The sequence below is a fragment of the Microcoleus sp. S13_C5 genome, assembly GCF_036700845.1.
GTDB lineage: Bacteria > Cyanobacteriota > Cyanobacteriia > Cyanobacteriales > Microcoleaceae > Microcoleus.
The window spans coordinates 1-50,377 of sequence record NZ_JAUBPR010000040.1 but is presented as its reverse complement, the minus strand read 5'-3'; the positions used below and the strand labels follow the sequence as shown (position 1 = coordinate 50,377).

Here is a 50,377-nt window from a genome sequence, read left to right as displayed (position 1 = left end):
ACTGAATCTGTCTTGAGTACTCGTTCTGGTCGGATTCCTCCTTCTCTTGTGCCACGCTAACCCCGTGAACTTCTACCAATCTTCCTTTGTCCCGCGCCTCGAAACATCCGCTTGCAGTCCCTAAAAATATTTCGATAATTGTTCCTATTTATAACCTAGTTCCTTCCTTCCCCTGCCCCTATGAAAAAACAGTTAAAATTTAACTTCCTGACGATCGTACTTATTGTAAGCTTAGCAATAATCGGTATCGGATGCGATCGCCTTTTCAAAAAAACCTTTCAACTTCCCGCCTCAGCCAAACAAGAACCCTGGCCAATCCAAACAGGCCTCCGAGCAGCCATCGTCCGCGACAACATACCAACAGTCAACCGCGTAGTTTTAGTACCCGACGAAGCCACATTCTTAGCAGCAATCCAAAAATGGAATCTCAAAGGAAACTGGCCTATTCTCATCGAAGACAAAAAATATGCGCCCATGTTTTTGCAGCGCTTTAAACCCGAAGAAATAGTGCGTTTGCCAAGCATCAAACAGCAACTGCCAAAAAATCAAAAACTCCAGCAATTAATGCTCAACAGCGCAGCAGCAGCCTGGAATGCCACCGATACTCCAACCTTAAAAGCAAAATGGACGCAACTCGGCTGGGAACCCCCAGGAGTAGTAATCACATCAGAAAATGACCCCGCACGCTCAGCAGCAGTTGCCTTAGCAGCCGCTCACGGCCAACCTTTAGTATTTCTAGAAGGCAACTTCGGGAAACCCAACGATACCCTCAATAACACAGAGTGGAAAAATCTGCAACTAGCAGCTACAAAAGCTGTCGAATCAACCGGATTTTTTTATTCTCAACTCGCAGACCCGATCGACACAATAACCATTGTACGCCAACTAGCAGTCAAATATCAATCTCCTGAAAAACCAGACGAACAACTAGCCGTTACCGACGGTTTGGGACGGCACCCCAACGGCGAACGCTGGGCGGTGGTCGGCTGGGTTTACGGTTCCGAGGTACGATCGATCTATCAAGCCATGTGTGCCATATTTCTAGGCAGCCAAACAGCCATGCTTTATGACAGTTACCCCAAGGAAGGAAATTGGGGAAAATATGAAATGGAGGAAGCAGCTAGCGGACTAAAAACCATAGGTTTAAATGTCGAATTAGTGCAGCGACCAGAATCTAGTCTGGAAAAGTGGCGGAGTTTAGCCTCAAAGCCGTGGACATTTGACTTAATATTAATCAATTCCAAAGGCTATGCAAAATCATTCCAAGTGGGCAACGGCGACGCTTCAGTTGAAGACATACCAAAACTCCAATTTCCCGCAGCAATCCACATGATCCACAGTTGGTCAGCAGCAGCCCCCGATGACAAAAATACCGTTGCCGGAAGGTGGCTAGAAAATGGTGCTTACGCATATATTGGCAGCGTCAACGAACCTTTTTTATCTGCATTTATTCCACCTAAATTAATGGTCGATCGCATGAAGCGAGGATCACCCTTTTTAATGGCAGCACGCCAGCTAGAATCCCCTCCCTGGAAAGTCACCACCATCGGCGATCCGCTAATGTCGATCGCCAAACCCCGACCAAGAATTCCGCCCACTCAACAACCAATGTGATATTATGCGCGTGCGAGGGATTTGAGATTTGAGATTTGTGGTTTGAGATTTGTGGTTTTAAGGTAAAATCTCAAATCGCCAATTCTTTAATTTGAAAGTTGTTTTGCACTGAGTTATATGATATGACCCGTTCATTGGTGCGATCGCCCTAACCGCCAACACTGTAAATATAGTTAATTAGCATTATCGCGAGAGTGTATCTAAGTTTGACTGTAACTGAGCATACAATTAGCTCAAATCTGCTGACTCTCAAAATCGGTCATTCCACGCCAGCCGCCAGCCCAAAAAAATTACCCTAAAATACGCCTTAATTAAGTTGTCAATTCCCGTAAAATCACTCAAAATGAAAATAAGAAATAAATTGTAATATTTATATAACTTCTCACCGAAGAATTAACCGCTAAATGAGAGCCATCCCTCCTGTGGATCTGCCGCCACCCGGCCCAACCGCAGCAACTCCCCAAGCCTCCCGACTAAGCCCGCTATTCAACCGCCTGCACCCCAGCCCAGAAACCCTCCTGCTCATCCTCTCCCTAGTCATCGGGGGAGTTACGGGTGCAGGCGTCGTCACCTTTCACTACCTCATCCACTTCATCCACAGCCTGATGCTGGAAGACTTCATGGGGGCGATCGCCTCGAAAGGCTCTTGGACGCTAGCCTGCATTCCCACCCTCGGCGGAGTCATCATCGGGCTGATGCGGTGGCGGTTTCGGGATTTTGGCCCGAATATGTCTTCCTTAATTGCAGCCACCCGCGGCCTACAAGAACTCTCCCCCCTCAAACCCATCACCAAAATGGTGGCAGCCTCAGTTTCCCTCGGCACCGGCGCCTCTCTGGGCCCGGAAGCCCCCAGCGTCGAAATCGGCGCTAATTTTGGAATGCTGCTGGCTCAAGTCTTGCAGCTTTCCCCAGAACGGCAGCGCTTGCTCCTCGGCGCCGGAGCAGCAGCAGGTTTATCTGCCGGATTTAACTCTCCCATCGCCGGAGTCTTCTTTGCTTTAGAAGTCGTGCTCGGCAGCACCTTCGCCACTTCGTCAGTCAGCGTTGTCTTGCTCTCCGCCGTAGTTTCGGCGCTGATCGCTCAAATCTGCTTGGGAGCTCAGCCGGCCTTTGCTTTGCCAGTCTACGATGTCCGCAGCCCCCTAGAACTGCCTCTGTACATGGGATTGGGGCTTTTAGCGAGCGGAGTATCCCTAGCCTACACAGAAGCAATTCAATTGGCCGATCGCTGTTTTCAAGGAAAAGTCCGGGGATTTGCTTGGCTCGGACAAATGCCCCGGCCGCTTCACCCGATCATCGGCGGGGCCGGAGTCGGCTTAGTCGCCCTGCAATTTCCTCAAATTTTGGGTGTCGGCTACGAAACAGTCCAAGCAATGCTCCAAGATGTTAAATTTTCCTTGCCTTTGCTGTTGCTGCTGCTGTTTGTAAAACTGGCGATGACAGCAATCAGCCTCGGCAGCGGTTTAGTGGGCGGCATCTTCGCTCCGGCGATGTTTTTGGGAGCTTCCCTGGGTTCGGCTTACGGCCTGTTTTTGGAAATGCTGCCGGCAATGAGCGATCGAGTCGCCGGCCCTCCCGCCTACGCAATGGTAGGAATGGCCGCCGTCCTCGCCGGCAGCGCCAGAGCACCGCTGACAGCCATCCTGTTGATGTTTGAATTAACCCGCGATTATCGGATAGTCTTGCCTTTGATGGCAGCAGTCGGATTGAGCGTTTGGCTGGTGGAGTGGGTAAACCGCCGATCAACAGCCCACAGCCTCAACCTTCAGCAAATGGGCGTAGACGTGGCTCTCAATACACCGATCAAAGCCAGAGAGCAGTTACAAGATTGGGAAGACGCTCTGGGCGATCGCATCGTCACAGAGTTGATTTCTTGCCAACTTCCGATCGACGGCGAACACAGGGACGATGAGCCTGTGCTGGCGATCGCCAATGCACATTTGCCGGAAAATGTCAAACCATTGCCTGAAACAAAATCAGCCGTTTGACTGATCTCAAATCCCGTTGTTTCGCCACCAAACCGATAACCTTAAAGCTAAATCTGACAACTATGATATTTATCAACCCTAAAACCGATTATGCCTTCAAAAAAATCTTCGGTTCCTCAGAAAGCAAAGAGATTCTAATTAGCTTTCTCAACGCCTTGATTTATGAAGGCAATCCCACAATTCAAGACTTAGAAATCATCAACCCGAATCTACCGCCCAAACTAGAAGGCTTAAAAGATAGTTATCTGGATGTGAAAGCCAAACTCAGCGATGGCACTTTAGTAATTATTGAAATGCAAGTGCTCAACGTCCAGTCTTTTGGGAAACGAGTTTTGTACAATGCAGCAAAGACTTACGCTTTTCAATTGGAAGCAGCACAAGGATATCGATTGCTGAAGCCAGTAATTGCTCTGACAATTACTGATTTTGAAATGTTTCCTAACAGCTCAGAATTTATTTCCCGATTTGTGTTCAAAGAAGTCAATAAAAACTTTACGTATCCCGAAAACGATCTGGATTTAGTGTTTGTAGAGTTGCCAAAGTTTACCAAAGGACAGGAGGAACTTGAAACTTTAGCAGACAAATGGATTTATTTTATGAAAAATGCCCGAAGTCTGACATCGGTTCCAGAAATAATGGATAGAATACCAGAAATCCATGAAGCTTTTAATATTGCGAATCAAGCCAGTTTGAGCAGAGAGGAAGTGGAAGATTTGGACAGAAGAGAACAGTTTATTTATGACCAACAGGGAGCAATTATTAAGGCTGTTCAGGACGGCATAGAACAAGGTATAGAACAAGGTATAGAACAAGGACGAGAAGAAGGAATGCGAGAAAAGGCGCTCGCGATCGCTCGACAATTACTCTCACAGCTAGATAATGCCATGATCGCGCAAGTTACGGGGCTTAGCGTTGAGGATGTGCAGAATTTGCGCTCGACCAATTCATAGTTTAAAGTGGGCGATCGTACCTTGAGCCGATCGCCCACCCTCAACCCCTCGACATCGCAGACAGTGGCGCTACCCTCAAATCTGCTCTAAAATAATCAAAAATTATAAACAACAAGCCCAGAGGCGCTGAGGTGACTCCTAACGAGGGAACGGCAAACAGCAAAAGTCAGAAAATACCCGGCAAAACCCCCTTGGGTTCTAGTTACTACGGCTTGTTAGGGCTGCATCCTTCAGCCTCAGCGATCGAAATTCGGCGATCCTACCGGGAACTGAGCAAACTCTACCATCCCGATACCACCGAGCTGCCGCCCGCAGTCGCCACCGCCAAATTTCAGCAGCTCAACAACGCCTACGCCACCCTCAGCAACCCAGAACGTCGCCTTGCCTACGACCTCAAAATAGGCTATTCTCGCCTGAACGTGATTGGGCCGCCCCCAGGGTTCGATACTCCGGTTTCGGGATCGGGCAAAAAAACTTACAACTCCGCTTACCTAGATCCCACCGATCGACCTCTTTCCCCCGGAGAAATGTTCGCTCTGTTTATCATGGGAGCTAGCTTAATCGGATGTTTGGTACTGGCGATCGCGATCGGCTTAATTCGCGGCAATTAAAGCGTCAAATCCCCAATTCCCAATCGCAAGTCTAAAATCCCCAATCCGAAATCCCCAATCTAAAATCTAAAATCTAAAATCTAAAATCGCATGACTCTTCCTTCCGCTGACACTCCTTTGTACAACCATCCACTCCCGGAAATCGAGCAGTGGCTAAAAAGCCGCGGCTGCCAGCAAGATCGGCGAGAACTCCACTGCTGGCAGATCGAGCAACCTACCTGGAAAGCAGAACTCTCTCTCGATATCGACCAACTCACCATCCGTTACATCGATGCTGGAGCCGACGGCCAAGACATTCAGCGAGCCTTCAAATACTCCCTCTCACGTCAGGACATTGAAGCGGCCGTTTTCTCCGGCCCCTAATTTGATTTTAGATTTTAGATTTTAAATTTGTCCTCCAATCTAAAATCTAAAATCGTTATGTTGAACAGGAGATGAGTGAAATTGGTATTAGATTTTAGATGGGGAATCCAGGTAAGAAGCATCAAGCGTGCAAGCATTTACATGGGAGTGCGATCGTCCCGCTCACTGTATGGTGCTGTGCGGGACGATCGCAGGTCGTAAAAACGTTTTTTACTTTCATGCAGATCTCCCTCAGAATCCACACCTACTTGGAAACTAAAAAATCCACCAAAAAATCTAAAATCTCAAATCCAAAATCGTTAGACTTTGCCAAATCGGCGGTTGCGTTGCTGATAAGTAGACAAAGCGCGGTGAAACTCCGATCGATCAAAATCCGGCCACAGCGTCTCAGTAATGTAAATTTCCGAATAAGCCATTTGCCATAGTAGAAAATTGCTCAACCGCATTTCCCCGCTCGTCCGGATCAGCAAATCCGGGTCACAAACATCAGCAGTATACAAATAGCGTTTAAATAAAACCTCATCAATCTCCTCCGGCTGCAACTTGCCCTCTTTCACCTGAGTGGCGATCGCCCGACAAGCTTGTACAATCTCCTGACGCCCCCCGTAATTCGTCGCCACCGTAAACAAAATCCCCTGATTGTGCTGAGTGGCCGTCACAGAACGCTCGATTTCCGCCTGCAAAGACTTCGGCAAAGCCTGCAAATTCCCCATAAATTGAATTTGCACGTCCTCGTCCACCATCTCCCGCAATTCTTGCCGCAGCTTACCCTCAAACAAACTCATTAAAAAATCCACCTCTCCGGCCGGCCGCCCCCAATTCTCCGTCGAAAAAGCATAGGCCGTTAAAGCTGGAATCCCCCAATCTTTGCAGCAGCGCAGCAGTTCCTTCAGAGTGCTAGCTCCTCGGCGGTGCCCCGCAATCCGCGGCAACCCCTTCTTCTTAGCCCAGCGCCCGTTCCCGTCCATAATCACTGCTATGTGCTTAGGCAGTAGTTCCTGTTGCAGATCCTCCGGCAACTTTTCCAAGCAAATTCCTTGACTCATGGTTTCTCCCGATTACCCGACTAACGGCGCAGTATCCGTTTTAATAGCGTCACTCCCTTCAATCCTATCTGGCGTCCGAGATTGCCGATCGGAATTGGAGCCACAACTCTTTCTCCCTCGGACGGGAACAGCTTTGCTTCCAGCAATTCCTTAAGTTTGTTGCTAGTCAAAGGTCGATTTAAAAGTCCCATCTGGGCTAAAGAAATAGAACCCGTTTCCTCGGACACCACCACGCACACGCAAGCTTGCACCCGTTCTGTAATCCCCATCGCCGCCCGGTGGCGGGTTCCCAACTGCCGCGACGCAGTGCGATCGGACAAAGGCAAAATTACCCCCGCCGACACGATCCGCGAACCTCGAATCAAAACAGCTCCGTCATGCAGCAAAGTTTGCGGCTGAAAGATTGTCTGCAACAATTCTTTAGAAACTTCAGCATTTAGCTTTAGTCCCGGCACCGAAAAATCCCGATCGTCGATCGGAGAATCTGTTTCTATAATGAGTAAAGCGCCCGTGCGGTTTTGCGAAAGTTCTTTTACGGCGTCCACAATTTCATCTATTACGCTGTCCGGTTCGGGAGTTGGTCGGCGATCACGTCCAAACAATTGCCGAAATTCCCCCCGACCCAATTGTTCCAGAAATCGGCGAAACTCCGACTGCAATATTACCGCCATTGCCACAGCCGAACCAGTCACCAAGCTGTTGAGGGCAACGTGCAACAGCCTCAATCCAGCCCAGTTGCTCACTGCCGCCGCCAGCATCAAAATGATAAATCCCCGTACCATCCACAGCGTTCGGCGCTCGCCAACAATGACGAGCACCAAATACGCGAGGGCAAAAACCAGTCCAATATCGATCCCTTGAATCAATAAGGACTGAACCAGGGCCAAGTCAAAGCCAGATTGTTGATTGTTCATGGTTCATCGAACGCTACCGCCTGTGAACCGCGAACCGTGATGCACTCGAACCCATGAACCATGAACAGTTGTTATAAGGAATATGCTGAAAATCCCCGTGTTTTTAGACCGGGAAGTGTCAATCCAATCGTGTGACTGAACAAGGCAAAAGTTAAAAGTGAAAAGGCAATCATCACTAAGTAAACATGGATTGTCTTTCTTTTAACTTTTAACTTTTAACTTCTAAGTTTTTACTTTGGAGATCCGAGTCGTTCAGGAAGGCGGTCAAGCCTCAGCAAATCCTGGTAAGTTTCCCGCTGTATAATCGTGTTAACTTCCCCATTTCTCACTAAAACCGCTGCCGGTCGGGGTACTCGGTTGTAGTTAGAAGCCATGCTGTAATTGTATGCCCCTGTGGCCGTAACCGCGAGGACATCTCCGGTCTGACACTCGGGCAATTTGGCATCTTTAATCAGAACATCGCCTGACTCGCAGTGTTTCCCAGCAATTGTCACTGTTTCCGTTAAGGCAGCAGACATTTTACCGGCTGCGAGGACTCGATAAACTGATTGATAGGTAATAGGACGCGGATTGTCGGACATCCCTCCATCCACAGCTAGATACGTCCGCATTTCCGGAATGACTTTTTGAGAGCCAACGGTATAAGCAGTGACGCAGGCTGTACCGACGAGCGATCGACCCGGTTCGCAAAGCAATTTTGGTAATGGCAATTGCTGCCGCTCGCAAGCTGCTACCACTGCGGAGCAAATTGTACGAGCCCAATCTTCAATGCTGGGAGGATCGTCCGCTTCAGTATAGCGAATGCCCAACCCCCCGCCAATATTAATTTCTGTCGCTGGCAAACCATAACTAAGTGCTTTTGTCAAGGCCTCAACTATGACATCGGCTAAATCGTCATGGGGTTGCAGTTCAAAAATCTGAGAGCCGATGTGAGCGTGCACTCCCACGCAAAATAACGACGGGTGTTGGCTGATGAAAGTAAATACTCGATCGAGTGAGTTGGGATCAAAGCCAAATTTACTGTCGATTTGACCCGTCTGAATGTACTCGTGGGTGTGACACTCAATTCCCGGAGTAAACCGCACCATAACTCGTGTCGGCCCACCTGTAAGGCTGCTGACACCCAATTCTCCCAACTCTGCTAGAGTCTCTAAATCCCGCCAATTGTCGGCTACGGTAATGCAGCCGTTTTCGACAGCTAGCTGCAGTTCCTCGCGGGACTTGTTGTTACCGTGGAAGTAGATTGTGTCGGGGCCCACGCCGGCTTGCAGTGCAGTGTAGATTTCTCCGGCGGATACGACATCTATGCCTAAACCTTCCGAAGCTGCGATCGCGCAAACTGCCAAACAACTCCAAGCTTTAGAAGCATAGAGCACTTGAGATTCGCCCGGATAGTAACGCTTAAAAGCATCCCGGTACTGGGTGCAAGCCGCCCGCAGCGTTTCTTCGTCTAAAATATACAACGGCGAGCCAAATTGCTCCACCAAAGCTGTCACCTCGCAGCCTCCGATTTCCAACCGATCGCTGCTGTTAACACTGGCTGTCAGCGGTAACAGTTCTTGATTGGGCGATCGAGTTTGCAGGGTTGGCTTCGACTCAGACAGATACTTAAGTCCCGATTCGACCCCGAAAGATTGAGTTGATACCATCGCGCAATAACTATCCTAGGTTATTAGTCAGCAGTCATTAATCAGCAGTCAGCAGTCGGCAGTCATTAATCAGCAGTCATTGGTCGTTGGCAGTAGACTAATGTCTGGAGACTTGTGAGTCATGACTCAAAACTAGCAACAAACAGCTAATCGCTACTGTGTTTTCCAGTGTACAATTTACAGCCGTGCGTTTTCTACAAATTAAACATCTCGTCGCAGAAGACCTCAACAGTGCAGTCGAACTCGATCGGATCTGTTTTGGCGGACTTTGGACTTTAGAAGGCTATGGGCGCGAGTTAGGCAGTCCTAACAGCGATTTACTGGGTTTGTGGGCCTCGGAAACCGAGGACTGTGAATCAGCTCAAAACCTGGCGGGCACGGGGGCACCGCCCCTACAGATTCCCCCAACCCTGATCGGCTTGGGCTGCCTGTGGGCAATTTTAGAAGAAGCTCACATTACAATTCTGGCAATTCATCCTCGCTTTCAAGGTCAGGGTTTAGGACAAGCTCTGCTTTTGGATTTACTAGACAAGGCTCACTATAGACAATTAGAACGGGCAACTTTAGAAGTGCGGGAATCTAATTTAGCCGCAGTGTCTCTTTACCACAAATTTGGTTTTAAAGAGGCAGGACGGCGGAAACGGTATTACGAAGACACCGGAGAAGATGCTCTGGTAATGTGGCGCAGCGGCATAGAGAAACCAGACTTTCAGCAATATTTGGCGGTTGAAAAAGTGCAAATTTGCGATCGGCTGCATCAGAAAAACTGGCATTTGGCGATCGATACTTTTGAGTTTTGAGTTGTAGGGACGAGAAAGCGATACACTGATATGCTGTGTTAATCGGTGCTATATTGTTCAAATGTTTCTGAAGGGGATAGTAAACCCGGAATTGGGATTACTTCTGTTTGATTACTACCAAAGTAATGTCATCAAATACTTTTTGTTTCCCGATGTATCGTCGCAGGTCGTCAACTACAGCTTGATTGATTTCGGCTGCTGAGTGTTCCCTATTAAGAGCAATAACTTCAATTAATCTCTCGATACCGTATTGCGCCTTCTCCATATTAAAAGCTTCAGTAATTCCATCTGTGTAGAGTACGACAACATCCCTGGAATTTAACTGTATTTCAGTAGAAGCAATGAAATCGGCAATATCGGCTTCCAAGGCGATCGGAAAGCCTAAATCCATAGTATCAATTCGCTCTACTTCGCCGCTGCAACGCACCAGAATCATCTCTTCGTGCTGTCCGCTCAGACGCAGGGTATTGTCTTGATATTCCAGCAAACAAAGGCTCATGTTTTTACCAGAATTCATGCGCTCTACGTTGTCAAAAAGCGTTTGGTTCACTGTCTGCAATAATTTAACTTGATCGGTTTCGCGGTGCGCCAACAAAGTGCGAATTGCTGTTTGCACCATAATCATTAAAACGCCACTTTCTAAACCGTGTCCAGTTACATCACCAATGCCAATGGTGACTTTGCCATCCTGTTGCAACACGTCGTAGTAGTCACCGCCAACTTCATCAGCCGGTTCCATAAATCCAGCAATTTCTAATCCTTCAACTGCCTCTAATTCTGACTGGTTGGGTAAAATCATCTGTTGCAGTTGCTTGGTGACATCCAACTCAGCACCCATCCTAATATTTTCAGCTTTAAGTTTTTGATTGAGATCGATAATTTCTGCATTAGCTTGAGCCAGTTGGACGGTACGTTCTTTTACTTTATCTTCTAAGGTACGATAAAGTAGGGCATTTTCAATAGAAACAGCGGATTGAGAAGATAGAACTTTAGCGATTTCTAAACGGTTTTGCGTAAAGGCTCCTGAAACGAGATTATTTTCTAAGTATAACAGGCCAATCAGTTTACCCTGGTTGACGATCGCAGCACATAAGATAGACTTTGGTTGGTACTTGACGATGTAAGGATCGGTAATAAATCTCCCTTCGTTACTGGCATCATTTAAAACAATATTTTCCTGGGTTCTGGCAACATAATTGACCAAACTTAGGGGCAAATTATCGCTGCTTTCTACTGGCAAAGATTGCAAGACTTCTACTCGCTTATCAAGCTCTACTTTAGCTTCAATCTTTAATTTATTGGTGTTTGATAGCATCAGGAATCCTTTTTGTGCGCCAGCATTGGCGAGGGCTAGTTCCATCAATTTTTCCAACAATTTTTCCAAAATTATTTCGCTGGAAATTGCCTGGGCAGCTTTCAATACTGTGTCTAAATCTAGTAGTTGTATGGTTCTGATACTCGATGAGGTGGCTGTTGTCTGAATACTGATATTTTCGTTCCCACTTCGAGTAAATAATTGAGGATATCTGGATTCCAAATCTGTTACTTTTGCTTGAGCCCCCCAGCAAATATAGCCGTAGTGAGCATCATTCAGGTAGGTGCGAGCTACTTTTTCTCGTCCCATCCCCAAATAAAATTCTGCTGCTAATTCGTTGGCGATCGCTTCATTATTAATGTATCCTGATTCTCTGGCAGATTGAATCGCGCGATCGTAATACTCCATCGCTTTGAGCGGTTCCCCCAAGACTCGCGCTTTTTCGGCTTCTACTAATTCGTATTTATGACGATAATTCGCTGGAGCATGGAATGCCCATTTCTCCATTTTTTGCTGATTTTCTATGACGATATCGATCGTTTCTGCTTGCTCAGACGTTTCCAAATCCGGATATCGAGCTAACAATGCCAGAGAATAGTAAAAATTGCGATCGCTGTAGATCATTGTAGTCACGACGGGTTCTGCATATTGGGTTGCTAAGGCAGCATTGTCTACAGAACGGACGAAATCTTTAAATAAATAATAAAGCATCGCTTTGCCAAAATAGAAGGAAAACAGCGATTGAATATTATTAAGTTCTAGCAATCTCGGGAGCAGTTTTTCTTCATCAAAGCTACTGCCTGTCAACTGACATGGCTCTGAAGAATCTCCGCTTAAATTTAAGGCAATCTGTTTCCAGATGCGGACATAATAGAGAGGAAACTCTTGTTCAAGCCTAACAATTAATTCAATATATTGACGTTGCTTTTCTATTACATATTCCAGTTTTTTTCCACTTAAAAACAAATGTAAACAACTATACATTGTTGCATAACAAGTATAGTCTAAATCTCCTGTTTCTAGTCCGCTTTGAATGGCTTGTTGTGTCAGATCGAAAGTTTCTCGAATCGGTAGATTCCAAGGCAGAATACAAGTGCTAAATAGATGGTAAACTTTACATTTAAATTCTTGAGCATCAAATTTATCCAACAAACTCATTGCCAGTTTACCAAATTCATATCCAGCCTTTATGTCTCCCATTGCTCCAGACAGAATCAGGCCATAAAGACCATAGGGATAAATTGCCAAGGCAGAATTCCCATACTCCCTAGAAATTGCCATCATAGTCGTGATAATTGGCAGGACTAGGGAAGGTTCGGCAATAAAAGCTGGTGAGATGATGGTATTTAACAGCCGCATTGCCTCGATTTTATAGGGATCGGTCATCTGTGGCAGGTGTTTCAAAGTCTCGATCGAGACTTGTTGCGGTATTTGTTGCTCTACAGAGATTCCTAACCTTGCCAAACCTTGAATCCCAGTTTCTAATGCCAATTTCATTTCGTTTTTAGACAGATACAACTTAATTTTTAAGTCGTACAGCCGGGTTGCTTCTAAAACCGTTTTTACTTGTTGTAGCGCTGTCTGGGCAAGCATTGCAGACCGCTCGAAATTGGCATTTAAATATTCGCCCCTCACTGCAGATACATAAAGATTAAAAGTTAAGTCGTATTGACAGTCCCAGCTATCAGAGGACAGCAGTTCTAACCCAGCAGTTAAATACCTTACAGCAGGTTCGTAAGCAGTTGCAGCTTTGGCTTTGCGGCCGGCGATCAGATTGAGTTGTGCGAGTTCGTCTCTTGCCGATTGCTCCTCTATTAACTCAGCACCGATGTTCAATTGGTTGACAATATCGAAGATTTTTTCGCCTCTTTCTTCTGGTGCGGTATTCTGCAATAGCAGTTGACCGACTTTCAAATGTACTGCTTTTTTCTGCGCGTTGGGGATGAGAGTATAAGCAGCTTGTTGAACGCGATCGTGTAAAAATTTGTAGAAGATTGACTTGGTATTGCCTGTGGGTGTTGTTTCCGAGGCGCTGGCGAGCATGGGTAACAGATAATCATCGCTCAAGGGAAGAATTAGACCTTCCTGAAGTGCATCCCATAACTGGTTCGCTATCACCGTTGGAGATTTTTCACTTACGACTGAAAGAACTTCTAGCTCGAATTGGTTGCCAATACAAGCGGCTAATTTTATTGCCTGCTGCGTTGTTTCGGCAAGTTTTTGAATTTTGCTCGTCATTAAATCGACTACATTATCCGTAATGGCGATCGCTTGCAGTTGCTCGACATCCCACTGCCCTTTTCCTTGCCACAGGTCAAATAATATCAAACCATCTCGATATAATGATTCCAGCAACTGGGTTAAGAAGAAAGGATTGCCGCCAGTTTTTTCCAGCAATAGTTCAGCTAAAGATTGGGTGCGATCGCTGGACTCGTTGAAAGTTTCGGCAATTAATTGGTTGATGTGATCGATGTTCAAAGGTTGGAGCGCGATCGCCTCAATTCTTGCCCTATTTTTTTTAATTTCCTCCAATGTTTCCATTAACGGATGAGTCGGACTTACATCATTATCTCGATAAGCACCTATTAATAGTAAATATCGGTTATCCAACTCTGCCATCAGCAGTTTAATTAACTTCAAAGATGCCGCATCTGCCCACTGTAAATCGTCCACAAATAAAACCAGAGGATGTGTCTTCCTGGTAAAAACGTTAACAAATTGTTGAAATACCAAGTTAAAGCGGTTTTGAGTTTCTGCTGGTTCTAGTTCGGGTAGGCCAGCTTGATGGCCTATAATCAGTTCGACTTCTGGAATGACATCGACGATCGCCTGACCGTTAGTACCAACCGCCTCTAAAATTTTTTCTTTCCAAATTTCGATTTTTTCTGAGCTTTCCGTCAGCAGTTGTCGCACTAATTCCTGGAATGCTTGAATCAAAGCAGCGTAGGGAATATTCCGCTTAAACTGGTCAAATTTTCCCGATATAAAATATCCTCGCGCTTCAACTATGGGTTTTTGGACTTCATTAATTAGAGATGATTTGCCAATCCCTGAATATCCAGAAACGATAACAAATTCGCTTCTAGAATAGCTGATAACCCGTTCAAATGCTGCTAGTAATGCGGCTGCTTCTGCTTCGCGCCCGTAGAGCTTTTGAGGAATTTGTAGCTGAACCGAAACATCTTGTCTGCCCAGAGGAAACGCTGAAATCTTACCTTGACTTCGCAGCATTTCCTGACAGGTTTCTAAATCTGCTTTTAAGCCCAAGGCGCTTTTGTATCGATCTTCTGCGGTTTTAGCCAGCAACTTCATCACAATATCGGAAACTGCTGGCGGGATGAAAATTGAATTTTCACTTTTGACTTCTTTTGGGGGGACGGGTTGTTTGGCAATATGACTGTGAACTAATTCCATTGGGTCTTGACTTTCAAATGGCAACCGTCCAGTCAGCATTTGATAAAATGTAACCCCTAACGAATAAAAGTCAGTACGATAGTCGATCGAGCGATTCATCCGCCCCGTTTGTTCCGGAGAAATGTAAGCGAGAGTCCCTTCAGCTAAATTGGAATTGCTAATATTTTGCGTTTGCTTGGAAAGCTTTGAAGCAATGCCAAAATCTGCTATTTTAATAATATCTTTTTCTAAATTAACAATAATATTTTGAGGCTTGATATCTTTGTGAATAATATGATTTTGATGCAACTCTCCTAGAGTTTCTGACAGGCGAATGGCAATGGAAAGGAAAGTAATTAAATCGATGGGATTGCTGGTGATCGCGCTGGACAAAGATTGACCGCCAAAATCTTCCATAACCAGAACGTATGTATTCTGCTGGATTTCTAAACTATCTGGTTTGACAATTCCCTCAAGCTGCAAATTTTTGACAATCTCGTATTCGTGCTTAAATTTGGCAATTTCGGCGGGTGTTGGATATTCAAGATTCAAAATTTTTAGAATAACTTGTTGTTCTGGAGGTTTGATTCCTCGAACAACAACAGTTTTTTCACCCCTGTAAATAGTTTCGAGAATTTTGTATCCTGAAATGACTAACATTATGAGGTTTCTCCTAGGTGGTATTGAGCTGGACTTCCCCCTGCAAATATACTTACATAGGCTCAAAAGCCTATCATTGCAAAAGTTTCCATTGTTGAGTAAAATTTCTGTAGCCATGTAGGTTATTCACGCCTGCAAGCTTAAGTTGGTAAGCGGGATTAAACCGATTTATGTAACAATATGTAAACAGGGCTAACTTAGCCACGCTTAGGGTCTTTGGATACTTTACAATCCTTAACATAATTGTGTTTTACAGCGCCTCCCTACTTACGCCAATTATATTGAATCTATTGCGTTCTGCGCGATCGCCAAAACGGCTATTGCTTTAACTTGGGTACAGTTTTTTCACTCAACAATTGAAACCTATAATTGGTAAATGTTTTAGATATTTTATTACATTTGTACGGGGGAAGTCCAGGCTAATATTCCTTGTGCTGATTTGTATTAAAGATTCCTAATCTAGTTTCTTATTGGGAAGGCAAGATGCCTGCCCAATAATGACAATCAGTGAGAACCAGCTCTGAACTATCTATTTGTATGTCAATCGGCCTTCGATCTGGCTGTTCAGATTTTGATGATGGCTAAAGTATTCTTCAAGGATATTCTGGCAAGATGTTGAAACTACCTTTGCGTTGTCTAGTTTTGTCAATTCTTCAGTTGTTATGCCTAGACTATGCACTGAATTTTTGTAATGATATTCCTCTACACAGATAGTGTAGTGAGCATCGGCTTGTACGGGCTGTCCATTAATGCTCAAAGATTCAAGCTGATTTTGAGAATCACTGTAAACTGCCTGAACACCTTTGCTGACCTGAAAACAACAACTTTCACCGGGTATTCTGTTTTCCTGTCTCATAATATGTGCGAATATCTGGGTGAGCTGTACGCCTGTAACTTTAAGTTTATAAAGTACATCGTCGTAAGGAAAAACTTCTTTAAGATCGCTCAGTGTAACTAGCGGGCCTAATTTTGTTCTACGGATTGAACCGCTTCCGATCAGAGCTACATCCAACAACATATCGAGTTGGGCAACAATATCAACGATTAAGTTACCCAATTCCGTTTCTTCTTCACGATTAGGATGGGTCAGTTTATGGGCTAATCGTCCAATTAGTCGATTATATTTGCGATCGACCTGTTCTTGGAAAGTCGCAATCAGCTTTGCGATTTCTGGATCTGCTTCAGCGAGATTATTATCTACAGGCAGGAGTTGCCACTTCCATTCAACAATGCTGTTAGTATCGTCATCTACTACAATATCGAAACGTCCTATTTGGTCTGTGCCAATTCCAGCTTGTGCGATCAGAATATTGTTAACTTCGGCAGGTTGTTCTAAAAATGTATGGGAGTGCCCGCCAATGATCATATCCACACCCCATGCTGGGTTGAGCAACGCCGCTAGTTTTTTATCCTCTTCAAAACCGATGTGTGTCATGAGGATTGTGAGGTCAATGTCCTCGTTTTTGTAGGCGTTGCAAATTTTCCCAACTTCTAAAGCAGCATCTTCAAGACTTACAAATGTGCCGATACTGGTATCCATTTTTAAGGATTTGATAACTTCTTCCGTGACAATCCCGATGAACATAATATCAAATCCATCTACATTGAGGATGATATATGGATTCATTAAGCGTTTATTGTATTTTTTGATATACAAATTGGCATTCACGATCGGAAAATTTGCCATTTTTTCCAAGAAGAGTAAGTGAGGCAACCCATAATCCAATTCGTGATTCCCCAGAGTCACTACATCTGGAGCGAGGTAATTCATAATCTCTATGGTTGAAAGACCTCTATATTCCTTATCAATGAGAGAACCCTGAACCATGTCACCTGAAATGACAAAAAGTACGTTTTTCTCTTCCTGGCGTACCTTATTGATATAGCCCGAAAGCAGCGATACTCCACCAATCAGATGACCCTCTTCACCCCCAGCCTCTGCCAGAAAGTCTCCGTGCATATCATTGGAATGCAAAATCGTGAACTTTTTAAAGCGCTCTGTGGTCGTCATGATTTTTTACCTTTGTGAAACTAACACGTTGAATTTTGCCTATGCAGTTCAGATACCCGGCTTCTTAGAAAAGTTGGGTATCTTGCCTTCACGAAACAACAGCGGCTGTGAATAGCTGTTTCAAATCTTCAACGAAACTGGTGAAAAATTTGCTCTCATCAACCTGCAACGCTACCCAGGCATTGGCTCCTGTTTTCGGTGCAGGACGACTATCGATCGACGTTTGTCCCAGTGTCAACTCTCCTTTTGTTTCAACTCGGACTTTTGCCCTTTTCAACATCAAAGTTTCTGGATAAAACAGGTATCCCAAGGTTGCTGCATCATGCACAAGAAAACCTGGAATTCCTGCTGTTTGTCGATAACCCAAGGCTGTGCCAATCATGAACTCACAAAGAGCTATCAAGAATTGGGAAAGTTTACTTTCTGGATTCGCCTGAGTGACTGCCTGAGTCATATCTCGCGTGAAAATTAAGTGTCGCGTTACGTCTAGTGGCATCACGACAATATCATCTCGGCTGTCAAATACTGTCTGAGCAGCTTCAACATTAAACCAAATATTGAATTCGGCATGGGGAGTCACATTACCGGAACAGAAAAAAGCACCTCCCATGATGACAATTTCCTTGGCTTTTTTCAGGATGCCGGGACTTTTCATTTCCGCCGCAGCAAGGTTTGTCAGGGGGCCGATCGCTACAATGGTAATCTCCCCTGGAGCTGCGTTTAGCTCGTCGATGATGATTTCGTCGGAGTAGCGAGCATCCTCAAAATTATGCGTGGCTGGGGGTAAAGTATGAGACAGATTGCCCATCCCATCCGATCCATGAATATGTCGGGCATCTCCCACAACTTGTTTGATGGGGACACCGCGACCCACTTTAATGTCTGGGAACCCTGCTAAATTTAAAATCTGCGACGCACTAGAAAAGGTGCATTTAGCAGCGACATTGCCATCGGCAGAAGTAACCGCAACAAGTTCAGCGAGTCCTTGTTTGACTAAGCCCAGAAGCCAAAGGAAAGCATAAATATCATCTCCGCCCGGATCGGTGTCGAGAATGATTCTGGGATGAGTGAGTTGAGTTCTCATAGGATCAGGTCCCTCAAGTAAGGGATGATTGTATAAAATTCCGATCGGGATTAGTATCAAGGCAGCGATCGCGCTTCAAGTCAGCAGCAGCACTTCAATAAACCGATTCCAAGTCAACGCCTGTCCTCCTGTTTGCTCTTGCAAAAATGTGATTTCATCCTTAGACAGAGGTGCCTCTTTCAAACTGGCTAGTGCCGTATTCATCTCCTACATACTGATGGTATCATCTGCATCAACATCAATCGGTAGGAAATAGGTGACAAATTCTGTATATCTCGACATCAAACGTTGATGGCGCAACATTAATTCGCCAAATTCCTCAAAGTCGATCGCGCCACTGCCATCTCTATCCATGCAGTTGAACAGATAGGTCAGTTCACCCTCAGTGAGAACTTTTCCTGCCTGATGCAGGTGAGTTGCAAGCTCCTGGGTTGAGAGAAATCCACTGCGATCGCGATCTATTGCATCGAAGATATAGCGTAAATCGCCTTTAATCGCAGGAGTTGCCTGCTCAAACAAGATATTGCGTTGCTGCCCCTCAAGTGCGGCTTTGAGTTGTTGCCGGAAGCTAGCAATAGTTTCCTTGGCTACACGGAACCGCTGTCGATGTTCCTCTGGACTTGCTACTGTATGCAGCACCACGGGTACGAGTGAAGGCAGCGATCGCTGCAAAATCAGACAGCACCCAATAGTCACAATTGCAAAAGGCACGGACAGAACGGGTAGCTTCAGCAGCGAGAACAGGGGAGCCAAGAGAATGCTGGCGATCGATGCCAAGAAAGCACAGATCAGAGCAATCGAAATGCTGAGACGGTTTGGCGTGTAAAACACTCCCCCAATTGCCGTCGCGGTGAGAGCTGCATTGTAGCCCCACAAGCCTGTATAAAGTTCATCCGGCTTGGCTCCCAGCAGCAAACCCGCTAGCAGGTACATGGCGCAACCCAGCAATCCCACCGCTGCCCCAATCGGGGTACAAATGGCAATGCCCAGGACGACTAGCAAAACTGAAACAACCTTATCTACGAAAAAGACCTGCCCGATACCGATCGGCAGCGATTGTACCAAGCGAAATCCGTCAATTGCACCCGCTGGAAAAGGCGGTGGCGGCGGTCCGAGATCGAAGAAGGGTTGGGGCACAAATGCCAGCAGGAGTAGAAAGGTGAGCATCACCCCATTAAATGGGATGCCCAGGGGAGCAACTCGAAACCGGGTGGCAAACTACGTCCCTACCGTCTCCATCACCACGGCTGTGAGAGCCGAGAGGATAATGACGGCGATCGCCCAGACAGGATTCCAGGCTCCATTACCAAACCCCCCAAAGAACGCCATCGCCGCACCAACGAGCATTCCGTTCAACCCGAAGATCCCATTCTAGATGGCGCCTGGATTGGCTTTGAGGACGATCGCCGTTAGCGTTGCGCTGGCAGTCCCGACTAAGCTCATGCTCCCCAGCCAGGGAGACTGAATGAACATGGCAGTGAGGATTAGCAATCCACTTAAGGGGTTGTTGACGAAAATGACTTGACCAATCCCACGTAAAGTGGCGTTGATAAAATCCAGCAGGGGTTGATTAGCAAGGCGCTGATTGAGGGCTTGCATCGTACCCAGTCCCGATAGAAGTCCCTTCGGCTTCTGGAAGGAAGGTTCCGGTGCCAGAATTCGTGAAATAAGTTCGTGTAAGGGTAATGGCTCGTCGGTTGTGGTGGCGATAGAATGATCCTTGCTTATGGGTTTGTCGGTTTTGAGCAAATAAATTAAAGGAGTTTTCCGCCTAAATGTAGCGGTTTAAGGCCTAATCTTTGAATTTGCCCAATTCCACCCAAATTACAGATAACAGAATATAAACTCAACCATAGCACAGGACAGCGATCGCAGACATACCGTATTTTTCTGTCATTTCATCAAAGCCTGTTACCATTTGATTAAGCAAGCCAACAACCTCTTGAGCGGACATTGTATGTCTCAGAAATTAAAGAGTAATCTCTCACCATTAGTAGCGATCGCATTTCAGTAAGCCAAAGCTTTTCTCCCCAAGGAATCGTCACCATTTTAGTAGAAAAGCTGACCTCAAAGTCATAACAAAGCTGGCATCACTTTATTTATTTGTGACCCCATCTTCCAGAGACTTATACTTCGAGCCGTCAGGCATAACAGCACCTGTGAGCAAAGCACCACTCAGGTCAGAAATGCTAACTTTAGCACCTTTGAGATTTGCACCACTTAGGTAGGCACTCTTCAGATTAGCACCACTCAAACTAGCATTCGTCAAATTGACGCCGCTCATATTTGCGTTACTCAAGTCTGCACAAATTAAATTAGCGCCACTCAGGTTGGCACTACTGAAATTAACCTGACTCAAGCGAGCAAAACTCAGGTTGGCATCCCTGAGATTAGCACCACTCAATTTAGCCTGACTAAGGTTAGCATTATTGAGGTTAGCGTGGCTCAGATTGGCATTACTGAGGTCGGTTTCACTCAATTTGGTGTCACTCAGATTTGCCCGAGAGAGATTAATAGCTACTAACTCTGCACCAATAGCATCTACACCTCTGAGAGAAACACCATCTTCATTCAAATCTTGGAGTGCCAGAATTCTTGCATAGCTAACTTTTACGCCGTGTGCTGCATCAACTATACTCCAAGCTTGGTAATGAAATTGCTTCTGGCGATCAGGAGCTTCCTTAATGAATAAAATTAAAGCAACGACCATACTAAGAGCATCAACACTCTGCAAAATCTCTCCAATCAAAGAATTGTCGTCTGCCGCCACATAAATTATGATGAACAGAACGGCTGAAACAATAGCCACTAACCAGGCAGGTTGTGCCCAAAAATTATCAATGAATTTTGCTAAAATTCCTTTGAGAACTTCACCCAAGCGCTGAATGAGTGATTGACCCTGAAATTGCTGATAACTATCAGTTATTTTCGAGAGCATTTTTTGGATAACTTCACCATCCAACTGAATAGAAACTAAAGGCTTTTTCTCTTCCTCGGTTGGTGGCGCGATCGACTTAGATTCGTTCAGTAATTGTGTCTGTGATTCTTGTGGCTGATGGTGGATGACATCTTTTTTATCTGCGACAACATTTGGTGAAGAATCTGCACCTGCGCCTTTTAACATCAAACCTGTAATTGCTCTGTAGGCATCTGTCCACGCCAGCTTTACTTCGGGAGTCCAATCTTCTTGGAGATACTGCTCAAAAGCCATCAGCAGTGCGTCTCCAACTGGGCCGTAATATTTGGGAATTACCCCATAGCCGATGTGTCTGCCTCCCAAGGCATTGAGAACAGGCACTAAAGCTTCTGGAGAGCGGAGATTTTCTACTACCAATACCAAAGCATTTATGAGCTTTTTCTGTTGCTTTTCTAAATCGATATTAGCAAACAGGGGTTTAAATGCAGGGTGAGATCTGAAGAGGTTTTCGTAGAAACTAGCGGCAAATTCATCAGCACAAGGTTTGATTTTCTCGAAACTGCTTTCCAGTACCTCTACGGCTAACTCTGGCTCTTTATCAGGAACTGATTCTAATTGGTGATTAGCTGCTATAATTACCTGCTTTTCGGGGATGATCTCTGGTTCTAATTGAACTTCTTCAGGTGTAGAAACTACACCGCCCCCTTTTAACATCAAAGCTGTAATCGCGCCGTAGGCATCGATCCATGCTTGTTTGACTTCCCTAGTCCAATCTTGCTGGAGAGACTGCTCAAAAGCACTTAGTAGTGCTTCTCCAACTGGACGGTAATATTTGGGAATTACTCCATAACCGATGTGTCTGCCTCCCAGTGCGTTGAGAACTGGCCCTAAAGCCTCTGGAGAACGGAGATTTTCTACTACTAAAACCAGAGCACTTATGAGCTTTTTCTGTTGCTTTTCCATATCAGTTTTGGCAAACAGCGGTTTCAACTCTGGGTTAGTTGTAAACAATTTTTCGTAGAAGCTAGCGGCAAATTCATCAGCACTAGGTTTGATTTTATCGAAACTTTGCTCTAAAAGTTCCACATTTAAAGACATATTTTTGTTTCTCTCTTGAAAGTTGACGCTCCCCTGTGTTTAGACAGAGTTTTTTAACTATCCGGCTCTGATGAATGCTTGTGATAGAGTATGTGGAACCTGAGAGTTTCTTTGCTGACGCCAGGGCCAGATATTACAAACTCAAATTTTCCAATTCTTGCAACAGGGTAGCCATAAACTCCTCTGCATCGTTGATGCCCATTTCTCCTAAAGCTTTCCACTCTTCACTGGTGTAATCTAAATCTAGTCCCATCACGTCTTGAGTCCAATAGGGCAAATTAGATGGGTTTTCCATTAGCTCACAGGTTATTTTTAAGATTTCTGTTCCGCTCGTCTTTTTTCTAACCTTTGTCGCTAAGCAAAAGGAGAGCAATTTCGCCAAATTACTTTCGGGTGGAATGGCTATTAGAAAGGCCATATTTTGTGCTAGTACAAACTTGTCTAACTTCATTGGATATTTTCCTGTTCCTAGTTTTAAGGTACTCACCTAAATATTTCTTTCTAGCGATTAAATCAAGAGGACTTACGCTGCCTTCCTTTTATTATTACACTATCTATAGTAGTAAGGTGCTTCAGGCGCCAACTATAAGTATAGTTTGTAGGTAAGTCCTCACAATTTATATTACCGGAAAATTCAATTTTTTTATTTTAGGTCTCCAATTGTTACAGTTGTTTATCATCCCCATCTTATTGGTAAATTTTTCTCTGACTTAGAGTTGAGGTGGGGATTACAAGTGAGAAAGTCTTCAATGTCGTATTTGATGGTGTTGCAAATAGCATCAAGAGGCAAGTCGTTGGTATCGTAGCCAAACGGGTTTTCTATTTCCAGACCAATTTCTTCAATGCCAAGTAACGTAAAAGTAATCAAACTAACAAATAGGCCTGTCCCCCATCCCAAATCTTTAACTAGCTGAAAAGGTAATAACAGGCAGTAAATTAATAACAGTTGCTTGAGATGAATGGAATAAGCTAGGGGGAGGGGCGTTCTTAAAATGCGTTCGCAGTGTCCTACAGACTCCATCATACTCTTCACAGTAGTTTGCAGAAAAACTACATGACCGTAATGTAAGACAGGGTTACCACGTTGATACTGCTGTTGTATATAATCTGTTATCCAAAAGACTATCTGTAGCGGTGGATTATTGATTGTCTTTAGCTGCAAATACTGAGATCGAGACATCAATTCTTCTAATTCGCTATTTACAGGTTCTGACCTAAGATACAATTTACACGCCACAGGTAAAGCAGCTACGAGGCGCATGACTGCAATTCTTTTGGCTTGATCTTCTGGTTCAATGTCGTTCATCATTGCCCCAATTTGCAGAACCAGGTTACGGGCGTCGTTGACTAAATTTCCCCATAATCTACGACCTTCCCAAAACCTTTCGTAAGCGGTATTAGTTCGGAAAACCAGTAATAAGCCTAAGACAATGCTGGGAATAATACTTCCCAAAATAGGTTGGGATACAGGGAGGTTGAAATAGTAAAGTACAGAAACAAAAAAACCAAACAGACCAAACCCAATAACTCGTTGATAAATCGCTAAAATAACTGAGCCTCTGAATTGAAAAGCAAGTTTAAACCAGTTTTTAGTTTTTGTTTTCATTCTTATTTCAATATCTGAAAAGTGGTTACACAGGGATTTTCTGCTCATGGTCATTCAATAGCCCCTCACGCAGTTGATGGTACGACTGCTCTAGAGATGACAAATCAATATCCGCACTAGATGTTCCGTTGTACTCAAAAGGATTTTCAAGATCGTATATCAGCAACAACAAATACATGAATGCCGTAAATAGAAAACCTGAAACAATCAAATTGGTATAAAACTCGTCGGTATGCGTTATTAACAAAGCAATGCTTGAGGCAATTATCAGAAGATGCAACAATCCATAGGCGGATGCCAGAAAGTCGGTATCGCGAATCCTTTGAATTCGGGCAATCAGAAGACGAATCTTTGCCTGTTCACCTTGAAGGCGAGCCATCAAAGGAGCTTCGCAAAACTTTGATAATGGAACCAGTAATTGATTGAGGATTGTAACGGCATTATCAACTCTGATGAATGGCTTACTCTGTTTCAAACAGAGTAGGACTGATTTGAGGATCTCAGCTAATCCTTCTGTAAGTAGGGTTGGGTCATAGTCGGGCTGACGGGCTGCAATGAACAAATTCGTATCTTGAATCGTTTCAACCGCATTCGCAATCTGGTGTGGCATATCTTCACTGGTACGGTAATCAGTCAGCGTCCCGTTCAGCATAAACGCCAAGATGAACGTTACCGCCGCCAACAGAGAACCTATCTGACTATCGAACTTACCAATTTCCCACTGCATCTGATGAGCGATCCATTTTGCCAAGCAAAATAGCGCTGTTAGGGGAATAACTTTGAGTAAGATTCCCCACTTTGACATATCGGTAAAAGTTCTGAGATTCATTGCGTTTATCCTTGATTAAAAATGTGTTTTTGGTGAGTAACGAGTGCGATCGCGCTCCATTATGCCTAGAACAATGCAACGTCAATTTATCACTTTATTAGCTATTTCCAAAGTCGGTTTATAACTTCCTAGGTATGTTCTAAATTCCAGATGCAGGGTATCTATACCCTCTTTTTCCAGTAGTGCTAATATCGCTAAATTCAATTCGTGACAAGCGTCAAAGTATAAATCCAGATTGTTATTAAAGGCTCGAATATTTATGATGCGAGCATTCTGTTCAAGTCTGTCTAGCCAAACAAAACATTGGTCATGTAAGGAATTAATAGATCTAGGTACCTTCTGAATTGCCTCGCAAATTATCGCAGTTTTTTCGACCGAAATATTGTCAATTTGGAGACTTAAATTAATCCCAAATGATTCTTCCGCTCCGGGATTTTGGGACCAATTCTCGACAATTCCAGTAATCATTTTGGAATTGGGTATCTTTTTGATAGAATCCCATTTTGCTAGACGAAGCTTTGTAGTTCTGATGCCAATCTCTAAAACTTGAACACTACCATCTATTCCCTCCACAATCACCCAGTCACCAGGTCTATATAGATTATCTGTATAAATAATAATGGTACAAAACCAGTCATAAATAATATCCTTAAGCAACAAACCGAATGTGATTCCCGCTCCACCTAATAGACCAATGAGCGCACTTGCAGAGGCTCCTAACAACAACTCACTCGCCTTTAACACTACAACAGCTAGTGCCACCGTCTGAAACAGACGAGGCACGTAGGGTACGAGCAAGTCGTCTAGTTCCGTTTGGGTGTTCAGCGCCAGTTTTCTCAGTATCTCTCCCAACAGTGGAGAGGCGCGGTAAACAATATATGCAACAGCAACAATAGCACTCAGACTGAGAATCTTAGCTAGCATCTCGCTCACTTGAGGCTTTAGATTCTCTGCCAAAATCACCTGCACAATCCAAACTCCAGCGATGAAAATTAGCCACCCTAATGGTTGCTCTAGAATCTCGACTAACTCATCGTCCAGTGTGGTATCCGTTCCGCTAGTAAGAAGCTTAACTCTCTTGATGATAATCGAAAAGAACAATCCTCTCAACAGTTGTGTGAGCGTGATGATAGTGACAACGAGAACTATTTTAGTCAGCGGTATCTGTGCCACAGTTATGTGTGAATCAAGGAGCTTTTCCTTAATTTGTTTCCCAATGATTTTCATATAACTAAAGACATCGCTCGTAATTAAATTTGATTGCATCATCATTGTTCGTTTTTCTACTTTGCTATTTTAGTGGCTACCTTAATTAACTCTAATCGAATTGAAGGCTCTAACTTCAACATTTCATAGGACTCACTATTAATTAAGTCTAATGGCACTGAAGGCTCTAACTCCAAGATTTGATAGGACTCACTCACCTCTTCTTGAGCCTTTGCTTGTTCTGGAGAAAGAGATACGATTTTGATTGGGAAATTGCTCATGGGAATCTGACTGAGAATCATTGCAGCTAGAACCATCCCTGCGCCAAGCCAGCCTCGTACTCCCAGCTTCTCGCCTAGCAGCCAAAAGGAAAATACTGCTGCAAACGCAGGCTCGAAGGTGTAGATGATCGCCGTCTCTTGGGCAGAAACCGAGTTCTGAGCGATCGCGGGTAGCCAAGTGGTGGCGGCGGTAACTAAAGCTAGGTAGATAATCGGAATCAAGTTAGTAAAGTTCGTTCCGAGTGCCTCAAGCTCTCCAATTAGTTGAGGGGCTGCCCAGACGGTTGCCAGGACTCCTACTATCAAGATTTGGACTGCGGTGAGTAACAAGGGTGGGTGGCGTGGGGTGACGACTTCAAGCGTCATGATGTAGGCCGTATAACAGAGAACGTCACCAACCATCCAGAGATCGCCGACGCTTAAGACTCCATCCTCCCATGACATTACCCCAACACCACCCAAAGCAAGTCCGGCGGCGAGGAAAGTCGTCACAAGTACACGCTGACCGAGTAGCTGTCCCAAGAGGGGGACTAAAATTACGTTCAGGCTAGCTATGAATGCCGATCGGTTGGCAGAGATAGTCTCAAGGGCGATCGCCTGGGTTGCTAAAGAGGCAAACAACAGCAGTCCCAATATTGCCCCATCGCGGAGCGATCGCATATTCAAGTCACGCAAATGCACAGCAAAAGCTAGTCCTGCCAAGGCGCAACGAATGGCGATCAGCGTTCCTGGGGAAAGGCTAACGATTGTTTCCTTAACTAGAGGGAAGGTTGTCCCCCAGAAAATGGTTACGGCAACAAGCAGTATGATGCCCTGCGTATGCTGGAATTTACGAATGCTTGTCATCGAGTTTCTATAGTTTGTTGAACCTCTGTGCTTCACCGAGAGCTTAATATTAAAAATCGGAAGCGAGGCTCAAGTCACCAGCAGCACCTCGATAAACTGATTCCAGGTCATCGGGTGTCCAGATGTCCGCATTTGCAGGAATGCAACTTCATCAACTGACAGGGACGCTTCATCGACGCTCGACATGACGACCTTTATCTCATCAATGCTGATGCAATCGTCTTGGTTGGCATCTATTGGCAGAAAGTAGGTGACGAATTCTGTGTATTTGGAAATCAAGCATCGGTGTCGGAGCATTAGTTCCCCAAACTCCTCGAAATCAATACTACCACTGCCGTCTACATCCATACATTTGAAGAGATACGCCAGATCGCCTTCAAACTTACCCACACCTGCTTGGCGCAAATGCATTGCCAATTCCCCTGGGGATATTTCACCGTTGCGATTTGTATCAATAGCATCGAACAGATAGCGCAGGTCGCCCTTAATTGATGCAGAAGCTTTCTCTAGGAAGAAATTGCGACGCTTGCCGACCATCGCGGCTTCTAGCTGGCGGCGAAAGTTATTAATGATGTGCTTGGCGGCGAGGTATCTTTGCCAATGCTCCTCCGGACTGGTCACGGCGTGTAGTGCAACTGGAACCAGCGATGGGAGACTTCGCTGCAAAACTAAGAAGAAACCGATTGTCACGATACAGAATGGCAAGGTCAGGACTGGCAGACCTAGAGGCGCAAAAATGGCACCGAGGACACCGCCTGCGATCGCACCAAGGAAGGCGCACGCTGCACCGATGAGAATACTGCGAGCTGTTGGTGCATAGAACACGCCACCAATTGCCATCGCACAAAGGAGAGCGTTGTAGCCCCACAATCCTGCGTACAGTTTCTCTGGAGGAACCCCGACGAGCCCGCCCGCGAGAACTCCTAAAATGCAGCCGAGCAGACCCACTGCTGCTCCAACGGGCGTACAGAGCGCAACTGCGAGGAAAACCAGGATGCCGGAGACGAGCTTGTCTGCAAGGAACACCTGTCCAAAGCCGATCGGCAGCGACTGGGCAATCCGAAACCAGTCGAGTGCGTTGGATGTAGTTGCTGACGGTGCTGATGCTCCCCAGTTGAAGTAGGGCTGGGGCAAAAATAACACCGCGCTTAAGAATAGCAGTGTGGCAATGTTAAACGGTAGGGTCAACAGGGGAACTTTGAACTTGGTGACAAACCAGATGCCCATAGTCTTCATGAGAACGGTTGTCATCGCCGAGAAAACGATCGCGGCGATCGCCCACGCTGGGTTCCAGGCTCCGTTGCCCGACATACCAAAGGTTGCCAGCGCCACCCCGACCAAAATACCGTTGTAGCCGAACAGACCGTTGCGAATGCTGTCTCGATCCAGTCTCAGCCAGAGCGCTGTCAGCGTCGATGCCACGACTGCCACCAGCCCCATCGTGCCAACCCAGGGTGACTGGATAAACAGCGCCGCCAGAATCAGCAGTCCGCTGAGGGGATTGTTGAGAAAGATCACCTGCCCGATCCCGCGCAGCGTGTAGTTAATAAAATCCAATCCGGGTTGATTGGCCAGACGCTGGTTTAGCGGTTGCATCGTTCCCAACATCGGCAGTCCGCTAGCCTCGCGCCCCTGGGATGACTCCTCTGACTCTAAGATCCGGGAGATTAGTTCGTGCAGGGGTGATGGCTCGTCGCCTTTGATGCCTACCGAAGGGTGATCCGCCATACTTGTTTTACCTAATTTTTGGGTACTAAATGCAGGCGCTGCACGCACCTCGGCCTGCAGCGGACATCTCACGAAAGCAGGCAAAGCGGAGCTCAGCTTTGCTTTGACGTTTTTTCCAGGCGAGAAGCGATCGCATCCACCACACCTTGGAAGATGCCTAGGGAGTTCTCGGCCATAGAGTTCAAGGTATCGATCACGGGATTGATTTCGCAGATTTCCCAACAGCAGACGCGAGGATCTTTAACAAGAGTCTCGTTGAAAATGCGGGCTTCTTCAACCAACAGGCCACCCGTAACCGGTGTCCCAGTCCCCATTGAAATCGCAGAATCCATACTATCTACGTCAAAGCTGACGTAGATTAAGTCAACCTCCGCCAGCTTCTGGAGGCAACGTTGTGCCACGGCTTCTGGGCCAATTTCCCGCATCTGCGTTGCAGTAATATTGAGGATATTGTGGGTTTCTATCAGGTGATCTTCCGCCTCCTCGGTATCTCGGACCGCGACGTATACGAGGTCGTTGATGTCCAAGTTAGGGCGATCTTGCAAGCCGAGAGACTGACACATCCGCCACAGTTCTGCTGTTTCCGGGTCTACATCGTTGATCTGTTTCGCCAAGTTATCATTGGCAAGGGCTAGTCCTAGCGGCATCCCGTGCATATTTCCCGACGGCGAGGTGAATGGCGAATGGATGTCGGCGTGAGCATCAATCCAGACTACGCCAAGTCGGCGATCGGGAAACGCCTTTTTAATCCCGGCAATAGTGCTAGCAGCGGTGGAGTGATCTCCACCAAGAACTACGGGAAATAAACCTTTCTGCAAGGCTTCGGCAACTAAATCAGTGGCACGTGCGAATACTTTGTATGCCGAGTCAATGTATTTAGCGTGCTTGTGTTTCTGGGCGCGGAAGAGCGCACTATTTTCGGTCTGCACGCGCAGGCTATCCATGCTCAGAATGCCGTTTTCAGCATGCATCCGAGCTGCCTGTTTCTGGAGTGCTGCGGTCTTAAGTGCATTAATGCCCATTGATGAACCCCTCGTTCCCGCACCCAGCTCGGAATCTACCTCAACGAGTACCATCAAGGATATCTCGGCTACCTTGGCATACTGCACGAGGATTTTCTTGAAGCTACGCAATGCACCGATGGTGATCTTGAGGTCTGACCACAGGGACTCGCTGGCGATGAACTCCTCGAAATCAATCTCGCCGTCGCCGTCTATATCTGCCTTTTTGATGGCTGCTTCGATTTCGGCGTTGGTCGCTGCTGTGTTGAAACAGCGAAGGATCTCGATCAATTCCTCAGCCGACAGCTTGCCACTCTTGTCGGTATCGATCAAATTGAAGATCTGCCGTAGGTCCGCTGCAATATCCAAATCTTCGCGACTTGCCATCCATTCGATAAAGGAATCCCGCGTCACGACTCCTGCTTTATCGGATCGATCGAGCAAGTTGGCGCGATCGCCCAAGGAAATGCCCTGACCAAGGACTTCCAGGGCTTCTGTAATTTCCTGGCGTGTTAGCGAACCATCAGCATTTGCATCAAACAAATTGAAGACGCGCTCAAATTCGGCTAGCCGTTCGTCACGAATGTTTATGGTGTTTATCATGTCTCTATGCTCCATTTAAGAAATAATCTAGCCTCGATCTGAAAGAGGAAGTACCCCGAAACCCTGTGCTGTCAAGCTTTTTAAGTTAAATTCTGTACCCGAGCTACCCAAGAACCGCTATATTAGAAGACTTTTAGTAAGTGAGCTTCACTAAAAACTATAAAGCTTTTTTGTTAAAAAATATATAAAAGCATCATCCTAAAGTTATAGAATTTGAATAATCGAGGGTGAAAGATTAAAATGTAGGAAAAGTATTACATCAGTCAAAAATAATTTTAATTTTCCGGAATCGTTAATTTTTCAGCTCCTTGACTAAGCTTGGCGATGTATATGCCTGCCAAAACTACAGAAAAAGCCAACCAGTTCAGAGGGCTTAACTCTTCCGAGAAGATTATCCAAGCAAGTATGGCAGTAATCACTGGATCGAGCAACAAGAACACGGCAACAAACCCAGAAGAAAATTTTTTGAGGTTATAAGCCTGAAGGCTTTGACCCAAAACTTGGCAGATTAATGCTTGGGCAATTATTGTTAACCACCCAGCCCAGGAATAGGGAAAAAGTACATCTTCCGTTAGCACAACGATGGGGAAAGTTAACAATGCCCCGAAGAATGAACACCACAAAAGTATCGTTGTCGCTGAAAACTTGGCTCGAAGTTTTTCTACAGTCAGCAGATTGGCGGCAGAAAAGACTGCAGATAGGATGGCAAGCGAGTCACCTGTAAAGTTATCACTCGCTACCTGCAAATCGCCAAGTCCAATTAAAATTGATCCGCTGATGGCGATTACCATGCCAATGAGGAATTTGCCCTCAAAATATTGACTGAGAAACAGCCATCCCATCAGAGTCGTGAACAGCGGGGTTACGTTATGCAGCAGATTAGAGTTAGCGACACTTGTCTGGGTGAGTGACCAAGCCCAGGTTATTAATGTGCCTGAGAAAAAACAACTCATTACTAGCAACAAGACTAAATCGCTGACTGTGTAAGGCTGCTTTTGGAGCAAGGAGTCATGGGAGTCTCTTTCCCTCAATGTCTCGAACACCTTCCCTAATCCTAAAATGACAGTGGCTACCCAGAAGCGATTGAATATTGTCGCAACCGGGCCCAGTTCCCGTTCGCTCAATCTGATGAAGATGGCGGCAAAGGATAAAGCAAGGATTGCGAGAAATAACGAAGTTAGTCCGATACTCCCTTGGAGTCGCTGCGCGATCGCACCTTGTGTCTGCTCTATCTGTGGCGGTGATGCTTTCAGTTCAATTGTCATCTTCACTTCTCAAAGTAGTACCTGCGCCACGCCAATGGTGGCGCAAGCTAATAGCATTACTCTTGCATTCCTGCATACAGCAGCCGGACAAATAAGCGGACACCATCATCATTTTTTAAAGTTGAATAAGAGGGAGCTTCACTGTTACCGATCGCACGCAAATCGGAGAGCAGTTCTGGATGGAATTGGCAAGTAAACGAGCGTCTAATTTTCTTAGTTTCAAAGTCTTTGTAGTTAATGCAGGTAGCCGAACATTCCGTAAGTATGGCGCCATCCGCTGCTGTAGAACAGAGGATTTCCAGGGAATCGGGCAGTTGTATCAGCCATGACAGAGCGCTTCCAGCGATGATGTGCCGATAGGGAACAATAGCATCATGAATACTGCGGTAAGCCCAGTTTGCAAACAATATTGCTTCTTCATTGACTTCATCCGAATGAAACATCGAAATTGATACTTCGCGCTCGTATTGAATCGTTGTGTCAATCACACCTTCATGTGCATCAGCGGTTACATCGTGGGCATGAATGAGTTCCCAAGGAATACCCAAGGCATCGCCGTCGGGAGACTGATAAGGCAACAACACGCAATCGCCAACTTCTTTTAATTCATTGAGCGTCACGGCAAAATGCTCGTCATTCCAGCCCTTCGCAACGACTCGTCCATCACGCTTTTTGACTGGGAGTGTCTTGCCCATTGCTTCGATGCGCTGGCATACTTCTTGCAACGATCTCAGAGCCATGCCTGAGCGATCGCGCTCCAGAGATGTCGTACCCAAAACTTCTTTGACTGCACGACGGATGAGCCGTATATGACATTCAGCAGCTAACTGGTGTCCCACACAAATAAAGATGGCAGCAGCACTGGTGGGCGATCGCGAGATCAATAATTTTTCCACTAATGCAAACATATCCTCTCGCGAACACGCCGGACTTGTCCAGGTGGAGGCATCGTATGTCGATGGATCGCCGCCTTCGACTACTACGGCATAACCAGAGTTAATTGCGGGAATAACTATTTCTGGATCGAGGACTCCTGTTGACCAAACAGGTAGTAATACTGAGTCCAGATCGGCGACTTTCTGAGCAATATAGGCGACATTTTTGGAAGCCCGAACATCTTCGCCCTTAGCGTTAACGCCTACGTGTTCCCAAGGTTCGATGATAGTAATACAGTTGCGTAACAAATTGGGATGCAACAGTAGAAACTCCAAGTCTGACTGTGAATTAATCACTTTTTCTAAAGGCTTGGCGTGTCCCCACTCAAAAATGCCGTCGCTGGCAAATAGTTCTTTTTCCAAAAGCGGATCTTCAGAATTTCTATCGGCTAAGAAACGACCTAACAAAATATGTGCTGATTCAAAATCAGATCTGCCTTCATGCACGTAGCCCGGAGTTAGTCGCCAATCGGTTGTGGTGGTTGTATATTGTTTAACTTTGATAGATTCTAGGCTCATAATTTAGATCCTTCTGTTAGGAAACTTAAGCTTGTCATCACAGGAATTGCACCAAGTCTGGATACTCAACTAACTCTTTCCTAAATTAGGAAGTTAATTTAGATTAACTTTATATACCCCCTCTAAGTAGGTAAGGGGGATTAAACCGAGCTATGTAACATTATGTAAACAGGGCTAACTTAGCCACGCTTAGGGCTAAGGATACTTTACAATCGTTTAAATAATTGTGTTTTATAGCGCCTACCGACTTAAGGCAAAAGTTCCTCGATCCGTATTCTTGCAACTATTGTACATTGTACATCGATAATGCCATCAAGTTTCATCCTCAGCTAAAGTAATCAGTCCATCATCTAAGGTGAGATTTAACTGCTTATCCAAACTCGGTATTAAATCAATACCAAAGTTTTGATTTTTATCTTGCGCTATGGCGCTAATTCTTACACCAATACACAATTCATTACGGTTTTGTGCCGCTAATACACAATCAGCGAAAGTCAGCTTGCTAATCTGTTCTATGGGAAAGTAAAGCGATATTGGCTTGACATACAGTTCGCTACCTTCCGGTGAGAACAAATCACGATATATTGACATTATATCAGGCTCTTGGGATACCTGGGCTAAAATTTTTGACACAAATTGATCGGTGAGGAGAAAGTCTTTGACACCTGCTTTGATTACTAGGTCAGTGTCTTGCGAGTCAATTATTTCTGCAATCAATTCGGTAGTTACTTTGTTTCCTGTTTTATTTGTATATTCTCTGAAAATTTGCCGAATTTCTAACAAAAGGGTGAGGGTTTTAGCATCTATTTCCTCGGCGTTTTTACCTCGACCTGCCAAAATAGAGATACTGTTAAATTCATAAGGCTTTAAAGTTGCCAACTGCTCAATAGAGTCCAAATTTACCTGGATAATACTCATCTTGATATCTGGGTATTCTTTGGCAATATTGTCAAATTCTCCTTGCACTTCCTTGGTTAAATTTTGTGTTACCAAGTTAACCTGTGAACCAGCCACCAGGTATTTAGCATATTCTTCAATAGTAATGGGGGTTTTGTTATTCCAACCAATAACAAGGTGTTTTTCAGGTTTTCGCTCTAAAGATTTGCTACGGTCAGCATAACCTTTCACTAAGGGTTGCACTACAGGTTGGGGAGAAAAGTGGATGGTTGAGTCATCTTCTGCCAGAATTATAATTTCATCTGAGTCATCTAGCTTGTAATTCTTGCTGGCTCTTATTGTCAAAGTGCCATCGCGATGACGCACACCTATTGGTATACCAATTAAGAAATGAAATGGTAATTCACCGAAAGTTAAACTTTGCCAGCCTTTTTCCGGGCGATAGAAATAGAATTCGTTGCCTTCAAAACCCACTAAGTTTAAATATACTGCTGCTAGTCCTATACTCCGCGATGTTTGAACTAAAATTCGAGCTAAAATATCCGCCTCATTTAGAGTAATTATGGCTCCTGGAGCAATGTTTTCCGCGAGGCGACGATATTGTTCCAAATGTAATTCTACGACAATTACTGGCAAGGAGTCTTCCTGGTTAGCTGCCACAACTGCCAGGATAGCTTTGATTACCCGTGCATCAGATAAAGTTTTAAACTCTTCGGAATCGGAGGCTTTGGCATCATTCAAAATAATCACGGATTTAGCAACTTTGATTCCCACCTTATCTAGATCACTTAAATTGGTGATGGAGCCATTGCGAGTCACCAATCGTGTGGTTTTGGTTTTGCCTAAATTATCCCGAAGAAAACCATCCATTTCCTCTTTAGGTTTTTGAGACAAAAAAACAACTACGGCATCATCTTCTGATTCATTAGCAACTACTAATTCTTTAACAATGTCTACAATTCTATCTGTAAATCCCAAAATTAAAGTATGGTTATTTTCTACTACTATACTTTTCCCTTTCCGTAGCGACTGAACTTTGGATTCAAATTCTTGAGTGATGAAAGCAACTAAACTCGAAAATAGTATCAAGCCGATAACAATTGTGAATAGGCCCACAAACTTAGTTGCAAAATTGGCATTGTCTCCTGTGTCTCTTAGACCTATTAGCTGAACAAATACGTCCCAAGGAAAATCTGATTTATCTTGTATATCTTGATTGGGAAACCACCATTCTGCTAGGTAACGTGCTATTGTCATCACAACAAAAGTACCAAAAAAGGCTAACAGTAATGCCAGAAAGACTGAAAACCCTCCCTTCGACATAAAGTTGTCGAACTTATACTCTAGACGCTTTTTCCGAGAAACTTGATTGTGAGACAATTTTTTAATCTTGCTTGTCAAATTTATCACTTATCCTTTGTTGATTTATTAGCTTATGTTTTTAGTTTATGTTCATCCAACTTTACCATATTTATAAAAATTAAGTAATTAAAATTTGGCTGAGCTTGGTAACTAGAAACGAGAAAATGGAAGCAGTCAGGGGTCTGATATCAAATCCAGTTAATCAGCCACACAATTAATTGGGCAGGGGATATGGGGCATGAAGTATCACGGAAGTGAGTACAATTAGCCGGATTTGATATAACCCTTGATTCGCTAACATGATCTTACAAGGGAAGGGGACTGTTGAGAATGCGACAAAAGCTCAATTTAAACCGATTGTCTCAGGTCAGGGAAAGAATGTGATATCTATGCAAGTTCCACGAATACAATGCTGCCGGCAAACTCCTCCTCCGGCGAGAAGTATGGAGCTTTATCAACAAGCGCGGGGTCAAAACAGTATGTCTACAGTATGTCTCCTGAAGGAATGTTCAGCTCATGACAGCCGACTCCCAATCCTTGATATATTCTTCCGCGATCATCATCGTGCAAGCCTCCTTGATGCCTTCCTCATCACCTTTGTCTAACAGCTTCTGCAATGTTGCTCTCACCCCTGCCAAGCGTGAAGCTGGCTTGAGAATACCGTAGAGGCGGAATATGTTATCGGCTGATATACTGCGATGTTTTAGTGCTTTTCTGCCTGCCAGTTCCGAGTCCAGACTGAGCCAGTAGGGGCTAGTGTAAAACGCTTTCTCATCTGATACCACTCCTGGCAACAAGCAATGGATTAAGAGAGGATATTGTGTAGCTTCCAGAAGAATAAGCGCAGCGAGGAGCCATCCGCAACAGTAGACAGTTTGTCATCTCCAGCAACACCTCTAAGCTGTTGAGCAGCAGGTCACGTCCGAGCAAAATGTACTTGATCGGTTACATATCCACCTCTTTGTTCTGCTGCACGTAAATATTGAGCATTTATTGAGGTGGTGGCGCCAGTAGGGACAGGGGTACAAGGTGGCAAATCGTGTAAAGAAGTCCTTCAAGGCTGCCGCCAAAAAAAGATTTTTGCTGTTCGGGTCGCTTGGGTTCCACAATCTCAGCAATGGTGTGGAAGAAGCGCCACACCCCAGGCTCAATGTAATAGCGGAAGCTGAAATGAATACTACCCAAATCTCCAACGCATCTGAGGCAAAATTTTAGATAAAGAAAGCCCAGCTCGCTCTCGCCATCCCAAAGCAACAAATTCTTGAGATGGGCTGTCGCTTAAGGATGAGTTTAGGGGATCGATCGCCCATCTAACTAATAAGTTTTGTACAAAACCCGGCCTGTGACTTGGAGAAATATCCATTTTGTACCTGCATGACAGCCAAAAAGATTATGCTAGAATCCATCAATACGCAGTCGTAGGTTGGGCACGGGCCGAGAAGAGCAATCTTCTTGCAGTCTAGGGGAGGTTGTAGGTCAGCCACCATTTGGGTCTTCCCAGTTGAAAGCCACCCTGCAACATGAGCCTGGAATCTGCAACCGCAGCCGAGTGCGGCAGATAGGTTGGGAGTGTCGCGCTAGAATAAGCAGTACGAGTTAACACTCGAACACAAACGCTCGTTGTGCGAGCGTGACCTCGAAACGGGCACATAGCAGCAGGTGATGGGAATAAATCATGTTTGAACGCTTCACAGAAAAAGCAATAAAAGTAATCATGTTGGCCCAGGAAGAAGCTCGCCGCCTGGGTCACAACTTCGTAGGGACAGAACAGATCCTCCTGGGTCTGATCGGTGAAGGAACCGGGGTGGCAGCTAAAGTCCTCAAATCAATGGGCGTCAACCTGAAAGACGCGCGCATTGAAGTGGAAAAAATCATCGGGCGCGGTTCCGGCTTCGTAGCAGTCGAAATTCCGTTCACCCCCCGCGCCAAGCGGGTTCTAGAACTATCCCTAGAAGAAGCTCGCCAACTCGGACACAACTATATCGGCACCGAACACCTGCTGCTGGGCCTGATCCGCGAAGGTGAAGGAGTAGCGGCGAGAGTCTTAGAAAACCTGGGAGTAGACTTGTCGAAAGTCCGCACCCAAGTGATTCGGATGCTGGGAGAAACCGCAGAAGTCGCAGCCACCGGCGGCGGTGCCCGTACCAAAACCCCAACCCTGGATGAATTCGGCGCGAACCTCACTCAAATGGCGGTCGATGGCAAACTAGACCCAGTAGTCGGACGCCAAAAAGAAATCGAACGGGTAATTCAAATCCTCGGTCGCCGCACCAAAAATAACCCGGTACTCATCGGCGAACCCGGAGTCGGTAAAACAGCGATCGCCGAAGGTCTCGCCCAGCGCATTGCTAACAACGATATCCCAGACATCCTCGAAGAAAAGCGCGTCGTTACCCTCGACATCGGCTTGCTGGTTGCGGGTACTAAATACCGGGGCGAATTTGAAGAACGCCTCAAAAAAATCATGGACGAAATCCGCACGGCGGGTAACGTGATTTTGGTGATTGACGAAGTGCACACTTTGATCGGTGCAGGTGCGGCTGAAGGGGCGATCGACGCGGCAAACATTCTCAAGCCGGCTTTGGCAAGAGGCGAACTCCAGTGTATCGGCGCTACCACCCTCGACGAGTACCGCAAGCACATCGAGCGCGATGCAGCCTTAGAACGGCGCTTCCAGCCCGTTATGGTCGGCGAACCCACCGTTGACGAGACGATCGAGATTCTCTTTGGTCTGCGGGAACGCTACGAACAGCACCACAAGCTGAAAATCTTGGACACGGCCCTGGAAGCCGCAGCGAAACTATCACATCGGTACATCTCCGATCGCTTCCTCCCAGACAAAGCAATTGACTTGGTAGACGAAGCAGGTTCTAGAGTCCGCCTGATCAACTCCCAACTGCCCCCCGCAGCCAAAGAACTTGACAAAGAACTGCGCCAAGTCCTCAAAGATAAAGACGAAGCGGTGCGTTCTCAAGACTTTGACAAAGCCGGCGAATTGCGCGATCGAGAAATGACCATCAAAGCCGAAATTCGCGCTATTTCCCAAGCCAAAAAAACCGACTCTGCCCGCACCGGCGAAACCGACCCATCGCCAGTAGTCACCGAAGAAGATATCGCTCAAATCGTGGCAAGCTGGACGGGCGTCCCGGTAAACAAACTGACCGAATCCGAATCCGAAAAGCTGCTGCACATGGAAGATACCTTGCACCAACGTTTGATCGGCCAGGAAGAAGCAGTGAAAGCCGTTTCCCGCGCCATCCGTCGCGCTCGCGTTGGCTTGAAAAATCCCAATCGCCCGATCGCCAGTTTCATCTTCTCCGGGCCTACCGGCGTCGGCAAAACCGAACTCACCAAAGCCCTAGCCGGCTACTTCTTCGGTTCCGAAGATGCGATGATTCGGCTGGATATGTCGGAGTACATGGAACGGCACACCGTCTCCAAACTCATCGGTTCTCCTCCAGGCTACGTCGGCTACAACGAAGGCGGCCAACTCACAGAAGCAGTCCGGCGCCGTCCTTACACCGTCGTGCTGTTCGACGAAATCGAAAAAGCCCACCCCGATGTCTTCAATATGCTGTTGCAAATATTGGAAGACGGTCGCTTAACAGATGCCAAAGGTCGCACCGTGGACTTCAAAAACACGCTGCTAATTATGACCTCAAACATTGGTTCTAAGGTGATTGAAAAAGGCGGCGGCGGCCTCGGCTTCGAGTTCAGCGACAACCAAGCCGATGCTAATTACAACCGCATTCGTTCTTTGGTTAACGAAGAACTCAAAAACTACTTCCGCCCCGAATTCCTCAACCGACTCGACGAAATTATCGTCTTCCGCCAGTTGAACAAGGAAGAAGTCAAGGAAATTGCGGTCATCATGCTCAAAGAAGTGTTCGGTCGTTTGACAGAACAGGGAATCACTCTGGAAGTGACCGAAAAATTCAAAGAACGGCTGGTAGAAGAAGGCTACAACCCCAGCTACGGAGCCCGACCCCTGCGCCGCGCCATTATGCGCTTGTTGGAAGACAGCTTGGCTGAGGAAATCCTTTCTGGCCGCATCAAAGACGGCGACACCGCTGTTGTGGATGTGGGCGAGGACGGAATTGTTAAGGTGCTGCAAGGTCAAAAGCGCGAATTGCTGCCCCAAGGCGCTGAGTAAGTTTGAGTTGTGTGCGATCGCGAGTTAAGTTGGGAAATAACTAATCTCGCAGTCGCAAACAACTCAAAATCCTCACATAAAAAAGGTAGAGAATTTAAATTCTCTGCCTTTTTTATGAGTTAATATCAAGAGGAGACTTATTGCATAAATCTTTTATTGATAGGGAAACCGGAGGTGCAACGCAGATGCCTTTCAAGATAGTTTACAAAGGCATACTCTTCAAGTCTAGTAATTAACAGCGACATACTTCAATGGTAAGCTGTACTGCATTTAAATTGTATATTTGGGGCGGGTTCGCGTTCCCAGCCCACTCATAGTTTGATTATTTCTTGAGATGCAATTTAAATGCTGAGCGAGCTTAATCAGATAATTAGTGGCAACTATTTAGCGAGGACTTTCATGACATCTGAAAAAAATAAGTTGGGTACACAAGTAGCAGAAAATCCGCCTGAAACCTGGTGGCAGAGAGCGTGGAAGTCGCAGCGAGAAAATCTTCAGATAGTGATTATTGCTTTGAGTTTAGCAATAGTGATTCGAGCGTTGGTCGCCGAACCGCGCTACATACCCTCAGATTCTATGGTACCCACTCTGCACGTGGGCGATCGGGTCGTAGTCGAAAAAATCTCCTACTACCTCGATCCTCCAAAAACTGGCGACATCGTAGTATTTACTCCCCCGGAAAAGTTGCAAGAAGAAGGCTTTACCCAAGACCAAGCGTTCATCAAGCGGATAATTGGCTTACCGGGTCAAACCGTCGCCGTTAAAAAAGGTTTAGTTTATCTCAACGACAAACCCCTGGTCGAAAAATATATTGCCGAACCTCCTAAATACCAGTGGGGGCCTTATCGCGTCCCAGAAAATCAATACTTTGTGATGGGAGACAACCGCAACAACAGCAACGACTCCAGCAGGTGGGGATTTTTACCTAAGCAGAATATCATCGGCCGCGCTGTAGTGCGGTTTTGGCCTCTAGAACGCATCGGGGAAGTTTAAAGTCAGTTGACTGTTGACAGTTGACTGTTGACAGTTGACTGTTGTCATAGCAAGCCCAATGCCCCATTTCCAATGCCCCATGCCCAATGCCCATGCTTTATCCTGTACGGAAATTTCTACTTATTCTTGTGCCTTAAGGGGTAGGGACTTCCTCCGACAACTGATAAAATGGTACAAAAAGCAGCGGGATTTCTCGCCTAGACTAGATCAAAATTAGTAGAATATTAAAAAATTAGGAAAGCTATGGGATTTTTTGATTCAGAAATTGTTCAGCAAGAAGCCAAGCAGTTGTTTGAAGACTATCAATCTCTCATCAAACTAGGTGGCAATTACGGGAAATTCGATCGCGAAGGCAAGAAAATGTTCATCGCTCAGATGGAATCAATGATGGAGCGCTACCGTATTTTTATGAAGCGCTTCGAGCTGTCTGAGGACTTCATGGCTCAGATGACTGTAGAGCAGTTAAAAACACAGCTCAATCAATTTGGCATCACGCCCCAGCAGATGTTTGAGCAAATGAACTCAACGCTGGAGCGGATGAAATCTGAGCTGGAAAAACAAGCATAAGTTCAACTGTTGACAGTTGAACTTATGACTGACTTATGACTGACTACTAATTACTGATAATTAAGGGCGCTCAAAAGCTGAAGCAGGTTTGAAATTTTCTGCTGGAACGCCTTCCAAAGCTTGGCTCATAAAATCGCGCCAAACAGGGGCGACAATAGTACCACCTGTAGCACCGTAGCTCATCGGTCTATAATTGTCGTTGCCCATCCAAACAGCCACCGACAACTGCGGCACGTAACCTACAAACCAGATATCCCGTTCTGAGGAAGTTGTACCAGTTTTCCCAGCAGCCGGCCGCCCAAGTTGGGCCGCCCTTGCAGTTCCGTTGTTAATTACCCCCTGCAGGGCGCTGTTGACAGATGCCGCCGCCCAGGAATTGAGAACTAATTTGGGTTTGGGCGTATTGTCGAGCAAGACATTGCCACTGCTGTCAGTAACTTGCACGATAAATGTGGTGTCAGAATGCCAGCCGTTGTTGGCGAAGGTAGCAAAAGCTCCGGCCATTTCTAAAGGAGTGAGGTCAACGGCACCCAAGGGCAAAGAAATCACCGGTTCCATCGGACTTCTGATGCCGAGCACGCGACAAATCTCAATCACTTTATTCAATCCGACTTCTTGCCCCAGCTTGACGGCGGGAACGTTAAGAGATGATTCCAAAGCTCTGCGGATGCTGACGGCACCGGAGAAGCCGCCGCCGTAGTTTTGAGGGTAATAGTAGCCGTCGCCGTCGCGGTAGCCGACAGGCGAGTCGTAGACAACTGAATCCGGGGTGTATTTGCCGCTAGCAAAGGCAGCGTAGTAGATAAAAGGCTTAAAAGAAGATCCGGGCTGACGGCGTGCTTGAATGGCGCGGTTGAACTGACTCTTTTCGTAATCGACGCCGCCCACCATTGCTTTGACGAAGTGGGTGCGGGGATCGACGGCGGCTAGGGCAATTTGACCTTCCTCGCGATCGTAAAACAGCCCTTGGTTGTAAAGCCGATTGTGCCACGCTTTGACGGTTTCTTCGGCTATGCGCTGCATTTTGAGGTCGATCGTGGTTTGAACGCGCATTCCTCCCTTAACCACGGCATCTCGCCCGAAACGCCTCGTCAGTTCCTGGACTACGGCTTGTGTTACGTAAGGAACTTGAGATACCCCAAAAGAGGTAATTTTGCCTAGCTTAATTTTTTCCTGGCGGGCTGCTGTTTCTTGGGCCGGCGTAATCCATTTGAGTTCCTTCATGCGGCTTAAAACGGTTATTTGCCGCTCTTTTGCCAACTTGTAATTGACGAAAGGACTGTATTCTTCGGGGGCAGAAATTAAGCCGGCCAGCATCGCTGCTTCTGCAAGAGTCAAATTACTTGCTGACTTGTTGAAATAGCTTCGAGAGGCTGTCTCTACCCCGTACAAGTTGTGACCTAAGTAGATTTGATTCAGGTATAGTTGCAGAATTTGGTCTTTGGTGAGAATTTGCTCCAAGCGGATAGACATTACCGCTTCAGCTACCTTGCGACTAAATTTTGACTGGGGAGAAAGAAACAGGTTCTTGACTAGCTGCATAGTCATAGTTGAGCCGCCTTCAACGGTTCTACCTTTCTCTAGGTTGACTAGGAGAGCTCGGGCTATCCCGCCGGGGTTGATGCCTTTGTGGGTGAAGAAGTTGCTATCTTCGATCGCCAGAACAGCTCGTTTCAGGTTCGGGGAGATTTGGTCAAGGGGTACGACATCCCGGTTGGCTTCATCGTGGATGCTGGCTAGCGGCTTGCCGTTGATGTCGTAAATGTGGGTAGTTTCTGTGGGAGAGTATGTTTGCAAGATCCGAACATCTGGCAAATTGCGGAAGCTGATCGCTAAGCCAACCAGTCCACCAGCGACTACGGAACTGGCAAGCATTGTCATGCTGAGTATGGTTCCGGCGGTCACTTTACTGACTGACTGAACAAACTCGAATACGGGGGCTGAGTTTTCCGTGTTATTGCGGACTGCGTTGGTTGACACGTGAATTTCACTTCCTCACTCGATTTGGGGTTTAAGACTTTTAATTTTAGATGCGAACCCTAGAGACAGTCAGTCGATTTTAGATTTTAGATTTTAGATTTTAGATTTATTCCACAGATGAATCTGGGAGTTTGAACAAGAGTCTAAAATTTGGGGATCTCCACGACTGTTGTCGGGGGCGGGTATCCGTTTTTGGGCGGGGTCAGCTAATGAAAGCCGGTCAGCTTTGGGATTATAGTAGCTTGATAGTTATGTTTTTATGCGTCAACCAGTGAGTGTAACTAATTCTGCTGCACTTTGGCAAAATATGATGGACGATCGCTCCCCGATGATAACTCCTAACCTTTCAGCGCTTTACCGCGGCGTCAGCGAGATTTTTCCAGATCGACCTGATTCTAGCAACCCTGACGAAAATTTAGCCCAACTGCTGGCAAAAGTCGATCGACCGTTGCGCGTCAAACTGGGAATTGACGCCACAGGGGCGGACATTCACTTGGGACACAGCATTTGCTTCCGCAAGCTGCGGGCTTTTCAGGATGCCGGTCACACAGCGGTACTGGTCATCGGAGATTTTACCGCAAGAATTGGCGATCCGACAGGAAAGTCCGAGATGCGAAGCCAGTTGACGGCCGAACAAGTGGCGGAAAATGCCAAGACTTATTTAGACCAAGTGCGTCCGATTCTAGATTTTGACACGCCCGGACGTTTGGAAATTCGCTATAACTCCGAGTGGTTGTCAAAATTGGACATGGCGAAGATTTTGGAACTGCTAGGCACGATGACGGTGCAGCAGATGCTCGCTAAAGAGGGATTTGATAACAGGATGCAGCAGGAAAATGCGATTTTCCTGCACGAGTTTCTGTATCCACTAATGCAGGGTTACGATTCGGTGGCTTTGGAAGCTGATGTTGAGTTGGGGGGAAGTGACCAAAAGTTTAATATTGCGGTGGGAAGAGATTTGCAGCGGCATTTTGGGATGAAACCGCAGTTTGGTTTGCTGATGCCGATTTTGATCGGGACTGACGGGGTGCAGAAGATGTCGAAGTCTTTGAACAATTATGTGGGTTTGTCGGAAGACCCGCTGACGATGTATTCTAAGTTGGAGAAAATTTCCGATAGTTCGATCGCCCAATATTTTGAACTATTGACAGATTTGCCACTTGATGAATTGCCCGAAAATCCGCGAGAAAAACAGAAACTTTTGGCTGTGGATGTGGTGCGCCAGTATCGGGGGAAGGAAGCGGCGGAACGCGCACAACAAGATGCAATTGGGCTGGTTAAAGGTGCTGCGGGACAAGCTGATGCTGTGGCGGAGTTTTCTTTGGCAAACGTCCAGTTTCCGGCTAAGTTGTTTTATATTCTCAGTGCTAGCGGGCTTTGTAAAAGTAGCGGTGATGCGCGGAAGTTGATGCAGGGCGGCGGGGTAAAGTTGGAGGGCGATCGGGTTTCTGATGTTAACCTTACTTTTGAATCACCGGCTGATTTATGCGGTAAGGTTTTGCAGGTTGGGAAGAATAAGTTTGTGCGATTGGTGTCTTGAATCTCTTGTTTAACCGCAGATGAATACTGAAGATGAACGCTGATAATCGAATTATTGTGGCTTTGGATGTTTCGAGTCAAGAAGATGCGATCGCACTTCTTGACAAACTGCCTGATGTATCTTTCTGGAAAGTGGGTTTGGAACTGTTTGTGAGTTCCGGGCCGGGGATTTTGGAAATTTTAAAACAGCGGGAAAAGCGGATTTTTCTGGATTTGAAGTTTCACGATATCCCGAATACTGTGGCTGGTGCTTGTCGGGCTGCTGCTAAGTACAATGTGGATTTATTGACGATCCATTCTACTTGTGGTAAAGATGCTTTGAAAGCGGCACAGTTGGCTTTGACTGAAGGGGCGGCGGCTGTGGATAAACCGACTCCTAAATTAATTGCAATTACTCTCTTGACAAGTTTGAATTCGCGACAGTTGGCTTTTGAGTTGAAAATACCTTTGGAGTTGCCGGAATATGCTTTGCACATGGCATTGTTGGCTAAGGAAACGGGTTTAGCTGGTGCTGTTTGTTCTCCGCAAGAAGTGGAACAGTTGCGGATGAGTTGCGGGGATGATTTTGTGTTAGTTTGTCCCGGTGTGCGTCCGAGATGGGCTGATGGAGGCGATCAAAAACGATCGATGACTCCGAAGGCGACTTTGAAAGCTGGTGCGGATTATCTGGTGATTGGGCGGCCGATTACTGCTGCGGATGATCCGGTGGCGGCTTTTGCGCGTATTTGTGAAGAGATTGAGTAACAATATGAATGTTTTTTAAACCGCAGGTAAATACAGATGAACACAGATAATATTTCATCAGCGTTTATCTGTGTTTATCTGCTAATATCTGCGGTTGAAACTCCGACTTTGGCAGTTAATTTTGTGACAAATCATGCTAACCCTATGAATGCCAGTCGGTATGGTTTGTTAGTGCGATCGCCATGTCCCGCTGATTTAGAAACTTTGGTCGATCGCCTGTTGCAAGATTTGCCGAGTTATGCTAATCGCGTAATTGTGCGATCGCACTTTTCTCCTAACACTAAAACACCGCCTGGTTACGTGCTGCCACAAATAATTTTAGCCGGCCGCCCGGAGTTTGAACCGCTACCTTTAAATTTTGAAGATGCACTTCCTGAAAATGCTAGTCAAGTTTTCATTACTACTTTGGAACGGCAGTATCGCGGGGGAAAACCAGTCGAAATTGAGCAATATCATTGGTTATTTTTCACTAAAACCGATAACGGGTGGGAGTTAGTAAAAATTGTTTCTCGGTTTGGTACTGCGACGGATGTTCGTCCGTTGTTGTGGCCAGAGGGGGAGAAAAGCGAAATTGCTGAGGCTATTCGTTTGTGGTTGCGCGATTGTCAGGCAAAAAATAAGTTGTCTCGCAACTAAATTGTATTTTTTGGGCGGGCGAGGCGCCCACCCCACATGAAATAATTTTTATTGTGGAACAGGCATCTTGCGGTTGGTTGTTGGTTGGGGTCTGATTAACAGTCTGGATTGGAGCGGCTTCATATCTTTTGTTAGTTCTAACCCTTGGGTTGGAGTGCCGATGGTTGTAGGACTTATACCTGTGTCATTACTTGTACCTCTTTTTTTAATAACACCTTTTTTTATAATATCTAGTATAAGGCCCGCTGTTAATAAATCACGAGGTGGAAATAGATAAGTTGGAAATTCCGAAGAGGTTTGACCTTCTAAATTAGGAAATACTCAATTCTAAATCAAAGGATAACCCGTCAAAAGTACATTGTGACCTAAGAATTTATCTTCATGGTGCTCAGTATTTCAGCGTTTCCTTGACTCCGATTTTGCTTGGCTCAAAGATAGAGACCATTCCACAGAATTCATTGAATATTGTGTAATACTCTTCCCCACGATCAATATCGTGCCAAAATCTTTGGCTGTGCATTGCTTCTCTTGCATAATAGCCAAATGTGTACAGTGCAATTTCCTTTTTCATTACACCAGACATAATCATAAAGTAAATCTCTTCCAAAAAGCAGATAAATACCTCTTTTTCCTGTTTTGTGACTGATATGCTGCTAGAGCTATCATGCCAAAGCTCACAGACTTTCTGGATTGACTCGTTCTCATCGAATCTTTTGCTCATCTCATGAAACTTCTCATATCTACGTATCCTATTGAGATCTATGAACTCAAGAATGCCTTTCAAAAAACCTAGGAGTCCTATTAGTCCACCAATAGCTTCAATAAAGTTTTTCATGATTATATATCAAGTGGGAATAGATGATAATTATTGCCTAATATACTGATGATCGGCAAAAAAGTCATGGTGCGGTTCACAAGGATTTATACTCATCGCAAAAATGACACGCTCCCCATCTTGCGGGCGGGCGATACGCCCAACCCCTACTCCCCACATGAAATAATTTTTATTGTGGAACAGGCAAGATGCCTGTTCCTGACAGAAAATAAGGTTATTGTGGAACAGGCAAGATGCCTGTTCCTGACAAAGGTATCAGAAAATTCCCGAATTTTCGGTTGAGCGATTTACGTGGGTGGGGACGGGTTTATGAGATTACCTGTTTTAGTCAATTATAGTTGGTGAAACCCGCCCATACAAAGCACAGCAAAAAATTATTACAATTGCTATTTTAATTCATCCAATTTAGCCTTAATAGCCTGCATATCTTGCCACATAAACCATTTCGGCGTCTCCGGTTCGCGGGAGGGGTTTCGCAGCAAGTACGACGGGTGAAAAATTGGCATACACAAACGATTTTCCCATTCAATCCATTGACCTCTGATTTTACTTATCGGCCGCTTGTCGCTCAACAAACCTTTGAGGGCTGTTGCACCAGTTAATAAAATAATTTTGGGGTCTAAGATGCGGATTTGTTCGAGCAAGTAAGGTTTGCAAGCTTCGATTTCTTTTGCTGTCGGAGGGCGGTTGTTGGGAGGGCGACATTTGATGACGTTGGCAATGAATACGTCGGTTTCTGCACTCAATCCCACGGATTCTAAAATCTTATCTAACAGTTTGCCCGATCGCCCGACGAAGGGCAATCCGGTTTCGTCTTCGTTTTGTCCGGGTGCTTCTCCCACAATCAAAATTGAGGCTTGAGGATTGCCGCGCCCGATGACAGCGTGAGTGCGGCTGTTGCCCAATTCACAGCGGTAGCAGCGGTTGCAGTGCTCGCCGATTTGTTCCATATTTTGATAAGTGCCGGGAGGAATGGGAATTTTGGCATTTGCTGGTATTGAGTCTGTTTGGAAAGTGGCACTTTGATTGTTGTCAAAAAGGCTCAGTTGCAAGTCGCTGGACATACATTTTACAATTAGGGAGATATTTTCGAGTCTAGAGTTTATAGTTTAGATCGGGTTTGGTGATTTGAGATTGGCTAGAAGCTTGTGTGCGATGCTGTCGATTCCCTACGGGATAGCTACGCTGCACGCACAATCTCCAATTAACACTGGCACAATCTCCTATTTTTTGGTTGAGCTCGTACAGGCAAAAATATGTTCTCTAACCCGTTTTTTGACGATCGCGCCGATGCAGGTGAAAAACTGGCCGAGGCAGTGGTGGACGAGTTCGGCAAGTTGAGTTTAATGACACAGCAGGCGGTGAAACCGATTGTTTACGCCTTGCCACGCGGGGGTTTGCCCGTTGCTGTGCCGATTGCGCGTCGCTTGGGCTGTCCTTTGGATGTGGTTGTCGCTAAGAAAATTACTCGCCCAGATAATTTAGAATTGGCGATCGGGGCTGCAACTGCTGATGGTCACGTCCTCTGGGAAAAGCAAAAGCAGCACAATTTACGCTTGCAAAAATCAGCACTGCCCCTGGCTCAAAATAATGCTCAATCTTTGCTGGCAGATTTGTCTCCTGGACGCCCAAATATCAGCGCGGCTGGGGCTTTGGCGATTTTGGTAGATGACGGCATTGCTACGGGGATGACGATGGCTGTGGCGGCTAAGGCTTTGGAGTCGCAGCAACCGCTGGCTTTGTGGATTTGCGCGCCTGTCGCCCCGGCAGATTTGATGGGATTTTTGGCCACAATGGGCGATAAGGCGATCGTCCTGAAGACTCCTCACCCTTTTTACAGTGTCAGTCGCTTTTACGGGCAATTTCCGCAGGTTGAGACTGCGGAGGCTTTAAGGTGTTTGCAGCAACAAACAGAATGGCGATCGTAGGTTAAGCTAGAAGGCTAAATCTAAAAGCTCGATCGCTAAAACATGAGACCTTGGCAATATTGGTTGGACACTTTGATTCTGTCTACTCAGCACAATCCGCCTCGCTTTGTTGAGTTGGTGATGTTGACTTTGGCGATGATTTTGCTCGGGCTGTGGAGTGCAACATTGCAGTGGCAGTATTTAACCCTGTCTCTGAGTTATATAATTGGTTCGTCTTTTTCAATTTTGGTGCGGGAATACATCGGCCCGCGGCCTCAATTTCAGCTAACTCATCTGACAGCGTTGCTGTTATTAATCATCAGTTTTTATAGTTTTGCTGAACTGATTAGATAGTTAAGGCCGTTTTGATTTGTAGAGGCGGGTTTTACAATGTCATTGCGAAGGTGGTGAAGCAATTGCATAACTTATATAGCAATCCTCACCGGGTTGTGAACTCGATCTTTTTTTAAACGAACCGCGAAGACGCGAAGGACGCGAAGGAAGAGAAGAGAAGATCGAGAGTTCACAAATCATTAGCCATCATCCTACATCCTAATGGGATTGATGTAAAATTATGCGGTTGCCGGCCGGATCGAAGGCATAGATTTCTAGACCGTGAGAAGCTTTGATAATTTCTCCATTGGGCGGATACCCTAAAGCCCAAATTCTGGCGATCGCAGTTTCGATATCGCTGACTTCCAAACACAGACTCATGCCTGTTTTTGCTCGATTTGCAAATTCCGATTTGTGGGAATCTTTGGGTTTGAATATGCCGAGTCTTAAGCCTGGGAGTTGAAATTCCGCATAAGTATTGGGAATATAAGGGTTTGGCTCTATGTCGAGAAATTTTGTGTAAAATTTAACGAGAACTTCCTTATCAAGGTCGGCTAAAGTCACGAGGGCGGCGCTGTATAGGAAACTCATATAAATTGGCAATGCGTAGTTGGTGATGGGGAATTGATAATATTATAACTTTCTATCTATTTAAAATCCTCCAATTCGCCCCACAATTTGGATTTTACCTTGTCGATCACTTTTGAGAATCACAGCTTCGCCGCTTTGCGGTACAAGATCAGTAATCGCGGTAATATTTACTTGATGCGTTACCATAATAATCGCGTCTTTAGTGTGGCGGTTGTCAACAATTAATTTGCGAATTGTCGCTGTTTGTGTGGCTTCTGTGCTGCTGTCCCTAAAGAACGAGTTCAGCGCTGGGAAGGGTTCGACTTTGCCTAAATTTATCAATGTTGCTGTTTCCAAACACCTACACCACTGACTAGATAAAACTCTCGCAACTTTGATGTTGCGGTTGCGAAATTCTGCTCCAATTTGCTTGGCTTGGGTTCTCCCTTGTGCCGATAAATTCCGCTGGGTGGAACAGTCGCCCAACTTAAAGTTAGCAGGATCTCCCGTGCCGGGGGCGATCGCGTGTCGCATTGCTACCACCAACCCCGTCTCATACCAATTTTATGTGAAGTTGCATATAATAGAGAGATAGCTTGTATGGTGCGTTTATGAGTCGTAGTTTAAAA

General features: G+C 45.7%; 40 protein-coding genes and 1 pseudogene. 15 read left to right on the top strand and 26 right to left on the bottom strand.

The genetic code is table 11. The annotated features are described in order from the left end of the window. The first annotated feature begins 180 nt into the window (after positions 1-180). From QUA04_RS13305 to QUA04_RS13285, 5 genes are all read left to right on the top strand, one after another. Positions 181-1,614: a hypothetical protein gene (locus tag QUA04_RS13305; protein WP_333257781.1), complete on the top strand. Its 1,434-nt coding sequence runs from the start codon at positions 181-183 to the stop codon at positions 1,612-1,614. 404 nt (positions 1,615-2,018) lie between these two features. Further along, entirely contained in the window at positions 2,019-3,602 is a 1,584-nt protein-coding gene (locus tag QUA04_RS13300) for a chloride channel protein (protein WP_333257779.1), read from the top strand. Positions 3,603-3,664: 62 nt separating this feature from the next. Next, the gene (locus QUA04_RS13295) at positions 3,665-4,552 is read left to right on the top strand and encodes an Rpn family recombination-promoting nuclease/putative transposase (protein WP_333257777.1); all 888 of its coding nucleotides are present in this window, start codon (positions 3,665-3,667) and stop codon (positions 4,550-4,552) included. 131 nt (positions 4,553-4,683) lie between these two features. Beyond that, positions 4,684-5,163: a J domain-containing protein gene (locus tag QUA04_RS13290; protein ID WP_333257775.1), complete on the top strand. Its 480-nt coding sequence runs from the start codon at positions 4,684-4,686 to the stop codon at positions 5,161-5,163. A 90-nt stretch (positions 5,164-5,253) separates the two neighbouring features. Continuing rightward, positions 5,254-5,526: a DUF3143 domain-containing protein gene (locus tag QUA04_RS13285; protein ID WP_333257773.1), complete on the top strand. Its 273-nt coding sequence runs from the start codon at positions 5,254-5,256 to the stop codon at positions 5,524-5,526. A gap of 299 nt (positions 5,527-5,825) precedes the next feature. Here the strand turns inward: QUA04_RS13285 and QUA04_RS13280 are convergent, their stop codons facing one another. The 3 genes from QUA04_RS13280 to lysA form a co-directional block, all read right to left on the bottom strand. Next, complete coding sequence (locus tag QUA04_RS13280) at positions 5,826-6,572, bottom strand: isoprenyl transferase (RefSeq protein ID WP_190731528.1); 747 nt, start codon at positions 6,570-6,572, stop codon at positions 5,826-5,828. A 20-nt stretch (positions 6,573-6,592) separates the two neighbouring features. Then, positions 6,593-7,486: a diadenylate cyclase CdaA gene (gene cdaA / locus QUA04_RS13275; RefSeq protein ID WP_333055496.1), complete on the bottom strand. Its 894-nt coding sequence runs from the start codon at positions 7,484-7,486 to the stop codon at positions 6,593-6,595. A gap of 230 nt (positions 7,487-7,716) precedes the next feature. Next, complete coding sequence (lysA, locus tag QUA04_RS13270; protein ID WP_333257770.1) at positions 7,717-9,135, bottom strand: diaminopimelate decarboxylase; 1,419 nt, start codon at positions 9,133-9,135, stop codon at positions 7,717-7,719. A 158-nt stretch (positions 9,136-9,293) separates the two neighbouring features. On the opposite strand from lysA, the gene rimI reads away from it, so the two are divergent. After that, positions 9,294-9,935 (top strand): ribosomal protein S18-alanine N-acetyltransferase, encoded by a 642-nt coding sequence (rimI, locus tag QUA04_RS13265; RefSeq protein ID WP_333257768.1) that lies wholly within the window; start codon positions 9,294-9,296, stop codon positions 9,933-9,935. 97 nt (positions 9,936-10,032) lie between these two features. On the opposite strand, the gene QUA04_RS13260 is transcribed toward rimI, so the two are convergent. The 18 genes and pseudogenes from QUA04_RS13260 to QUA04_RS13175 form a co-directional block, all read right to left on the bottom strand. Continuing rightward, on the bottom strand, positions 10,033-15,303 hold the full coding sequence (locus tag QUA04_RS13260; protein WP_333257766.1) for an AAA family ATPase: 5,271 nt from the start codon (positions 15,301-15,303) through the stop codon (positions 10,033-10,035). Positions 15,304-15,832: 529 nt separating this feature from the next. Then, entirely contained in the window at positions 15,833-17,314 is a 1,482-nt protein-coding gene (locus tag QUA04_RS13255; RefSeq protein ID WP_333257764.1) for a bifunctional UDP-sugar hydrolase/5'-nucleotidase, read from the bottom strand. A gap of 88 nt (positions 17,315-17,402) precedes the next feature. Further along, the gene (locus QUA04_RS13250; protein WP_333257762.1) at positions 17,403-18,398 is read right to left on the bottom strand and encodes a nucleoside hydrolase; all 996 of its coding nucleotides are present in this window, start codon (positions 18,396-18,398) and stop codon (positions 17,403-17,405) included. A gap of 75 nt (positions 18,399-18,473) precedes the next feature. Further along, on the bottom strand, positions 18,474-18,602 hold the full coding sequence (locus QUA04_RS13245; protein ID WP_333257760.1) for a hypothetical protein: 129 nt from the start codon (positions 18,600-18,602) through the stop codon (positions 18,474-18,476). Positions 18,603-18,605: 3 nt separating this feature from the next. Next, positions 18,606-19,037 (bottom strand): EF-hand domain-containing protein, encoded by a 432-nt coding sequence (locus QUA04_RS13240; protein WP_333257785.1) that lies wholly within the window; start codon positions 19,035-19,037, stop codon positions 18,606-18,608. 45 nt (positions 19,038-19,082) lie between these two features. Beyond that, a pseudogene (locus QUA04_RS13235) lies at positions 19,083-19,997 on the bottom strand (urea transporter); the annotation flags it as partial. Between the two features lie 496 nt (positions 19,998-20,493). Next, positions 20,494-22,413: a globin domain-containing protein gene (locus QUA04_RS13230; RefSeq protein ID WP_333257758.1), complete on the bottom strand. Its 1,920-nt coding sequence runs from the start codon at positions 22,411-22,413 to the stop codon at positions 20,494-20,496. A 133-nt stretch (positions 22,414-22,546) separates the two neighbouring features. Continuing rightward, a complete protein-coding gene (locus QUA04_RS13225) occupies positions 22,547-22,708 on the bottom strand; it encodes a hypothetical protein (RefSeq protein WP_333257756.1) in 162 nt (53 codons plus the stop codon). Between the two features lie 381 nt (positions 22,709-23,089). Next, positions 23,090-24,019 carry a bestrophin family protein gene (locus QUA04_RS13220; protein ID WP_445242321.1) on the bottom strand — a complete coding sequence of 310 codons (930 nt, stop codon included), beginning with the start codon at positions 24,017-24,019 and terminating at the stop codon, positions 23,090-23,092. Between the two features lie 25 nt (positions 24,020-24,044). Then, positions 24,045-24,848: a hypothetical protein gene (locus QUA04_RS13215; RefSeq protein ID WP_333257752.1), complete on the bottom strand. Its 804-nt coding sequence runs from the start codon at positions 24,846-24,848 to the stop codon at positions 24,045-24,047. Positions 24,849-24,929: 81 nt separating this feature from the next. Continuing rightward, positions 24,930-26,120, bottom strand: coding sequence for a mechanosensitive ion channel domain-containing protein (locus QUA04_RS13210; RefSeq protein WP_333257750.1), 1,191 nt, complete (start codon positions 26,118-26,120; stop codon positions 24,930-24,932). Positions 26,121-26,131: 11 nt separating this feature from the next. Next, positions 26,132-27,181: a DMT family transporter gene (locus QUA04_RS13205; protein ID WP_333257747.1), complete on the bottom strand. Its 1,050-nt coding sequence runs from the start codon at positions 27,179-27,181 to the stop codon at positions 26,132-26,134. A 69-nt stretch (positions 27,182-27,250) separates the two neighbouring features. Next, a complete protein-coding gene (locus tag QUA04_RS13200; protein ID WP_333257745.1) occupies positions 27,251-28,909 on the bottom strand; it encodes an urea transporter in 1,659 nt (552 codons plus the stop codon). Positions 28,910-29,001: 92 nt separating this feature from the next. Beyond that, on the bottom strand, positions 29,002-30,513 hold the full coding sequence (locus QUA04_RS13195; RefSeq protein WP_333257744.1) for an arginase family protein: 1,512 nt from the start codon (positions 30,511-30,513) through the stop codon (positions 29,002-29,004). A gap of 275 nt (positions 30,514-30,788) precedes the next feature. Then, positions 30,789-31,778 (bottom strand): DMT family transporter, encoded by a 990-nt coding sequence (locus tag QUA04_RS13190; RefSeq protein ID WP_333257743.1) that lies wholly within the window; start codon positions 31,776-31,778, stop codon positions 30,789-30,791. Positions 31,779-31,834: 56 nt separating this feature from the next. Beyond that, positions 31,835-33,232, bottom strand: a complete 1,398-nt coding sequence (locus QUA04_RS13185) for a hypothetical protein (protein ID WP_333257741.1) — start codon at positions 33,230-33,232, stop codon at positions 31,835-31,837. A 312-nt stretch (positions 33,233-33,544) separates the two neighbouring features. Then, entirely contained in the window at positions 33,545-35,530 is a 1,986-nt protein-coding gene (locus tag QUA04_RS13180) for a CASTOR/POLLUX-related putative ion channel (protein WP_333257739.1), read from the bottom strand. Between the two features lie 470 nt (positions 35,531-36,000). Continuing rightward, positions 36,001-36,276 carry a hypothetical protein gene (locus tag QUA04_RS13175; protein WP_333257738.1) on the bottom strand — a complete coding sequence of 92 codons (276 nt, stop codon included), beginning with the start codon at positions 36,274-36,276 and terminating at the stop codon, positions 36,001-36,003. Between the two features lie 244 nt (positions 36,277-36,520). On the opposite strand from QUA04_RS13175, the gene QUA04_RS13170 reads away from it, so the two are divergent. The 4 genes from QUA04_RS13170 (at position 36,521) to QUA04_RS13155 (ending at position 41,204) form a co-directional block, all read left to right on the top strand. Continuing rightward, complete coding sequence (locus QUA04_RS13170) at positions 36,521-36,706, top strand: hypothetical protein (protein WP_333257736.1); 186 nt, start codon at positions 36,521-36,523, stop codon at positions 36,704-36,706. Positions 36,707-37,166: 460 nt separating this feature from the next. Next, the gene (locus QUA04_RS13165) at positions 37,167-39,644 is read left to right on the top strand and encodes an ATP-dependent Clp protease ATP-binding subunit (protein WP_006632591.1); all 2,478 of its coding nucleotides are present in this window, start codon (positions 37,167-37,169) and stop codon (positions 39,642-39,644) included. A gap of 399 nt (positions 39,645-40,043) precedes the next feature. After that, positions 40,044-40,637, top strand: a complete 594-nt coding sequence (gene lepB / locus QUA04_RS13160) for a signal peptidase I (protein ID WP_333257734.1) — start codon at positions 40,044-40,046, stop codon at positions 40,635-40,637. A gap of 243 nt (positions 40,638-40,880) precedes the next feature. Then, complete coding sequence (locus QUA04_RS13155) at positions 40,881-41,204, top strand: DUF1825 family protein (protein ID WP_333257732.1); 324 nt, start codon at positions 40,881-40,883, stop codon at positions 41,202-41,204. Positions 41,205-41,264: 60 nt separating this feature from the next. Here the strand turns inward: QUA04_RS13155 and QUA04_RS13150 are convergent, their stop codons facing one another. Continuing rightward, positions 41,265-43,184, bottom strand: coding sequence for a penicillin-binding protein 1A (locus tag QUA04_RS13150; RefSeq protein ID WP_333257731.1), 1,920 nt, complete (start codon positions 43,182-43,184; stop codon positions 41,265-41,267). 307 nt (positions 43,185-43,491) lie between these two features. Here QUA04_RS13150 and tyrS point away from each other — a divergent pair, with 307 nt between their 5' ends. From tyrS to QUA04_RS13135, 3 genes are read left to right on the top strand one after another with little or no spacing between them, the layout of a single operon-like run. Then, a complete protein-coding gene (gene tyrS, locus QUA04_RS13145; protein WP_333257784.1) occupies positions 43,492-44,724 on the top strand; it encodes a tyrosine--tRNA ligase in 1,233 nt (410 codons plus the stop codon). Between the two features lie 32 nt (positions 44,725-44,756). After that, entirely contained in the window at positions 44,757-45,467 is a 711-nt protein-coding gene (gene pyrF / locus QUA04_RS13140) for an orotidine-5'-phosphate decarboxylase (RefSeq protein WP_333257729.1), read from the top strand. A 36-nt stretch (positions 45,468-45,503) separates the two neighbouring features. Beyond that, positions 45,504-46,103 carry a hypothetical protein gene (locus tag QUA04_RS13135; RefSeq protein WP_333257727.1) on the top strand — a complete coding sequence of 200 codons (600 nt, stop codon included), beginning with the start codon at positions 45,504-45,506 and terminating at the stop codon, positions 46,101-46,103. A gap of 388 nt (positions 46,104-46,491) precedes the next feature. Here the strand turns inward: QUA04_RS13135 and QUA04_RS13130 are convergent, their stop codons facing one another. Continuing rightward, positions 46,492-46,938 carry a hypothetical protein gene (locus QUA04_RS13130; protein ID WP_333257726.1) on the bottom strand — a complete coding sequence of 149 codons (447 nt, stop codon included), beginning with the start codon at positions 46,936-46,938 and terminating at the stop codon, positions 46,492-46,494. Positions 46,939-47,324: 386 nt separating this feature from the next. Beyond that, complete coding sequence (locus tag QUA04_RS13125; RefSeq protein ID WP_333098315.1) at positions 47,325-48,002, bottom strand: uracil-DNA glycosylase; 678 nt, start codon at positions 48,000-48,002, stop codon at positions 47,325-47,327. 192 nt (positions 48,003-48,194) lie between these two features. On the opposite strand from QUA04_RS13125, the gene QUA04_RS13120 reads away from it, so the two are divergent. Next, positions 48,195-48,866: a phosphoribosyltransferase family protein gene (locus tag QUA04_RS13120; protein ID WP_333257723.1), complete on the top strand. Its 672-nt coding sequence runs from the start codon at positions 48,195-48,197 to the stop codon at positions 48,864-48,866. A gap of 42 nt (positions 48,867-48,908) precedes the next feature. Continuing rightward, positions 48,909-49,199 (top strand): hypothetical protein, encoded by a 291-nt coding sequence (locus tag QUA04_RS13115; protein ID WP_333257721.1) that lies wholly within the window; start codon positions 48,909-48,911, stop codon positions 49,197-49,199. A 198-nt stretch (positions 49,200-49,397) separates the two neighbouring features. Here the strand turns inward: QUA04_RS13115 and QUA04_RS13110 are convergent, their stop codons facing one another. Then, the gene (locus QUA04_RS13110; RefSeq protein ID WP_333257719.1) at positions 49,398-49,769 is read right to left on the bottom strand and encodes a VOC family protein; all 372 of its coding nucleotides are present in this window, start codon (positions 49,767-49,769) and stop codon (positions 49,398-49,400) included. A 60-nt stretch (positions 49,770-49,829) separates the two neighbouring features. Beyond that, a complete protein-coding gene (locus QUA04_RS13105; protein WP_333257782.1) occupies positions 49,830-50,282 on the bottom strand; it encodes a histidine phosphatase family protein in 453 nt (150 codons plus the stop codon). Positions 50,283-50,377: the final 95 nt, after the last annotated feature.

What these genes read in the sequence shown, in the direction of transcription:
- QUA04_RS13120 (WP_333257723.1), top strand. Translation starts at nt 48,195, where the DNA reads ATGTTCTCTAACCCGTTTTTTGACGATCGCGCCGATGCAGGTGAAAAA.
- QUA04_RS13255 (WP_333257764.1), bottom strand. Translation starts at nt 17,314, where the DNA reads ATGACGACCACAGAGCGCTTTAAAAAGTTCACGATTTTGCATTCCAAT.
- QUA04_RS13215 (WP_333257752.1), bottom strand. Translation starts at nt 24,848, where the DNA reads ATGAATCTCAGAACTTTTACCGATATGTCAAAGTGGGGAATCTTACTC.
- QUA04_RS13185 (WP_333257741.1), bottom strand. Translation starts at nt 33,232, where the DNA reads ATGAGCCTAGAATCTATCAAAGTTAAACAATATACAACCACCACAACC.
- QUA04_RS13115 (WP_333257721.1), top strand. Translation starts at nt 48,909, where the DNA reads ATGAGACCTTGGCAATATTGGTTGGACACTTTGATTCTGTCTACTCAG.
- QUA04_RS13205 (WP_333257747.1), bottom strand. Translation starts at nt 27,181, where the DNA reads ATGACAAGCATTCGTAAATTCCAGCATACGCAGGGCATCATACTGCTT.
- QUA04_RS13190 (WP_333257743.1), bottom strand. Translation starts at nt 31,778, where the DNA reads ATGACAATTGAACTGAAAGCATCACCGCCACAGATAGAGCAGACACAA.
- pyrF (WP_333257729.1), top strand. Translation starts at nt 44,757, where the DNA reads ATGAACGCTGATAATCGAATTATTGTGGCTTTGGATGTTTCGAGTCAA.
- QUA04_RS13125 (WP_333098315.1), bottom strand. Translation starts at nt 48,002, where the DNA reads ATGTCCAGCGACTTGCAACTGAGCCTTTTTGACAACAATCAAAGTGCC.
- QUA04_RS13245 (WP_333257760.1), bottom strand. Translation starts at nt 18,602, where the DNA reads ATGAATACGGCACTAGCCAGTTTGAAAGAGGCACCTCTGTCTAAGGAT.
- QUA04_RS13155 (WP_333257732.1), top strand. Translation starts at nt 40,881, where the DNA reads ATGGGATTTTTTGATTCAGAAATTGTTCAGCAAGAAGCCAAGCAGTTG.
- QUA04_RS13165 (WP_006632591.1), top strand. Translation starts at nt 37,167, where the DNA reads ATGTTTGAACGCTTCACAGAAAAAGCAATAAAAGTAATCATGTTGGCC.
- QUA04_RS13285 (WP_333257773.1), top strand. Translation starts at nt 5,254, where the DNA reads ATGACTCTTCCTTCCGCTGACACTCCTTTGTACAACCATCCACTCCCG.
- QUA04_RS13300 (WP_333257779.1), top strand. Translation starts at nt 2,019, where the DNA reads ATGAGAGCCATCCCTCCTGTGGATCTGCCGCCACCCGGCCCAACCGCA.
- tyrS (WP_333257784.1), top strand. Translation starts at nt 43,492, where the DNA reads ATGATGGACGATCGCTCCCCGATGATAACTCCTAACCTTTCAGCGCTT.
- QUA04_RS13230 (WP_333257758.1), bottom strand. Translation starts at nt 22,413, where the DNA reads ATGTCTTTAAATGTGGAACTTTTAGAGCAAAGTTTCGATAAAATCAAA.
- QUA04_RS13305 (WP_333257781.1), top strand. Translation starts at nt 181, where the DNA reads ATGAAAAAACAGTTAAAATTTAACTTCCTGACGATCGTACTTATTGTA.
- QUA04_RS13105 (WP_333257782.1), bottom strand. Translation starts at nt 50,282, where the DNA reads ATGCGACACGCGATCGCCCCCGGCACGGGAGATCCTGCTAACTTTAAG.
- QUA04_RS13110 (WP_333257719.1), bottom strand. Translation starts at nt 49,769, where the DNA reads ATGAGTTTCCTATACAGCGCCGCCCTCGTGACTTTAGCCGACCTTGAT.
- QUA04_RS13295 (WP_333257777.1), top strand. Translation starts at nt 3,665, where the DNA reads ATGATATTTATCAACCCTAAAACCGATTATGCCTTCAAAAAAATCTTC.
- QUA04_RS13260 (WP_333257766.1), bottom strand. Translation starts at nt 15,303, where the DNA reads ATGTTAGTCATTTCAGGATACAAAATTCTCGAAACTATTTACAGGGGT.
- lysA (WP_333257770.1), bottom strand. Translation starts at nt 9,135, where the DNA reads ATGGTATCAACTCAATCTTTCGGGGTCGAATCGGGACTTAAGTATCTG.
- QUA04_RS13225 (WP_333257756.1), bottom strand. Translation starts at nt 22,708, where the DNA reads ATGGAAAACCCATCTAATTTGCCCTATTGGACTCAAGACGTGATGGGA.
- QUA04_RS13250 (WP_333257762.1), bottom strand. Translation starts at nt 18,398, where the DNA reads ATGAGAACTCAACTCACTCATCCCAGAATCATTCTCGACACCGATCCG.
- lepB (WP_333257734.1), top strand. Translation starts at nt 40,044, where the DNA reads ATGACATCTGAAAAAAATAAGTTGGGTACACAAGTAGCAGAAAATCCG.
- QUA04_RS13220 (WP_445242321.1), bottom strand. Translation starts at nt 24,019, where the DNA reads ATGAAAACAAAAACTAAAAACTGGTTTAAACTTGCTTTTCAATTCAGA.
- QUA04_RS13200 (WP_333257745.1), bottom strand. Translation starts at nt 28,909, where the DNA reads ATGGCGGATCACCCTTCGGTAGGCATCAAAGGCGACGAGCCATCACCC.
- QUA04_RS13130 (WP_333257726.1), bottom strand. Translation starts at nt 46,938, where the DNA reads ATGAAAAACTTTATTGAAGCTATTGGTGGACTAATAGGACTCCTAGGT.
- cdaA (WP_333055496.1), bottom strand. Translation starts at nt 7,486, where the DNA reads ATGAACAATCAACAATCTGGCTTTGACTTGGCCCTGGTTCAGTCCTTA.
- QUA04_RS13210 (WP_333257750.1), bottom strand. Translation starts at nt 26,120, where the DNA reads ATGATGATGCAATCAAATTTAATTACGAGCGATGTCTTTAGTTATATG.
- QUA04_RS13195 (WP_333257744.1), bottom strand. Translation starts at nt 30,513, where the DNA reads ATGATAAACACCATAAACATTCGTGACGAACGGCTAGCCGAATTTGAG.
- QUA04_RS13135 (WP_333257727.1), top strand. Translation starts at nt 45,504, where the DNA reads ATGAACACAGATAATATTTCATCAGCGTTTATCTGTGTTTATCTGCTA.
- QUA04_RS13280 (WP_190731528.1), bottom strand. Translation starts at nt 6,572, where the DNA reads ATGAGTCAAGGAATTTGCTTGGAAAAGTTGCCGGAGGATCTGCAACAG.